This is a genomic window from Marinobacter sp. P4B1, assembly GCF_001447135.1.
Taxonomy (GTDB): domain Bacteria; phylum Pseudomonadota; class Gammaproteobacteria; order Pseudomonadales; family Oleiphilaceae; genus Marinobacter; species Marinobacter vinifirmus.
In genome coordinates this window covers 56,857-98,400 of sequence record NZ_LLXM01000007.1, presented here as the reverse complement: position 1 = coordinate 98,400, position 41,544 = coordinate 56,857, and the positions used below count along the sequence as shown (strand labels likewise).

The 41,544-nt window shown below is 58.4% G+C and carries 37 protein-coding genes and 2 rRNA genes (1 of these 39 only partly in view); 27 read left to right on the top strand and 12 right to left on the bottom strand.

What is annotated here, in order from left to right; all coding sequences use genetic code 11:
• Positions 1-233: 233 nt before the first annotated feature.
• Positions 234-3,125: ribosomal RNA gene (locus tag AQ621_RS05835) — 23S ribosomal RNA — on the top strand.
• Between the two features lie 106 nt (positions 3,126-3,231).
• Positions 3,232-3,345: ribosomal RNA gene (rrf, locus tag AQ621_RS05830) — 5S ribosomal RNA — on the top strand.
• Between the two features lie 89 nt (positions 3,346-3,434).
• On the opposite strand, the gene AQ621_RS05825 is transcribed toward rrf, so the two are convergent.
• The 7 genes from AQ621_RS05825 to AQ621_RS05795 all read right to left on the bottom strand — a co-directional run bounded on the left by AQ621_RS05825 (position 3,435) and on the right by AQ621_RS05795 (position 13,353).
• Positions 3,435-4,187, bottom strand: coding sequence for a response regulator (locus tag AQ621_RS05825; RefSeq protein ID WP_058340659.1), 753 nt, complete (start codon positions 4,185-4,187; stop codon positions 3,435-3,437).
• Positions 4,188-4,319: 132 nt separating this feature from the next.
• Positions 4,320-7,835 carry a PAS domain-containing hybrid sensor histidine kinase/response regulator gene (locus AQ621_RS05820; RefSeq protein WP_058340658.1) on the bottom strand — a complete coding sequence of 1,172 codons (3,516 nt, stop codon included), beginning with the start codon at positions 7,833-7,835 and terminating at the stop codon, positions 4,320-4,322.
• 27 nt (positions 7,836-7,862) lie between these two features.
• Positions 7,863-8,369 carry a hypothetical protein gene (locus AQ621_RS05815; protein ID WP_058340657.1) on the bottom strand — a complete coding sequence of 169 codons (507 nt, stop codon included), beginning with the start codon at positions 8,367-8,369 and terminating at the stop codon, positions 7,863-7,865.
• A 97-nt stretch (positions 8,370-8,466) separates the two neighbouring features.
• Positions 8,467-10,236, bottom strand: coding sequence for a sodium:solute symporter family protein (locus AQ621_RS05810; protein ID WP_058340656.1), 1,770 nt, complete (start codon positions 10,234-10,236; stop codon positions 8,467-8,469).
• A 6-nt stretch (positions 10,237-10,242) separates the two neighbouring features.
• Entirely contained in the window at positions 10,243-10,506 is a 264-nt protein-coding gene (locus AQ621_RS05805; RefSeq protein WP_022990046.1) for a DUF4212 domain-containing protein, read from the bottom strand.
• Between the two features lie 212 nt (positions 10,507-10,718).
• Positions 10,719-11,426, bottom strand: a complete 708-nt coding sequence (locus tag AQ621_RS05800) for a 3'-5' exonuclease (RefSeq protein WP_058340655.1) — start codon at positions 11,424-11,426, stop codon at positions 10,719-10,721.
• Between the two features lie 10 nt (positions 11,427-11,436).
• Positions 11,437-13,353: a putative nucleotidyltransferase substrate binding domain-containing protein gene (locus tag AQ621_RS05795; RefSeq protein ID WP_058340654.1), complete on the bottom strand. Its 1,917-nt coding sequence runs from the start codon at positions 13,351-13,353 to the stop codon at positions 11,437-11,439.
• Positions 13,354-13,551: 198 nt separating this feature from the next.
• Here AQ621_RS05795 and smrA point away from each other — a divergent pair, with 198 nt between their 5' ends.
• Genes smrA through AQ621_RS05755 form a run of 8 tightly spaced genes read left to right on the top strand, consistent with a single transcriptional unit; the run spans position 13,552 to position 20,090 of the window.
• Positions 13,552-14,133, top strand: coding sequence for a DNA endonuclease SmrA (gene smrA, locus AQ621_RS05790; RefSeq protein WP_022990049.1), 582 nt, complete (start codon positions 13,552-13,554; stop codon positions 14,131-14,133).
• 35 nt (positions 14,134-14,168) lie between these two features.
• Positions 14,169-14,369, top strand: a complete 201-nt coding sequence (locus tag AQ621_RS05785) for a hypothetical protein (protein ID WP_022990050.1) — start codon at positions 14,169-14,171, stop codon at positions 14,367-14,369.
• 49 nt (positions 14,370-14,418) lie between these two features.
• Complete coding sequence (locus AQ621_RS05780) at positions 14,419-14,907, top strand: (2Fe-2S)-binding protein (RefSeq protein ID WP_058340653.1); 489 nt, start codon at positions 14,419-14,421, stop codon at positions 14,905-14,907.
• 1 nt (position 14,908) lies between these two features.
• Complete coding sequence (locus AQ621_RS05775; protein ID WP_058340652.1) at positions 14,909-17,107, top strand: xanthine dehydrogenase family protein molybdopterin-binding subunit; 2,199 nt, start codon at positions 14,909-14,911, stop codon at positions 17,105-17,107.
• A 34-nt stretch (positions 17,108-17,141) separates the two neighbouring features.
• Positions 17,142-17,768, top strand: a complete 627-nt coding sequence (locus AQ621_RS05770) for a methylthioribulose 1-phosphate dehydratase (RefSeq protein WP_058340651.1) — start codon at positions 17,142-17,144, stop codon at positions 17,766-17,768.
• On the top strand, positions 17,765-18,322 hold the full coding sequence (locus AQ621_RS05765; protein ID WP_022990054.1) for a 1,2-dihydroxy-3-keto-5-methylthiopentene dioxygenase: 558 nt from the start codon (positions 17,765-17,767) through the stop codon (positions 18,320-18,322). The genes AQ621_RS05770 and AQ621_RS05765 overlap by 4 nt, the downstream gene beginning before the upstream one ends.
• Positions 18,322-19,014: an acireductone synthase gene (gene mtnC, locus AQ621_RS05760; RefSeq protein WP_022990055.1), complete on the top strand. Its 693-nt coding sequence runs from the start codon at positions 18,322-18,324 to the stop codon at positions 19,012-19,014. Before AQ621_RS05765 ends, mtnC begins: the two co-directional genes overlap by 1 nt.
• 11 nt (positions 19,015-19,025) lie before the next feature.
• Positions 19,026-20,090, top strand: a complete 1,065-nt coding sequence (locus AQ621_RS05755) for a DUF3080 domain-containing protein (protein ID WP_058340650.1) — start codon at positions 19,026-19,028, stop codon at positions 20,088-20,090.
• A gap of 25 nt (positions 20,091-20,115) precedes the next feature.
• Here AQ621_RS05755 and AQ621_RS05750 read toward each other — a convergent pair whose 3' ends face one another.
• The 3 genes from AQ621_RS05750 to arsC are packed head-to-tail and all read right to left on the bottom strand — an operon-like array spanning position 20,116 to position 21,486.
• Positions 20,116-20,478 (bottom strand): DUF2069 domain-containing protein, encoded by a 363-nt coding sequence (locus AQ621_RS05750; RefSeq protein ID WP_022990057.1) that lies wholly within the window; start codon positions 20,476-20,478, stop codon positions 20,116-20,118.
• Between the two features lie 27 nt (positions 20,479-20,505).
• On the bottom strand, positions 20,506-21,111 hold the full coding sequence (gene wrbA, locus AQ621_RS05745; RefSeq protein ID WP_022990058.1) for an NAD(P)H:quinone oxidoreductase: 606 nt from the start codon (positions 21,109-21,111) through the stop codon (positions 20,506-20,508).
• 21 nt (positions 21,112-21,132) lie between these two features.
• Complete coding sequence (gene arsC, locus AQ621_RS05740) at positions 21,133-21,486, bottom strand: arsenate reductase (glutaredoxin) (RefSeq protein ID WP_036219981.1); 354 nt, start codon at positions 21,484-21,486, stop codon at positions 21,133-21,135.
• A gap of 69 nt (positions 21,487-21,555) precedes the next feature.
• Here arsC and AQ621_RS05735 point away from each other — a divergent pair, with 69 nt between their 5' ends.
• The 17 genes from AQ621_RS05735 (at position 21,556) to AQ621_RS05655 (ending at position 40,322) form a co-directional block, all read left to right on the top strand.
• The gene (locus AQ621_RS05735; RefSeq protein WP_058340649.1) at positions 21,556-22,017 is read left to right on the top strand and encodes a TlpA family protein disulfide reductase; all 462 of its coding nucleotides are present in this window, start codon (positions 21,556-21,558) and stop codon (positions 22,015-22,017) included.
• A gap of 2 nt (positions 22,018-22,019) precedes the next feature.
• Positions 22,020-25,502 (top strand): DNA polymerase III subunit alpha, encoded by a 3,483-nt coding sequence (dnaE, locus tag AQ621_RS05730; protein WP_058340648.1) that lies wholly within the window; start codon positions 22,020-22,022, stop codon positions 25,500-25,502.
• A 103-nt stretch (positions 25,503-25,605) separates the two neighbouring features.
• Positions 25,606-26,559: an acetyl-CoA carboxylase carboxyl transferase subunit alpha gene (gene accA, locus AQ621_RS05725; RefSeq protein WP_022990062.1), complete on the top strand. Its 954-nt coding sequence runs from the start codon at positions 25,606-25,608 to the stop codon at positions 26,557-26,559.
• Entirely contained in the window at positions 26,543-27,883 is a 1,341-nt protein-coding gene (gene tilS / locus AQ621_RS05720) for a tRNA lysidine(34) synthetase TilS (protein ID WP_058340647.1), read from the top strand. Before accA ends, tilS begins: the two co-directional genes overlap by 17 nt.
• Positions 27,884-27,971: 88 nt before the next feature.
• On the top strand, positions 27,972-29,600 hold the full coding sequence (locus AQ621_RS05715; protein WP_022990064.1) for a CTP synthase: 1,629 nt from the start codon (positions 27,972-27,974) through the stop codon (positions 29,598-29,600).
• A 2-nt stretch (positions 29,601-29,602) separates the two neighbouring features.
• Positions 29,603-30,448, top strand: coding sequence for a 3-deoxy-8-phosphooctulonate synthase (gene kdsA / locus AQ621_RS05710; protein WP_058340646.1), 846 nt, complete (start codon positions 29,603-29,605; stop codon positions 30,446-30,448).
• Positions 30,449-30,675: 227 nt separating this feature from the next.
• Positions 30,676-31,971, top strand: a complete 1,296-nt coding sequence (gene eno / locus AQ621_RS05705) for a phosphopyruvate hydratase (RefSeq protein WP_058340645.1) — start codon at positions 30,676-30,678, stop codon at positions 31,969-31,971.
• Between the two features lie 199 nt (positions 31,972-32,170).
• Entirely contained in the window at positions 32,171-32,443 is a 273-nt protein-coding gene (locus AQ621_RS05700) for a septum formation initiator family protein (protein WP_058340644.1), read from the top strand.
• A 154-nt stretch (positions 32,444-32,597) separates the two neighbouring features.
• Positions 32,598-33,296 carry a 2-C-methyl-D-erythritol 4-phosphate cytidylyltransferase gene (gene ispD, locus AQ621_RS05695; protein WP_058340643.1) on the top strand — a complete coding sequence of 233 codons (699 nt, stop codon included), beginning with the start codon at positions 32,598-32,600 and terminating at the stop codon, positions 33,294-33,296.
• Positions 33,297-33,341: 45 nt separating this feature from the next.
• Positions 33,342-33,821, top strand: a complete 480-nt coding sequence (ispF, locus tag AQ621_RS05690) for a 2-C-methyl-D-erythritol 2,4-cyclodiphosphate synthase (protein WP_058340642.1) — start codon at positions 33,342-33,344, stop codon at positions 33,819-33,821.
• The gene (gene truD, locus AQ621_RS05685; RefSeq protein WP_058340641.1) at positions 33,818-34,876 is read left to right on the top strand and encodes a tRNA pseudouridine(13) synthase TruD; all 1,059 of its coding nucleotides are present in this window, start codon (positions 33,818-33,820) and stop codon (positions 34,874-34,876) included. Before ispF ends, truD begins: the two co-directional genes overlap by 4 nt.
• A gap of 20 nt (positions 34,877-34,896) precedes the next feature.
• Complete coding sequence (gene surE / locus AQ621_RS05680) at positions 34,897-35,667, top strand: 5'/3'-nucleotidase SurE (protein ID WP_058340640.1); 771 nt, start codon at positions 34,897-34,899, stop codon at positions 35,665-35,667.
• Entirely contained in the window at positions 35,664-36,320 is a 657-nt protein-coding gene (locus AQ621_RS05675; protein WP_022990072.1) for a protein-L-isoaspartate(D-aspartate) O-methyltransferase, read from the top strand. The genes surE and AQ621_RS05675 overlap by 4 nt, the downstream gene beginning before the upstream one ends.
• Complete coding sequence (locus AQ621_RS05670; RefSeq protein ID WP_058340639.1) at positions 36,320-37,294, top strand: DUF368 domain-containing protein; 975 nt, start codon at positions 36,320-36,322, stop codon at positions 37,292-37,294. The genes AQ621_RS05675 and AQ621_RS05670 overlap by 1 nt, the downstream gene beginning before the upstream one ends.
• Positions 37,295-37,592: 298 nt before the next feature.
• The gene (locus tag AQ621_RS05665) at positions 37,593-38,360 is read left to right on the top strand and encodes a peptidoglycan DD-metalloendopeptidase family protein (RefSeq protein ID WP_022990074.1); all 768 of its coding nucleotides are present in this window, start codon (positions 37,593-37,595) and stop codon (positions 38,358-38,360) included.
• 189 nt (positions 38,361-38,549) lie between these two features.
• Positions 38,550-39,548 (top strand): RNA polymerase sigma factor RpoS, encoded by a 999-nt coding sequence (rpoS, locus tag AQ621_RS05660; protein ID WP_058340638.1) that lies wholly within the window; start codon positions 38,550-38,552, stop codon positions 39,546-39,548.
• A gap of 198 nt (positions 39,549-39,746) precedes the next feature.
• Positions 39,747-40,322: a chalcone isomerase family protein gene (locus tag AQ621_RS05655; protein ID WP_022990077.1), complete on the top strand. Its 576-nt coding sequence runs from the start codon at positions 39,747-39,749 to the stop codon at positions 40,320-40,322.
• A gap of 71 nt (positions 40,323-40,393) precedes the next feature.
• Here AQ621_RS05655 and nth read toward each other — a convergent pair whose 3' ends face one another.
• Positions 40,394-41,032, bottom strand: coding sequence for an endonuclease III (gene nth / locus AQ621_RS05650; protein ID WP_058340637.1), 639 nt, complete (start codon positions 41,030-41,032; stop codon positions 40,394-40,396).
• An 18-nt stretch (positions 41,033-41,050) separates the two neighbouring features.
• Positions 41,051-41,544: the 3' portion of an electron transport complex subunit E gene (locus tag AQ621_RS05645; RefSeq protein ID WP_058340636.1), read on the bottom strand. It continues 223 nt past the right edge of the window; only the last 494 of its 717 coding nucleotides appear in the window; its start codon lies beyond the right edge, outside the window — the gene reads right to left on this strand; the stop codon is at positions 41,051-41,053.

Below are 41,544 nucleotides of genomic sequence, written 5' to 3'. Positions count from 1 at the left end.
CTTTCTGATCACTGGGTCAGATTTGCTCTTTAACAAATTGGACGAGATAGAACACGAATAGATTTCTCTCATTATCTCCGAGAGAAACTGTTCAAAGTGATAGCGATTTCAAGCGTTATCCGGTGTTGTCGTTGAAGTGGTTGTTATATCGCTTCAAGTAACTGTCTCCCGTTATGGATTTCCTGGTTTACCCGGACGTCGATAAAGGGAACACAGTTGTCTTGGGGTTATATAGTCAAGCAACTAAGCGCATACGGTGGATGCCTTGGCAGTCAGAGGCGATGAAAGACGTGGAAGCCTGCGATAAGGTTCGGGGAGCTGGCAAACGAGCTGTGATCCGGACATCTCTGAATGGGGAAACCCACCTAACTTCGGTTAGGTATCTTACACTGAATCCATAGGTGTAAGAGGCGAACCGGGGGAACTGAAACATCTAAGTACCCCGAGGAAAAGAAATCAACCGAGATTCCCTAAGTAGCGGCGAGCGAACGGGGACCAGCCCTTAAGCTGGACAACTGGTAGGAGAAGGCCCTGGAAAGAGCCGCCATAGTGGGTGATAGCCCCGTATCCGAAACCTGAGTCCAGTGAAATCGAGTAGGTCGGCGCACGAGAAACGTTGACTGAACATGGGGGGACCATCCTCCAAGGCTAAATACTCCTGACTGACCGATAGTGAACCAGTACCGTGAGGGAAAGGCGAAAAGAACCCCTGTGAGGGGAGTGAAATAGACCCTGAAACCGTATGCGTACAAGCAGTCGGAGCAGACTTGTTCTGTGACGGCGTACCTTTTGTATAATGGGTCAGCGACTTATGTTCAGTGGCGAGGTTAACCGTTTAGGGGAGCCGTAGGGAAACCGAGTCTGAATAGGGCGAATCAGTCGCTGGACATAGACCCGAAACCGGGCGATCTATCCATGAGCAGGTTGAAGGTGCCGTAACAGGCACTGGAGGACCGAACCCACTGTCGTTGAAAAGCCAGGGGATGACTTGTGGATCGGAGTGAAAGGCTAATCAAGCCCGGAGATAGCTGGTTCTCCCCGAAAGCTATTTAGGTAGCGCCTCGGACGAATACCACAGGGGGTAGAGCACTGTTTCGGCTAGGGGGTCATCTCGACTTACCAACCCGATGCAAACTCCGAATACCTGTGAGTACTATCCGGGAGACACACGGCGGGTGCTAACGTCCGTCGTGAAGAGGGAAACAACCCAGACCGCCAGCTAAGGTCCCAAAGTACCAGTTAAGTGGGAAACGATGTGGGAAGGCTCAGACAGCTAGGAGGTTGGCTTAGAAGCAGCCATCCTTTAAAGAAAGCGTAATAGCTCACTAGTCGAGTCGGCCTGCGCGGAAGATGTAACGGGGCTCAAACTGGTCACCGAAGCTGCGGCTGCATACATTGTATGCGGGGTAGGGGAGCGTTCTGTAAGCCTGCGAAGGTGAGTTGAGAAGCTTGCTGGAGGTATCAGAAGTGCGAATGCTGACATGAGTAACGACAATGCGGGTGAAAAACCCGCACGCCGGAAGACCAAGGGTTCCTGCGCAACGCTAATCGGCGCAGGGTGAGTCGGCCCCTAAGGCGAGACCGAAAGGTGTAGTCGATGGGAAACGGGTTAATATTCCCGTACCTTGGATAGCTGCGATGGAGAGACGGAGAAGGCTAGGTGAGCCGGGCGACGGTTGTCCCGGTTTAAGCGAGTAGGGAGTGGACTTAGGCAAATCCGGGTCCACAATCCTGAGACGTGACGACGAGTGCCCAAGGGCGCGAAGTCATTGATGCCCTGCTTCCAGGAAAATCTTCTAAGCTTCAGGCTATTCGAGACCGTACCCCAAACCGACACAGGTGGTCAGGTAGAGAATACCAAGGCGCTTGAGAGAACTCGGGTAAAGGAACTAGGCAAAATGGTGCCGTAACTTCGGGAGAAGGCACGCCGGTGTGTACGTGAAACCCCCGCGGGTGGAGCGGAAGCCGGTCGAAGATACCAGGCCCCTGCGACTGTTTATTAAAAACACAGCACTGTGCAAACACGAAAGTGGACGTATACGGTGTGACGCCTGCCCGGTGCCGGAAGGTTAATTGATGGGGTTAGCACTCGTGCGAAGCTCTTGATCGAAGCCCCGGTAAACGGCGGCCGTAACTATAACGGTCCTAAGGTAGCGAAATTCCTTGTCGGGTAAGTTCCGACCTGCACGAATGGCGTAACGATGGGGGCGCTGTCTCTACCCGAGACTCAGTGAAATTGAAATCGCCGTGAAGATGCGGTGTATCCGCGGCTAGACGGAAAGACCCCGTGAACCTTTACTATAGCTTCACAGTGAACTTTGAGCATGCTTGTGTAGGATAGCTGGGAGGCTTTGAAACTCGGACGCCAGTTCGAGTGGAGCCAACCTTGAAATACCAGCCTGGCATGTTTGAGGTTCTAACTTGGTCCCCTTATCGGGGATGAGGACACTGTGTGGTGGGTAGTTTGACTGGGGCGGTCTCCTCCCAAAGCGTAACGGAGGAGCACAAAGGTGGGCTAAGCACGGTCGGACATCGTGCGGTTAGTGTAATGGCACAAGCCCGCTTGACTGCGAGACAGACACGTCGAGCAGGTACGAAAGTAGGTCATAGTGATCCGGTGGTTCTGTATGGAAGGGCCATCGCTCAACGGATAAAAGGTACTCCGGGGATAACAGGCTGATACCGCCCAAGAGTTCACATCGACGGCGGTGTTTGGCACCTCGATGTCGGCTCATCACATCCTGGGGCTGAAGCCGGTCCCAAGGGTATGGCTGTTCGCCATTTAAAGTGGTACGCGAGCTGGGTTTAGAACGTCGTGAGACAGTTCGGTCCCTATCTGCCGTGGACGTTGGAGATTTGAGGAAAGCTGCTCCTAGTACGAGAGGACCGGAGTGGACGAACCTCTGGTGTTCGGGTTGTCACGCCAGTGGCATTGCCCGGTAGCTATGTTCGGACAGGATAACCGCTGAAAGCATCTAAGCGGGAAGCCCCTTCCAAGATGAGATCTCCCTGAGGCCTTGAGCCTCCTGAAGAGCCGTTCAAGACCAGGACGTTGATAGGCTGGGTGTGTAAGCGCTGCGAGGCGTTGAGCTAACCAGTACTAATTGCTCGTGCGGCTTGACTATATAACACCCAAGACAATTGCGGATAACGCAAGAGCAAGGCAAACGCCACGCTCAAAGAAATCACCATCACGTTTTATCTCGTCCTTCCCAGTGATCATCCGTTTTGCCTGACGACCATAGCGGTCTGGAACCACCTGATCCCATCCCGAACTCAGACGTGAAACAGACCAGCGCCGATGGTAGTGTGGTTCGCCCATGTGAGAGTAGGTCATCGTCAGGCTCTTAATACCCAAACCCCCGACAGCGTTGCTGCCGGGGGTTTTTTCATTTCAGGCCCGGGAGAAGTGATAGAAGGTTTTCCGGACCGAGCTATTTACTGATCAGCTCTATCAGACCACCCATAATGCTTTGCATCAGCGCAAAGCGGTCACTGGTCCGTTCTGCGTGGGCCTGAAGTTGTCCTGCTTGCCAGCTGGTTATCCAGGCCAGGGCGATTACCAGCGTTACCACGGCGGCCGATAGCCATCGTATGTTCTGTCTCAGGCGCCTGCTTTGCTCTGCCTGATGGATGTGCTTTTCTTCCTGTTGCTGTTTGAGTTCCCTGAGTTGCTCTTCCAGTTCTTCGTAGGCCACCTCCAGGGTGGACATTCGTCCGCTGATCTTCCTCTGTGCCTGTTCCGGAGCTTCGGTAACAGGTTGTCCGACGTTCTCCACAGCCAGCCTGAGCGCTTCACTGTGCTCCGGTTCCGGGATGTCTGAGAGGATCAAATCCAGGGTTCGCATCAACTGTTCACGGTCCACCTGTTTGCGGATAACCCCGGCCGCACCGAGCGCCCGGGCCTCTTCGATGTATTTTCCGGCGTTCTGGGAGGTGTACATGAATACGGGGATATCACGGGTATCCGGAAGGCTTTTCAGCTTTTCAAGGGCCTGGAAGCCGTTCATGCCTGGCAGCATATGATCGAGGAAGATGACATCAAAGTGATCGGATTGAAGAACTGGAAAGGCCTGTTCGGCTGTGGCCACGGCTTTGCTGGAAATGTCCGCACGCTCGAGCAGGCGCGCAAGAATGATGCGCGCTGTTGAAGAGTCCTCGATGATAAGCGCGTGGCCCCGTGGCATTCCCTGTCCCTCTGTGGTTAACCGTTTATGGTCTCAGAGGAAACTATATAAGCAGATCAGAAAATATACAGTGGACTAACGGGCCTGGGTGTCATATTTGAGACACCCTTTTGATTTTTCCCTTGTGCAGTGTCAGCGCTTCTGTTTGAGCTGCTTGTTCACCAGTGCCCGCAATGCCGCCGGCTTAACCGGCTTGTAAAGCACCTGGTAGCCCCGGCTGATCGCATCTTCACGTACCTCCGGCGCCATGTAGCCGGTGATCAGGATGCCTGGGATACCGGCTCCCAGAACTTCTCTGATGCCGTCCATGGCATCGAGCCCGTTACGGTTATCATCCAGCTGGTAATCCGCCAGGATGATATCCGGTTTATGGCCTTCGAGCTTGTTCAGGGCGCTTTCCAGACTTTCCGCGGCGGTTACCTCGCACTGCCAGTTGCTCAGTAGTGCGACCATTCCCTGAAGGATCGCCGCATCGTTATCGATGCACAGCACCTTCAGGCCGCCCAGACTGGACACCCTTCTGGAGTTGCTGCCTGCCTTGCTGGCACTGGCATGGACCTGCTCTGCCGGAGCTCTGGGCACGGTGACAGCAAAAGTACTGCCTTTGCCCTGGGTTGAGTGCACGGTTACCGGGTGGTCCAGCATGCCACTGATACGGTCGACGATGGCCAGTCCGAGGCCCAGCCCCTTCTTGTCCCGGCCGTGCTGGAAGCGCCTGAATTCCTCGAAGATGTGAGCGAGTTGCTCTTCGGACATCCCGGGGCCGGTATCCCAGACTTCAATACGCAGGAAGCCCTTCATGCGCCGACAGCCCATAAGGATCTTGCCACTTGCGGTATAGCGGATGGCATTGGACAGGAAATTCTGGACTACCCGCCGCAAAAGCTTGGCATCTGAGCGTACCCAGGCCGAGCTGGGCACCACGTGCAGTTCCAGTTCCTGGTCCTTGGCAATGGCGGAAAACTCGGTAGCCAGATGCTTCAGGAGGTCGTTAACCGGGAACACCGTAATATCCGGCTCCAGGGCGCCGGCATCCAGCTTGGAAATATCCAGCAGGGTGCTGATGATTTCTTCTGCGGCCCCGAGTGAGCTGTCGATGTGCTCGACCAGCTGTTTCGGTTCGCCATCGGTGATCTTGCCGGACAGGGCCGAGGTAAACAGCCGAGCAGCGTTCAGTGGCTGCAGGAGGTCATGGCTGGCTGAGGCAAGGAAGCGGGTCTTGCTCTGATTAGCCTGTTCCGCCACGGACTTGGCCTTGAGCATCTGCTCGTTGATTACTTGCAATTCCTGGGTGCGTTCCCGAACCCGTTGCTCCAGATAGATGTTGGTTTCTTTAAGCGCCTGTTCGGTGCGCCGCATGGCAGTGATGTCCTGGAAGGTGGTCACGTAACCACCGCCGGGTATAGGGCTGCCGTCTACCCTGACCACCGTACCGTCCGGTCGTTGACGTTCGTAGGACATGGGCTTGCCATCGCGCATGGCGCTGCAACGGTCTTCTATGATCTCGTCGATACGCCGGGCCGACAGGTTGGCGTTGGTCAGGTTGTAACGCATCAGGTCTTCGACAGGCCGGCCTACCCGGACAAACCCTTTCGGGTAATGGAACAACTCCAGATAGCGGTGGTTCCAGACCACCAGCTGTTGCTGGTGATTCACCACAGACACCCCGAGACTGATGTTCTCGATGGCGGATTGCAGCAATTCCCGGCTGAAGGTCATGGCCTGGGAGGCTTCATCAACGATGCTGACCACGTCTTCGATCTGCATGTCACGACCGGTCAGGGTGGACTCCAACACGACACGGGCAGTCGAGGCACCGATGACCGAGGCAAGCTGCCGCTCGATATACTTCATCAGGTGCGATGAGGCAGGCCGGTGCGGATACAGGCGAATGGCGTTACGCCGCTCGTAGTTCCGGAAGATGCTTTCCGAGCGTTCCTCGCCCATGAAGCGGTCGGTAAGGGCTTGCAGGTCCGAGGTCAGAATTTCGCCCTGCCAGCTCTGGTGCTGGGCGCTTTCCGCTTTTGGTTGGGCCTCATGGAAGAACGCGGCAATTTGTATCTTTTCGCGAATACGTTGCCGGGTGATCAGCGACAGGAAGATGTATATCGCCGTGTTAACCCCCAGGCTCCACAGAATGCCATGGCTGGTCTGGTCCAGTTCAGAGCCAAACAGGGCGGTTGGACGGGTCCAGTGCCAGCCGAAGAGGCCGTGCTCGATGAACCCGGCGGATATCCAGCCGGTAGCAGCCAGTGCAGGCAGGAGCAGGGTGTAGCACCACATCAGGAAACCGAGGCCAAGGCCCCAGACTGCGCCGGTGTAGTTACCCCGGCGCCACAGAATGCCGCCAACCAGGGCCGGGCCGAACTGGGCAGCAGCGGCAAACGAGAGCAGTCCGAAGGCGGTGAGGCTGTAATCGGCCCCGGCCATCCGGTAGAAACCATAGGCGGTCAGTAACACCACAAAGATCGCGGCCCGGCGTATGGACAAGAGCAGGAAGCTGAGATCTGTCCGGCGGTTCATGCGCGGGCGGAAGAAACGCAACAGCCCGGGCATGATGATTTCGTTGCTGACCATGGTGGCGATGGCTACCGAGCAGACAATCACCATGGCGGCCGCAGCAGAGCCGCCGCCAAGAAACGCCAGTACCGCCAGCCATTGCTCGCCAGCCATGATCGGGAGCTGAAGGATAACGATGTCCGGATCACTTCCGGCCATGTCTGCGTGCAGCAAGCCGCCGGCGGCGATGGGGATCACAAAGGCGCTGGCAATCACCAGGTAGATGGGCATAGCCCAGCGTGCAACCTCGAAATCCCGGTGGTCCGTGTTTTCAACCACCATCACGTGGAACTGTCGTGGCAGGCAGATAATCGCCAGCATGGCCACCAGGGTTTGGGTGAGGAATGCCGGTGCCTCTATAGCGTCTGTGGTCAGGGTGCCAATCAGGTCCGCCTCGGCGGCCTTCTGAAACAGGTCACCGAAACCGTTGAACAGCCCGTACCCGACGAACAGGCCGACAGCGACAAAGGCGATCAGCTTGATCAGGGATTCAAAGGCCACCGCCTGGATCATGCCCCGGTGGTGCTCCGTAGACTCCAGGTGGCGGGTGCCGAACAGCACGGTGAACACGGCCAGGGCAAGGGTGATGTACCAGGCCGAATCGTTCCAGGCTGCGGTACTGATCTCCTGGTAGGTATCGCCGGTGCTGGACAGTACGTTGAAGCCGAGGGCAATGGCTTTCAGCTGCAGGGCGATGTAAGGCACGCTGCCAATCAGCGCGAAGATTGCCACCATCGCTGCCAGCAGTTGTGATTTGCCATAGCGGGAAGCAATGAAGTCGGCAATCGAGGTACTGTTGTTGCGCTTGCTGATGTAGATGATTCGTCGTAACAGGGGCGCAAAGAACACGAAAACCAGCAGGGGCCCCAGATAGATGGGGAGGAATCCAAAGCCTTCCTGGGTGGCGCGGCCGACAGCGCCGTAGAAGGTCCAGGAAGTGAAGTAAACCGCCAGGGAAAGACCGTAAACATGGGTTCGCGCCAACCTGTTCCGGTAAAGCCCGGGGTGGCGGTCACCCGCCCAGGCAATCAGGAACAGCAGGGAGATGTAGGAGATCGAAATCAGTACAAGCAGCCAGGCGCTAATCATGATGGGTTGCTATCCGGTCTTGGTTATTCAGGCCCCGCAAACAGTTGTGTACAGGGGATCCTGAAGGTTCAGCAGTTTCATATTGTCGACCCTGGGGCTGCCGTCGGAACCCAGCGGTACCAGCTCGCGGCTCTGGCAGTTAATCAGGTGAGCCCGGTGCGAAACCGCATCGGTAACGGTCTGGGAGAAGCGGTAAAGGGTAAACCGGACAATATTGGAATCCGGGGTATCTTTGCTGATGCTGGCCACATCCACCGTGGAAAACGCGGTTACGTACGGGAAAACAAAGGTCCACGGGCGGAAGAAGATCTTTTCCTGTTCGGTGTTTACCACAACGGCCTCTTCCGGCAGCAGTGAGCGCTTGTGGTCATACCAGGTGTATTCGCCGTAGATCAGGTAGCCGAGCATACCGGCGCCGGCAAACACCGGGATAATCCATTTGGGCGCGCGCTTGGCGGTGGCGGCACGAATGCCCAGGGCAATACCGGCAGCACCCAGTCCGCAGAATACAGTGGCAACAAAAGTCCAGAACATAAATCGGTATCCTCAAAAAAGAACGGGCTCCCTCACAGAGGAAGCCCGTTCGGTATCAACCTGTCATTGCAGGCAATGATTCAGGCTGTCTTGCAGTTTAATGGTCTTGGGCAGATCCGGCACCGCGCGGGTAACGGACGCTTTCAACCAGTTCCTGGATCTCAACGGGCGGTTCAGCAGTCACTTTGGATACTGCGAAGGCTACCGCAAAGTTGACCACAGCACCAACTGCACCGATGGACAGCGGGGAGATACCCAGTACCCAGTTTTCAGGCGTGTCTGCCAGGTTGTTGGTGCCCGGGATGAAGAACCAGCCTTTGTAGATGAAGATATACACCAGGGTGAAGATCAGACCGGACAGCATACCCAGGGTTGCGCCCACGTTGTTCACACGCTTGGAGAAGATACCCATCATCAGCGCCGGGAACAGGGAGGCTGCCGCGATACCGAATGCCAGCGCTACCACCTGGGCCGCGAAGCCCGGAGGGTTGGCGCCCAGCCAGGTAGCAACCACAATGGCAACCGCCATGGAGATACGGGCCGCCATCAGTTCGCCTTTCTCACTGATGTTCGGGTTGAGTCGGCCTTTGATCAGGTCGTGACTCACCGCCGAGGAGATTGCCAGCAACAAGCCCGCTGCAGTCGACAGGGCGGCTGCCAGACCACCTGCGGCGATCAGGCCGATTACCCAGCCCGGCAGGTTGGCGATTTCAGGGTTGGCCAGTACCAGGATGTCGTTGTTAACAACCATCTCGCTGCCTTCCCAGCCACGCTCGGAAGCGGTAGCGGCGAAGTCAGCGTTCTTGTCGTTATACAACTGGATACGGCCGTCGTTGTTCTTGTCCTCGTAGGTGATCAGACCGGTCTCTTCCCAGGTGGCAATCCAGCCCGGACGCTGATCGTACTCGATCGGCTGGGCAGCAGTGCCTTCCGGATAGATGGTGGTCATCAGGTTCAGACGAGCCATGGACGCTACAGCCGGCGCAGTCAGGTACAGCAGTGCGATGAAGACCAGGGCCCAGCCGCCGGACCAGCGCGCGTCAGCAACCTTGGGAACCGTGAAGAAGCGGATGATTACGTGGGGCAGACCCGCAGTACCGATCATCAGGGACAGGGTAAACAGAACCATGTTCAGTTTGTTGTCCACATCTGCGGTGTACTCGCGGAAGCCAAGGTCGGTAACAACCTGGTTCAGCTTGGCCAGCAGCGGCATGCCGGATTCGGCGTGGGTAGAGAACATGCCCAGGCCCGGAATCGGGTTGCCGGTCAGTTGCAGGGAGATGAACACCGCCGGAATGGTGTAGGCAACGATCAGCACGCAGTACTGGGCTACCTGGGTGTAGGTGATGCCTTTCATGCCGCCGAGTACCGCGTAGATGAATACAACCACGGCTGCGATCATCAGGCCGTTGGTCGCTTCAACTTCGAGGAAGCGGGAGAACGCAACACCGGCACCAGCCATCTGGCCGATAACGTAGGTGACAGACGCTACGATCAGGCAGATAACCGCGACCAGACGGGCGTTGGGGCTGTAGTAACGATCACCGATGAACTCGGGTACCGTGAACTTGCCGAACTTCCGCAGGTACGGGGCCAGCAGCATGGCCAGCAGCACGTAACCGCCGGTCCAGCCCATCAGGAAGGTGGAGTTGGCGTACCCGCCGGCGGCAATCAGGCCCGCCATGGAGATGAAGGATGCCGCAGACATCCAGTCGGCACCGATAGCCATACCGTTGGTTACCGGGTGAACACCGCCACCGGCAACGTAGAAGTCGCTGGTGCTACCGGCCTTCGCCCAGATGGCGATGCCGATATAGAGGAGGAACGAGCCCCCTACAAACAATAGGTTAATTGCAAATTGGCTCATTGGTTCTTACTCCTCGTGTACGCCGAATTGTTCGTCGATTTTGTTCATGCGCCAGGCGTAGAAGAAAATCAGAACAATGAAGGTAAGAATCGAGCCTTGCTGGGCAAACCAGAAACCGAGGTCGGTCCCGCCGACTTCAATGCCGGCCAGCATGGGGCGTAGCAGGATGGCAAAACCATAGGAGCACAGGCCCCATATGATCAGACTGCCAAAGATAAGGCGTAGGTTCGCCTTCCAGTAGTTCTCAGCGTCGTAGCTATGACCTGACATACAAAATCACTCCTGTATTGTTGTTGTAGAGCTTTGCTGGGTTTTTGCTGGGGTGGTGCGGAAAGAGAATTTATTATTCATGTAATACTTCTCCGACTTGTTGTCATCTCCGACTTTACCGGTCAATGCGTTTGAGGATATTGGCAAATAGTCTAAGTCTCAGTAACTTGCCTTGCATTTGATCAAGGACATCAACGATAAGCCGAGCTAAATCAAAGTCGGTGCATCTGCTGTAAACGGCGTTGATAATGCAGTTTATCGACCAGTTCTTTCAGGGTTTTTACGTCTTTCTTCTGAGCCATATTGAGCGCTGCAAGGGTCAATTCGGCCGTTACCATCGCATCTGCCGCAGCGTGATGCCGTTCACTAATTTGAAGATTGAAGTAGTCGGCCCAATTATCCAGCCCGCGCCCCTTGGTCTCGGCGTGGGGGAAAAACGCCGGTAACAGCTCTGCCACATCCATCCACAGGTGCTGGGATGTGTAACCCAGTTGGGCTTTCAGGGTCTTCTCTAGGAATTTCTGGTCGAACGCCGAGTGGTAGGCCAGGATGGGATCGCCGTTCATCCACTCCAGCAGGTGCAGCAGGGCATCCTCGGTCTCATGGCCCTGGGTCAGGGCTTCAGGGCCAATGCCGTGGATCAGCACGGTTTCGCTGATATCCAGCTCGGGGCGGCGCAGGATCAGGTCAAACTGGTCATTCAGGTGGATGACGCCGCTTTCAATGGCCACCGCGCCAATGGCGATGACTTCGTCTTTCGAGAAATTGAGCCCGGTGGTTTCCAGGTCCAGCACGATCAGCCGGGAACGGGCCAGCAGTTGGTCGCTGGCCGTTTTCGGGGCCGGCAGGCTGTCGGTGTCGTGGTCACCGGTAACGCCGCCCCTGCGCTGGGTAAGCCATTGCTTGATCTGTTCGAGCATGGTTGCCGGCCTATAGTTGGTAGGTGATTTCCAGTTTTTGCTGCAGCCGCTGGGCCTGGCGGAAAGATTCCCGCAGTATCCGTCTGTCCAGCGGGTTCAGGTCATCCGGATCTATGTAGTTGGTCAGCTCTTCACCTTTATCGAGCATTTCCTGGTGGGCGCGCATGCGGATGGCCTGAATCAGGCTGTAAGCTTCTTTCCAGGCATTGGCATCCTTGGCGTCGAACACATCTTTGCGGGCCAGTGCATCGATCCGTTCCAGTGTGTTGGCAGTTTCAACACCGTGGGCGAGGGCGAAGACCCTGACGGATTCCACGAACGGTGCCAGCCCCTGGCGTTTCAGATCCAGGGAGTGTTTTTTCTCGTCGTTGAGGTAACGGAAGTTGCGGAACATGGTCAGGGGCGGTTTGCGCTGCAGGGCGTTGCCGGCCAGCATTTTCTGGAACAGGGCGTTCTTGCGGATGCGGGCCAGTACGTTTTCCAGCAGCCGGTGCAGCGGTTCGGACGGGCCGAAGACGGCGCGCATATCCAGGAAAATCGACGAATAGACCAGGTTCTGTGGGGTCGACGCATCGATAAAGCGGATAAACCAGTCGTCCCACTCGCCGATACTCAGGCACAGTTTCGGGTTGCTGGCCATGATGTTGCCCTTGCACAGGGTGAAGCCGCACTCAGCCAGCTCATCATTGACCTTGCGGGCGAAGGGCAGCAGCTTTTCACGAACCTGTTCCGGGGTCATGCCCTCCGGGGTTTCAAACAGGATGCCGTTGTCCTGGTCGGTCAGCAGGGTCTGCTCCTGCCGGCCCTCGCTGCCGAAGGTGAGCCAGGTGAAGGGAATGCCCGGATCGTTCTTTTTCAGGTTCAGTTCCAGCACCCTTCGCACGGTGACATCATTCAGGGTGGTGATGATCTTGACCACCTGGCCGGAGTCCGCGCCATGGGCCAGCATGGCATCCACCAGCCTGGAAACGTCGGTGCGCAGGGCCACCAGTGTACGCAGGTGGGTAGCGGTGCCGATGGTGCGGGCAAGGTTGACCAGGTCTACCCGTTGAAGGGAGAACAGGTCCCGCTCCGAAACCACGCCGATGAGCCGCTGTTCTTCGTCCACCACGCACAAATGGGCAAAGTGATGTTCCGCCATCAGCATGGCTGCCTCGAAGGCATCGGCGGTTGACGGCAGGCAGCAGGGGTTCGATGTCATTACCTGGCTGATGGGGGTGTCCAGTGGTCCTTTTTCCTCGGCAACCATGGTGCGCAGGTCGCGCAGGGTAAAGATGCCGGTGGGGTGGCGGCCGTCATCGGTAATGATGATGCTGCCCACGTTGTTTTCGTGCATCCGGGCCACGGCTTTGCGCACCGGCAGGTCCGGGGAGCAGACGATCGGATTGCGCAGGGCATAGCGTTCCAGCGGGGTGTCCAGGCTGTTACTGGAGCCGATGGAGGCCATGGCCTTGGATTGCAGGCGCTGGTTGACCTGCTCCAGCAGGCTGCTGACCCCGCGCAGGCAGAAGTCCCGGAACGGTTCGCTTTCAGAAATCAGGGTTACGAAATCTTTCTTTTCGATGCTCAGGCAGAAGGTATCCCCGGACGCCCGGTGCAGGGTGCGGGTCGGCCGCTCGCCCACCAGCGCTGCCAGGGGGAAGCATTCGCCCTGACTGATTTCGAAGGTGGTTTCGGTGCGCTCTTCGGTTTTGTGCTGGCGCTCGCCTCGAATCCGGCCCTGCTTGACCACATAGAATCGCTTGGCCTGACCGTCTTCCGGCGACAGCACCACATCACCGTCCGCGTAGAAGCTGAGGGTGGCATGCTCGGCAAAGTGTGCCAGGTGGGTGTCGTCCATGCTTGAGAAGGGTGCATGTTCCCGCAGGAACGACATGATGGCCCGGGTATTCTGTGGGCGGGCGGTGTCCTGGTTTGCTGCGGCCATAGCGGAGTTCATCCTGGTCCTGGTGGCGCGGCGGGTTACCGGCGCTCATTCGTTATTGTTGTCCTTCTGCAGTGTAGTGCAGCAGGTCGTTGTTGTACCTTACGATTTTCGTCGCAAACCTTGTCGGTTGTCTGCTTTATGGTAGCCCCGGGCAGTGGTAGAGTTCTGATACCTGTCAATCCGGAAGCAGTTAGTGTCATGACCAGTAAAGACGAACGCCTGGCTTTCCTCGAAGAGATGAAGGATGTCCGGCGGATCCGTAAACCCAACAAAGCGGAAGTGGCGGTTCCACGGGAACTGACGCCGGGCCACCTGGCACGCCAGCAGGCTGCGGTAGAGACCCCGGTGCGCGACCTGAACCCGCTGACCTCAGACATGGTGGAGCCGCTGACGGCCCACGATGTACTGAGCTGGATGCGTCCGGGCATTCAGCATGGGGTGTTTCGCAAGTTGCGGCTGGGCCAGTATCCCATTGAAGCCCGGCTGGACCTTCACCGGATGACCGTAGAAGAGGCCCGGAGGGAAGTGTTCGCCTTTATTAACGATTGCGTGCGCTATGGCCTGCGCTCGGTGATCATCCTGCATGGCAAAGGGGAGCGTAATCCGGACGGGATCGCCCAGCTGAAGAGTTACCTGGCCAAGTGGCTGCCGGAGCTGGACAGTGTACTGGCGTTCCATTCGGCCCAGAAGCACCACGGTGGCACCGGGGCCGTCTACGTGATGGTGCGCAAAAGCGAGCGGGACAAACAGCATAACCGGGAAGTACACGGCAGCCGCTAGGGTGCCTGAACAGTGTGACAAACGAGGAAAGTAACATGACCAAACGTTCTGTAGCAGTGTTGATGTTAGCAAGCTTTTTTGCCCTGACCGGCTGTAAAGACCGGGTGATCTGGAACGACAACGGCAAGGTGGATGAGGCAACCCAGGACCGGGAAGTCTGGAACACCAATGGCCAGGTCGATTCCGGCGAGCGCAAGATCTGGGTGAATAAAGACGGTAAGGAAGTGGTCAAGTAAGCCCGCGGGCTTGCTTCAAACCACGACACAAAAACTAGAGGAACGGCTCATGGCGTTCAGCCTGACAGTGAATGGAAACCGGCACACGGTGGATGTAGATTCGGATACGCCCCTTTTGTGGGTCATCCGGGATGAACTGGGACTGAAAGGCACCAAGTTTGGTTGTGGTGCCGGCCTGTGTGGCGCCTGCACTGTGCACGTGAATGGCCAGCCGGCCCGTTCCTGCTCCACCGCCATTGAGCTGGTGGATGGTGCCGAGATTACCACCATCGAAGGGCTGTCTGAGGGCGGCAACCTGCATCCCCTGCAGCAGGCCTGGATCAGCGAGGGCGTTCCCCAGTGCGGCTATTGCCAGTCTGGCCAGATTATGACCGCTGCCCACCTGCTGGCAAATAACCCTTCGCCCTCCCGGGATGACATCGTGGCCGCCATGACCGGCAACCTGTGCCGCTGCGGTACCTACGCCCGCATTGTGGCCGCGGTGGAATCGGTGGCCGGCGGTGTTGGCCATTATCAGCCTGGGCAGGAGGGCGCCTGATATGACCATGAACCGCCGTGATTTTATGAAAGTCAGCACTGGTGCCTCCGGCAGTCTGGTGCTGGCCCTGTCGCTCCCGGGCTGTGCCTCGGTACAAACCGGCTTTGAGCCGGAAACCGGTGAATGGACGCCGGATGTCTGGCTGGAGCTCAACAAGCAGGACGAAATTACCTTCACCCTGGCCCGGGTTGAAATGGGTCAGGGCACCTATACCGGCCTGACGACCCTGATTGCGGAAGAGCTGGATGTGGATCCGGCCCGGATTCAGGTGAAGTTCGCGCCGGTAGCGCCGGAATACCGTAACCCGTTTATCGGCCTGCAATTGACCGGCGGCAGTACCAGTGTGGCGAGCAGCTGGCAGCCCCTGCGGGAGGCGGGAGCGGCTGTCAGGTTGATGCTGGTTATGGCCGCCGCCCGGGTTTGGGGCGTGGATGCCGATAACTGCCGTACCGACAACGGCCGGGTGCTTCATCCCAACGGGGTGGATTCCCTGCGTTATGGCCAGTTGGTTGCGCTGGCGGATAAAGAAGTGATTCGGGGCGTTGTGCCCCTCAAACCCCGTTCGAAGTGGAAATACATCGGCAAGCAGGCCGGCAAACTGGACGCCCGGGCCAAGGCCACGGGCACTGCGGTTTACGGCATTGATGTCGAGCTGCCTGGCATGGTCTACGCGGTGATGACCCGCAGCCCTCGCTACGGAGGCCGCGCTACCGGGTTTAACCGCGACGAGATTCTGGCTATGGCTGGCGTGCAGGCGGCGTTTATCACCGAACGCGGTGTCGCCGTGGTGGCAAACAGTTACTGGAAAGCCCGTAAAGCACAGCAGGCTGTGCGCGTGGAGTGGGATTTCTCCGAGGCCCTGGATACCACGGTTGATGAGGTGTTCGAGGGCTATCGTAAAGCCGCCAGCGAAGACCCTGGCGAGCAGGAACGCTCTGAAGGCGATGTGGAAGACGCCATCCGCAAAGCCGGGCGCGTGGTGGAAGCCGAGTACGAACAGCCATACCTGGCCCATGCGCCGATGGAACCCATGAATGCCACCGCCTGGTACCACGATGGCGGCATGGAGATCTGGGCACCAACGCAGGCACCGGATCTCGGGCGCATTGCGGCCTGCCGGAATTCGGACCTTTCACCGGATGACGTGACCGTACACACCACCTTCCTGGGTGGCGGATTCGGTCGCCGGCTGACCCAGGATTACATCGAGGAAGCCGCTGCGGTTGCCTATAAGCTGAAGGTGCCGGTCAAACTGATCTGGTCCCGGGAAGAAGACATGCGCCACGGTTTCTGGCGCCCGGCCATGCTGCACCGTATGACTGCCAGCCTGGACGGCTCTGACCTCACTGGCTGGGATCACCAGATTGTCGGCCCGCAGATTCTCGACTGGTACGTGCGCAACGCTGCGCCGGCCCAGTACCCCTGGGCACCAAAATTTCTCTATAACACCCTCGGTAAAGTAGGTTTGATGGTCGAGGGCCTGGCCACACCAAAAGATGTATCTGCCATAGAAGGTGCTATCGGCTATCCCTATCAGGTACCGAATGTCAGCGTACGACACACCCATACCGACCCCGGCGTGCCCATTACCTGGTGGCGATCAGTAGGCTACTCCCACAATGGGTTTGCCGTTGAAACCTTTATGGACGAACTGGCCCACGAGGCTGGGCAGGATCCCCTGGAATTCCGCCGAAAACTGCTGGCCAAAGAGCCGCGCCACGCCAGGGTTCTGGAACGGGCGGCGGATCGGGCGCAGTGGGGCGAGCCGCTCCCGGAAGGCAGGGCACGGGGCATAGCGCTGTTCCAGAGTTTTGGCACCTACGTAGCCCAGGTGGTGGAAGCCGGTATCGAAAACGGCGAAATCCGTGTTTACAAGGTAACCGCCAGTGTGGATTGTGGCCAGGTGGTGAACCCGCGCATCGTCGAGGACCAGATTTCCGGCGGTATCCTGTTTGGCCTGACGGCGGCGTTGTTTGGCGAAATCACCTTTGACAAGGGTGAAGTCCAGCAGAGCAACTTCCACGATTATCGGCTGTTGCAGATGCACCAGGTGCCTGAGGTTGTGGTGGATATTGTCGACAGCGATGAAGCCCCCACCGGCGTGGGCGAGCCGGGTGTGCCGCCGGTGATTCCTGCTCTGGGCAATGCGCTGTTTGCACTGACCGGTAAGCGCCAGCGCCGGTTACCGCTGACCGCATGATCAAGCGGTTTGGTGTAATAGACGGAGAATCCCAGTGTTTGATGTGACCCGATACGCTATTGCCGCCCAGTCCATTGTGGATGCCGGGCGCTTCCTGTATGACCGGGGCTGGTCGCCGGCCACCAGCAGCAACTATTCTGCCCGCATCGACAGCGACCACGTTGCTATTACCGTGTCCGGTCGCCATAAAGGCCAGCTCGCTGCCGGTGATGTCATGGTGGTAGACCTGAACGGCAACCCGGTCCAGAGTAACTGCAAGTCCTCGGCAGAAACCCTGTTGCACACCGTGTTGTACCAGGTGTTTCCGGATGCGGGTGCAGTGCTGCATACCCATTCCGTGAAAGCCACCGTGCTCAGCCGCCTGATCCCGCCGGGCAAATCCCTGGAACTGGAAGGCTATGAACTGCAAAAAGCCTTTGCCGGGGTAACCAGCCATGAGGGGCGGCTATCGATACCGGTATTCGATAACACCCAGGATATTCCGGCCCTGGCGGAACAGACCGGCGAATGGTTCCGGGCTCATCCGGAACAACCGGGTTACCTGATTCGGGGCCATGGCCTGTATACCTGGGGCGCCACCATGGCCGATTGCCTGCGCCATGTGGAAGCCTTTGAATTCCTGTTTGAATGTGAACTTGAAACCATGAGAGTCCGCCCATGACCACCCTGAGCATTTTCCAGCAGAACCAGCCGCAAGCGGCACACACCGTAACCACCGACCCGCAGGTGATTCGCGATACGCTGGCCAGCCAGGGTGTGCGCTTTGAGCAATGGCCAACCCGGGAGCTGCCGGCTTCGGCCACCCAGGAACAGATTCTGGAAGCCTACGCGGATGAGGTCGCCAGCCTGAAGCAGGAATGCGGTTTCCAGACCGCCGATGTGGTCAGCCTGACCGCGGACCACCCGGATAAAGACGCCTTCCGCCAGAAGTTCCTCGACGAACACACCCACAGCGAAGACGAAGTGCGTTTCTTTGTGCGCGGGCAGGGGCTGTTCTACCTGCATTTTGGTGATCAGGTGTATGCCCTGATGTGCGAAAAGAATGACCTGATCAGCGTTCCGGATGGCACCCGCCACTGGTTTGATATGGGCCCGGAGCCGGAATTTACCTGTATTCGCCTGTTCTCTAATCCGGAAGGCTGGGTGGCCAGCTTCACCGGTGAGGAGATTGCCTCCACCCTGCCCAGGTATGAAGCGCTGGCGGGGGTGGCCTGATGATCCGGGTAATTCTGACCGACATCGAAGGCACCACCAGCTCTATCTCCTTTGTACACGAGGTGCTGTTCCCCTACGCCAGTGAACACCTGCCGGCGTTTGTGCGGGCCCATCACCACACCACGCCGGCGGTTGCAGAGCAGCTGGCGATTGTGGCGCAGAAAAGCGGTGTCGACAGTAAGGACGTGGAAGCCCTCATCGAAGTGCTCCAAGGCTGGATCAGCGAGGACCGCAAGGAAGGTTCCCTCAAGGCCTTGCAGGGCATGGTCTGGGAACAGGGCTATCACAGTGGCGAGCTGAAGGGCGACATCTACCCGGATGCGGCGGACTACCTGCAGCGCTGGCATGATCGGGGTCTGAGACTGTTCGTATATTCCTCTGGCTCGGTGAAGGCCCAGAAGCTGATTTTTGGTCACAGCAGTGAAGGCGACTTTACACCGTTTTTCTCCGGGTATTTTGATACCGGCGTAGGTGGCAAGAAAGAAGCGCAGTCGTACCGTAACATCCTAGACGAGCTGGGTGTCGAGCCGGGTTCTGTGCTGTTTCTCTCGGACGTTGAAGCCGAGCTTGAAGCGGCCGAGCAGGCGGGCATGAAAACCGCCTGGCTGGTACGTGAGGGTGAATTGCCGGACACCGGTCGCTTCGTGGCCCGGGACTTTGCGGAGGTAGACGCGCTGCTGCGTAAACGCTAGGAGGTCGATTTATGCCCGGACTGTTAAGGCTGCAATGGCTGGTTCCGGGTATCTGTGCCCTGTTTCTGGCTGGATGTAACCCGTTCTCCGAAGCCAGGCCGATGATGACCGAGTACCTGGAGCGCCTTGCCCGGGTACTTGAAGCCCCCGTTGTTTCCCTGCCTGAAGAGTTGCCGCCGGCATCGCAATTACCCCGCCGCCGCGACCGCGTTCTGGACATGCCGGAACTGGATATCGGCATGCTCGAATTCCTGTCGCTGTATGGTTGTGAGCTGCAGTATGTGGTGGGTGAGAAGAACTCGGTCATGGGCAAGGTAATGCAGCCGGTAAACCGCCTGCGATACGAAGTGCGCTTTATCCGTGCCGCGGAAGACTGCCTGCCGGAGGTAGAGGATGAAGAGCTTGGGGAAACCCTGGCTGAAGCGATCGCGAGCAAGCGGGATTCGTTGCCCCGGGCTGTCTGGAACGCCACCTGGGGCACCGAAGAAATCGAGAACCTGTTTACCCTGAGTAAAGGTTTTTACCCGGTGGGTGAAGGCCAGCTTCCGGTTTCCGATCTGCTGCGGGACCTGGAACAATTGAGCGAGACAGTGACGGCCTTGTTGCGGCAGCAGCTTGACGTTTCCCTGGATAACCTGGGCGCCATCCATCAGCGCTGGCAGGCCGAATACCGGGCCGGGCAACTGGTTAACAGTGCCCGCTTGCTGATTGCCACTCTGGATACCGGCACCGAAGTGCTTCAGGCCAGGCTGGCAGAACGGCCGCTATGCCTTAACGGGAAACCGAACAACCAGTCCGACATCGTTCACAGTTTTTTCTTCAGTGTGTATATCGGTGAGGTTCAGCCCTACATGAGTGATGTCAGCCGGGCGGCCGATACCTTGATTGCGGGCTTCGCAGAGCTGGCGGCGAAGCAGGAAGCGCAAATACCGGAAGCCTTTGGCGGCTGGGCTCGCCGGCACCTGCAGGCTGGTGAGGAAGGCAGCCTCTGGCATCAGCTTGATGGCGCAATGATGCGCCACACACGCCACTGGCAGCAACTGCTGGAACAATGCGGGCTGAGGCCGGGTGCCTGACAGCCCGCACTGGCTATAGCCGGCGTTAGCCAGCCGCCACAGGCCGGTTCACTTTCAGGTGCACCATGGCCACGGTGAACAGCAGGAAGGTGAGAATGGTCATGATCACTGGCCCTGCAGCACCTTCGCTCAGCCAGGCCGAAACCACCGCCTGGGTAAAGTAGAAGATCAGTACAAAGGCCATCCAGATATAGCCCCGGTTATGACCGCGGAAAACCGGCACGGCAAACGCCAGCAGCGGCAGGAGCTTGACCGTCAGCATCAGGGAAATCGAGACGCCTTCCACGGGTGCCGGGTAGAAGGTAGTCAGCAGCAATCCGGCCAGCACCGAGATATACAGGGCGATGGTCAGGCGTGCCGTGGTTTTTGCTTTGTCGTTGTGGAGCATAGAAGGTTCCGGGTGGTGGATTTCGAATCAGTCAGCCAGTTTCACGGCCAGCCGGGCTAGCCGTTCGCCAAAGGCCTGGCACAGGGCTTTCTCGTGTTCGCTCAAACCTTGCTGGGCGCCGGTGCCGGCCCAGTGTGAAGGCCCGTAGGGGGTGCCGCCAGTGCTGGTTTCATTCAGGGCGCTCTCCGAGTAGGGCAGGCCGCACAGCACCATGCCGTGGTGCAGCAGGGGCAGCATCATGGTCAGCAGGGTGGTTTCCTGGCCGCCATGCAGGCTGCCGGTGGAGGTGAACGCACCGCCAGGCTTGCCGGCGAGCTTGCCGTTCAGCCACAGGTCTCCGGTGCCGTCCAGGAAGTGCTTGAGCGGTGCCGCCATATTTCCGAAGCGGGTAGGGCTACCCAGTGCCAGGCCGGCACAGTTGGCCAGTTCTTCCCGGGTTGCATAGGGGGCGCCGGTATCCGGAACCGGGGGCAGGCTGGCGGTGGTGTCTGGCGACACCGGTGGAACGGTGCGGATCTTCGCTTCCATTCCGCTCACCCGGGCCACGCCCCGGCCAATCTGGGTGGCCATGTCGGCGGTCTGGCCGTTCCGGCTGTAATAAAGAACAAGAATGTACGGGCTGGTATCGCTCATGCCTGGCTCCTGGGCAATGCTTCAGAGAATCTCGAGAACGCTTTCCGGTGGCCGGCCGATGGCCGCCTTGCCGTTGGCCAGTACAATCGGCCGCTCGATCAGTTTGGGGGTGGCCACCATGGCTTTTACCAGCTGTTCCCGGCTCAGTTCCGGGTTATCCAGGCCCTGTTCCTTGTATTCGCTTTCTTTAGTGCGCATCAGCTGGCGGGGCTCGCAGCCCAGCAGGTCAAGGATATGTAACAGTTCCTGCTCTGTCGGAGGCGTCTCCAGGTAGCGTATAATCTCCGGTTCGATGCCCTTCTGCTGAATCAGCTCAAGGGTCTGCCGTGATTTGGAACACCGTGGGTTATGGAAAATGCGGGTTGGTTCTGTCATGGTCATGCCCGGTTTACAGTAATGGTTGCTGTCCTTTCGAAGGGCGGTAGTCTAACAGGAGGATATCCCTTGCAGTACCCTCGGCCGTTCAGGCGTTTCCTGGCTTTAATTACGCTGGTTTTAGCGGCAGCGACCATCACCGGTTGTGAAAATACCGAGCTGCAGCGTGCTGATGGTACGGCCGTGAACTGGGATGACTTCCGTGGCCGCTGGGTATTGGTGAACTACTGGGCAGAATGGTGCAAGCCTTGCCTGGAAGAAATTCCCGAACTGAACGAGCTGGACAAGGCGCCGGACATCTCGGTACTGGGTGTGAATTTTGATGGCGTTACCGGCAGGGCCCTGGAGCAGTTGGGAGAGGAAATGGGCATCGAGTTCCTTATGCTGGGCCAGGACCCGGGCCCGGAATTCGGCTGGAAAATGCCCGTGGGCTTGCCCGCCACGTTTATTGTGGACCCCTCCGGCAACCTGGTTGAAACCCGGTTCGGGCCACAAACCGAAGAAGATATCCGCACATTGATTGGCAACTGACCATGGCAAACACTTTCGTTCACCTGCGCGTACATTCCGAATATTCCATGGTGGATGGCCTGGTACGGGTCAAGCCGCTGATCGGCCGCGTGGCGGAGCTGGGTATGCCCGCCGTCGGCCTGACCGAGCAATCCAATATGTGTTCCCTGGTGCGCTTCTACAAGGCTGCCATGGGCGCCGGCGTGAAGCCGATCATCGGTGCGGACCTGTGGCTGGAAAACCCGGATGAGCCGGAAAACCCGTTCCGCCTGACCCTGCTGGCCCGCAACAACGACGGTTACCTCAACCTCACAGAAATCATCTCCCTCGGCTATACCGAAGGCCAGCGCTACGGCAAGCCGATTATCCGCAAGGAATGGCTCGAAGCCCGGCCCGCGGGGCTGATTGCCTTGTCCGGTGCCAAGATGGGGGATGTGGGTAAGGCTTTGCTGGCGGGCAAGCCGGAACTGGCCCGGGAGCGTGCCGAATACTGGATGAACCTGTACCCGGGCAGCTACTACCTGGAGCTGCAGCGTACCGGCCGGGGCGGTGATGAAGACTGCCTGCATATGAGCGTGGAACTGGCAGCTGAACTGGGCCTGCCGGTGGTAGCTACCAACGACGTGCACTTCCTGCAGGCGGACGATTTCGAAGCCCACGAAGCCCGGGTCTGTATTGGTGAAAGCCGGACCCTGGATGACCCCAGGCGGGATCGTCGCTTCAGCGACCAGCAATACCTGCGTAGCGCCGAGGAAATGATCGAGCTGTTCTCGGACATTCCCGAGGCCGTCGAGAACACCGTGGAAATCGCAAAACGCTGTTCGGTGAAAGTGCGCATGGGCGAGTACTTCCTGCCCAACTACCCGATCCCGGATGGCATGACCATGGACGATTACTTCCGCCATGTGTCCGAAGAAGGGCTGGAAGCGCGCCTTGCCAAGACCCTGAGCAAGGACGACCCGGAATACGACCAGAAGCGCGAAGACTATTACAAACGCCTGAAGTTCGAGCTGGATATCATCATCCAGATGGGGTTCCCGGGTTACTTCCTGATCGTTATGGACTTCATCAAGTGGGCCAAGAATAACGGCGTGCCGGTGGGCCCGGGCCGGGGTTCCGGTGCCGGCTCCCTGGTCGCCTATGCGCTGCTGATCACCGACCTGGACCCGCTGGAATACGACCTGCTGTTCGAGCGGTTCCTGAACCCGGAACGGGTATCCATGCCCGACTTCGACGTCGACTTCTGCATGGAAGGCCGGGACCGGGTCATCGAATACACCGCCCAGAAGTATGGCCGGGAAGCGGTTTCCCAGATCATTACGTTCGGTACCATGGCCGCCAAGGCGGTGGTGCGGGACGTTGCCCGGGTGCAGGGCAAATCCTACGGCCTGGCAGACAAGCTCTCCAAGCTGATTCCCTTTGAAGTGGGCATGACCCTCAACAAGGCCATCGAACAGGAGCCCCAGCTCAAGGAATTCCTGGAGCAGGATGAAGAAGCCCAGGAAATCTGGGAAATGGCCCTGAAGCTTGAAGGCGTGTGCCGGAACGCCGGTAAACACGCAGGGGGTGTGGTGATCGCGCCCACCAAGATTACGGATTTCTCGCCGCTGTATTGCGACGATGAGGGTGGAAGCCTGGTCACCCAGTTCGATAAAGGGGATGTGGAAGACGCCGGGCTGGTGAAGTTCGACTTCCTGGGTCTGCGGACCCTGACCATCATCAAGTGGGCCTTGGGCATGATCAACCCGCGCCGGCAAGAGCGCGGGCTTGGTGACCTGGACATCAGCACCATTCCGCTGGATGACAAGCCCTCGTTCGACCTGTTGAAAAAGGCCGAGACCACCGCGGTGTTCCAGCTGGAATCCCGCGGCATGAAAGACCTGATCCGACGCCTGCAGCCGGACTCCCTGGAAGACATGATCGCCCTGGTGGCCCTGTTCCGCCCGGGGCCGCTGCAGTCCGGCATGGTAGACGACTTTATCGACCGTAAGCACGGTCGCCAGCCGATGTCTTACCCGCACCCGGATTATCAGTATCAAGGCCTGAAACCGGTATTGGAGCCCACTTACGGGGTCATCCTGTACCAGGAGCAGGTCATGCAGATTGCCCAGGTGATGGCCGGCTATACGCTGGGCGGTGCCGACATGCTGCGCCGGGCCATGGGTAAGAAAAAGCCGGAGGAGATGGAGAAACAGAAGGCCATCTTCCTGGACGGTTGTGAGAACAACGGCATCGACAAGACCCTGGCCGAGAATATCTTCGACCTGGTAGAAAAGTTCGCCGGCTACGGCTTCAACAAATCTCACTCCGCAGCGTACGCGCTGGTGTCCTACCAGACCCTGTGGTTGAAAACCCACTACCCGGCCGAATTCATGGCTGCGGTACTCACCGCCGATATGCAGAACACCGACAAGGTGGTAACGCTGGTGGAAGAGTGCCGTAACATGAAGCTGGACCTGCTGGTACCGGATGTCAGCCGTTCTGCCTACACCTTTACGGTGAATGACGATGGCCAGATTGTTTACGGCCTGGGCGCTATCAAGGGGCTGGGTGAAGGCCCCATCGATAGTATTGTGGAGGCGGCCAAAGACGGCCCGTTCCAGGATATTTTCGATTTCTGCCGCCGCATCGACCTGAAGAAAGTGAACAAGCGGGCGATGGAAGCCCTGATTCGCTCCGGCGCCATGGACAAGCTGGGCCCGAGCCGTGCCCAGCTGATGGCGAGCATCGAGAAAGCCATACAGCAGGCGGACCAGCAATCCCGCAACGATGCCGCCGGCATGATGGATATGTTCGGTGAAATGCTGGAGAGCGGCGGAGAGGGCGAAGACCCCTATGCCGATGTGGCCCACGTTCGTGAGTGGCCGGAGAAAGAGCGGCTCAAGGGTGAGAAGGACACCCTGGGCATTTACCTCACCGGCCATCCGTTTGATGAATACGAACGGGAAGTGCGGCGCTTTGTCCGTAACTCCATTGCTGACCTCAAGCCCAACAAGTCGCCCCAGCGGGTGGCCGGGCTGGTGGTGGCCCAGCGCACCATGAAAACCCGTACCGGCTCCACCATGTGCTTTATCACCCTGGATGACCGCAGCGCCCGTATTGAGGCCACGCTGTTCTCGGAAGCATTTTTCGAAAACCGCGAGCTGCTGCAGTCGGACCAGGTGATTGTGGTGGAAGGGCAGGTCAGCCACGACGATTATTCCGGCCAGATGAAAATGCGGGTCAGCTCGGTGATGGACGTAGCCACCGCCCGGCAGCAGTTCAGCCGGGGTATCCGGCTGGCCCTGCATGCTGACCAGCTGCAGAACGGCCTGCTGGACAAACTCGACGACACGCTGCGGCCTTTCCGTAACGAAGGCAGCCCGGTGTGGATCGAATACAGCAGTGCCGAGGCCAGCACCCGGATTGAGCTTGGGCCATCCTGGCGGGTGCAGCCCGATGACAAACTGTTGTTCGAGTTGAAACACCTGGTGGGAGAGAAGTCGGTGGAGTTGGTCTATGATTAAGACCAATGTCCGCTTTAGTTGAGCGTTTTGCGCTGCTATCTTTGTCCCAAATTCTGGTTATGGTGGGTTGACCGCCCACCTGGCAAGCAAATGATGGAACATCATGAACCCTAATTACCTGGATTTCGAACAGCCGATCGCCGACCTGGAAGCCAAGATTGAAGAGCTTCGCATGGTGGGTAACGACACCGACATCAATATCACTGATGAAATCAGTCGTCTGAAGAAGAAAAGCGTCAGCCTGACGGAAACCATCTTTTCAGACCTCAAGCCCTGGGACGTAGCCCGCCTGGCCCGCCATCCGCGCCGCCCCTACACCCAGGACTATATCGACCTGATTTTTGAGGATTTTGACGAACTGCACGGCGACCGTCGCTATGCGGATGACTTGTCCATCATTGGCGGCACCGCTCGCCTGGACAACAAGCCCGTGATGGTGATTGGTCACCAGAAAGGCCGCGAAGTGCGTGACAAGGTCAAGCGCAACTTCGGCATGCCGCGCCCGGAAGGCTATCGCAAGGCCCTGCGCCTGATGGAAATGGCCGAGCGCTTCAAGATGCCGATACTGACCTTTATCGATACCCCGGGCGCCTATCCCGGTATCGGCGCCGAAGAGCGTGGCCAGAGTGAGGCCATCGCCTTTAACCTGGCGGTGATGTCGCGCCTGAAAACCCCCGTTATCTCCACCGTAATCGGTGAGGGTGGCTCCGGTGGTGCACTGGCCATTGGCGTGTGCGACCAGCTGAACATGCTTCAGTACTCAACCTACGCGGTTATCTCCCCTGAGGGTTGCGCGTCGATTTTGTGGAAGAGTGCGGAGTATGCCTCCCAGGCTGCGGAAGCTATGGGTGTAACTGCCCAGCGCCTGAAAGAGCTGGGTGTTGCGGACAACGTGATTGCCGAGCCCCTCGGTGGTGCCCACCGCAATCCGGAAAAAATGGCCGAGACCCTGAAAACGACCTTGGGTCAGGGCATTGACGAGCTGAGCCGTTTACCCCTGGACGAGCTGGTAAGCCGCCGTTACGAGCGCTTAACCAAGTATGAAGGCGGGCGGTAACACCGCCCGGGCTTCTGGCTGGCCCGGCGACCTGCTCGGGCCGGTCAGTCAACTTCCCGAATATTCCCGTCTCTGGGTGGCCTTCAGCGGCGGCCTGGATTCCACGCTGTTATTGCAGGCTGCCTCTGCCTGCTACCCCTCTGTTACTGCCCTGCACATCAATCATCAGCTCCAGCCCAATCATCAGCAGACCGAGCAATTCTGCCGGGATGTCTGCGAGCAGCTGGGTGTTGAATTGTCCGTTGCGCGGGTGGATGTCCCGGTTGGTGCCAGGGGTGCTGGCGGCCTGGAAGATGCGGCCCGTACAGCCCGTTATGAGGTGTTTCACAACACCCTGAACCCGGGCGACATGTTATTGATGGCCCACCACGCCGATGACCAGGCAGAAACGGTCCTTTTCCGGCTGTTGCGGGGCTCCGGTGTCAGCGGGCTGGCCGGAATGCCGAAAACGCGGCCGTTAGGCAAGGGCACCCTGTACCGGCCCTGGCTCGGGGTCAGTCGCGACAGGCTGGAGCAGGTGGCGACGAAACTTGGTGTGCGCTGGGTAGAAGACCCCAGCAACCAGAGCCGGCAGTTCGACCGCAATTACCTGCGCCACAGTGTTCTGCCGGGCCTGAAGGATCGTTGGCCCGGTTTGTTGAAGCGGGTTGCCCACAGTGCCCGATCCTGCGCCGAAAGTGACCAGTTGAATCAACGCCTGGCGGAACTTCAGTGGCAGACCTGTTCCGATAGCGGCCGCCTCGCGATTGAGCCGTTCTCCGCCCTGCGTGCCCCCGAGCGCCGCAACCTGGTGCGTTGGTGGATTCAGCGCGAGGGTTTCCCGCCGCCGGCTTTGGCAGGCTGGGACCAGGTTCTGGCTGAACTGCTTGAAGCCGGAGAGGATCGGGAGCCGGAGCTCCGGGGCGATGGATTCAGCCTGCGCCGTTACCGGGGGCATATTTACCTGGTGCCGGATAATCCTCCCGCGCCAGAGCCAGTAGCGCTTACCCCCGGGTCGCCAGTGCGTTGGCCCGGCTGGTTGCTGTCGCTGAAATCGGTTGCCCCGGCAGAACAGCAAACAACGCCGCCGCCAATAAGGGTATCTACGAGGCAGGGTGGTGAGCGGGTCCGGCTGGCCCCGGGTAAGCCCTCCCGTGCGTTGAAAACCTGGCTGCAGGAACAGTCCGTTCCACCCTGGGAGCGCTCAGTATTACCGCTGGTCTGGCGGCAAACCAGCGAGGGCGAAGAGCTGATCGGGATTGGCGATTTGTGGTGTTCTGAACAATACTCGGGAGGCGCCCCTGCCACCGGCTGGCGGCTGATTGTGGAGAGGGATTGTGATTGAGTACAGAGGGGCTTTCTGGTAGTCTGGCGTCCCATCTTGAGATGAACAATCTCCCTCCTTCACCGAACCAGATAATCACGGAATCTGCATGACGCGTTATATTTTCGTCACCGGCGGTGTCGTGTCCTCATTAGGCAAAGGTATTGCGTCTGCCTCACTGGCAGCCATCCTCGAGGCACGCGGCCTGAAGGTCACTATTCTCAAGCTGGACCCGTACATCAACGTGGACCCCGGCACCATGAGCCCGTTCCAGCACGGTGAGGTTTTTGTCACCGAAGACGGTGCGGAAACCGACCTTGACCTGGGCCACTACGAACGCTTTATTCGTACCCCCATGAGCAAGCGTAACAACTTCACCACCGGCCGGGTGTACGAAGAAGTTATCCGCAAAGAGCGTCGTGGCGATTATCTTGGTGGCACTGTGCAGGTGATCCCGCACATCACCGACGAAATCAAGCGCCGTGTAGTTGAAGGCGCAGCCGGTGCCGACGTGGCACTGATTGAAGTCGGCGGCACCGTGGGCGATATCGAATCCCTGCCGTTCCTCGAAGCCTGTCGTCAGCTGAAGGTGGAAGTAGGCTCCCAGCGTGCCCTGTTCATGCACCTGACCCTGGTGCCCTACATTGCCACCGCCGGCGAGATCAAAACCAAGCCGACCCAGCATTCCGTGAAAGAAATGCGCTCCATCGGCCTGCAGCCAGACATTCTGCTGTGCCGTTCCGAGCACGAAGTGGATGCCAGCTCCCGTCGCAAGATTGCCCTGTTCACCAACGTGGAAGAGCGTGCGGTCATCCCGATGCAGGATGCCAAGTCCATCTACGCCATTCCGCGCATGCTGCACGAATACGGCCTGGACCAGCTGGTTATCGAGCGCTTCGGCCTGGATGCCCGTGAAGCAGACCTGGGTGAGTGGGACGCCGTTGTGGAATCCCTGATGAATCCGCAGCAGGAAGTGACCATCGCCATGGTCGGCAAGTACATGGAGCTGCTGGACGCCTACAAATCCCTGATCGAGTCCCTGCTGCACGCTGGCATCAAGACTCGCACCAAGGTGAACATCAACTACATCGATTCCGAAGACATCGAGCGTGACGGCACCGCCGTGCTGGAATCTGCGGATGCAATCCTGGTGCCCGGTGGCTTTGGTGAGCGTGGCGTGGAAGGCAAGATCCGCACGGTTCAGTACGCCCGTGAGAACAAGGTTCCGTATCTGGGCATCTGCCTGGGTATGCAGGTGGCGGTTATTGAATACGCCCGTAACGTGGCCGGCCTGAAAGACGCCCACAGCACCGAGTTCCGTGAGCACACCCCGGAGCCGGTCGTCGGCCTGATTACCGAGTGGCTCGACGCCAGCGGTGCTACCGAAGCACGCACCGAAGCCTCTGACCTTGGTGGCACCATGCGCCTTGGCGCCCAGGATTGCGTACTGACGGACGGCTCCAGCATCGCCGCCTGCTATGGCAAGAAAACCATTCGCGAACGTCATCGCCACCGTTACGAAGTCAACAACCACTTCCTGCCAAAACTGGAAGAGGCCGGCCTGATCATCTCCGGCCGCTCCGCTGACGGCAAACTGGTTGAAGTGGTAGAAGCGCCGGAACATCCGTGGTTCGTGGCGTGTCAGTTCCACCCGGAATTCACCTCGACACCCCGCGACGGCCACCCGCTGTTCAAGGGCTTTGTTGAGGCAGCACTGGCTAACAAAAAGGGATCCTGAGCATGGCCCGCAGCAACCTGAACGTCTCGGGAATCGAAATCGCCAACGACAAGCCCTTTGTGCTGTTCGGCGGCATGAACGTACTCGAGTCCAGGGAACTGGCGTTTGAAGTGGCCGAAAAGTACGTGGATGTCTGCAGCAGGCTGGGCATCCCGTACGTTTTCAAAGCCTCCTTCGACAAGGCCAACCGCTCGTCCATCAACTCCTTCCGGGGCCCCGGCCTCGAGAAGGGGCTGCAGATCCTGGCAGATATCAAAAGCAAATTCGGCGTGCCCATCATCTCTGACGTGCACGAACCGGAGCAGGCGGCGCCTGCAGCTGAAGTCTGCGACATCATCCAGTTGCCGGCATTCCTGAGCCGTCAGACCGACCTGGTGGTGGCCATGGCCAAAACCGGCGCCGTCATCAACATCAAGAAAGCCCAGTTCCTGGCCCCCCAGGAAATGAAGCACATCATCACCAAGTGCGAAGAAGCCGGCAACGACAAAGTCATCCTGTGCGAGCGCGGCAGCAGCTTCGGCTACAACAACCTGGTGGTCGACATGCTGGGCTTCGGCATCATGAAGCAGATGAACGTGCCGGTGTTCTTTGACGTCACCCACTCCTTGCAGATGCCCGGCGGCCGTGCCGACTCGGCCGGTGGCCGGCGTGCCCAGGTGACCGACCTGGCGCTGGCTGGTATGTCTCAGGGCCTGGCAGGTTTGTTCCTGGAAGCCCATCCTGACCCGGACAAGGCTATGTGTGACGGCCCCTGCGCCCTGCGCCTGAGCCAGCTGGAGCCGTTCCTGCAGCGGGTGAAAGCTGTGGATGACCTGGTAAAAAGTTTTAAACCTATCGACACCGCCTGATTGGCGGTGTCGGCTATTTGAAAGACCGCATATTCCTGAGGTTGCCAAACCTGACGGCCTACTGCGGATTACGAGAGCGAATGACTGGAAAGCCTTGGCGAAAATTTCGAAGGCCAAGGATGGCCTGAGAGAAGCGCACATGGATGTGCTCGTAGCGGTTTTCGCCAAGGCTTTCCAGTTGTTCGCTCCGGCACCAAATTAAAAGTTAAGACTGGAGAAACAACCGAATGACCAAGATTGCCAACATCAAAGCCCGTGAGGTTCTGGATTCCCGCGGTAACCCTACCGTTGAAGCCGACGTTATCCTTGAAGACGGCACCATTGGAACCGCCTGTGCGCCTTCCGGTGCTTCTACCGGCTCCCGCGAGGCATTGGAGCTGCGTGATGGTGATGCTTCTCGTTACCTGGGTAAGGGCGTCCTGAAGGCAGTTGACGCGGTAAACAGCAAGATTCGTGACGCATTGGTTGGTAAAGACGCTGCCGATCAGCGCGCTCTGGACCAGATTATGCTGGACCTGGACGGCACCGAGAACAAGGCTAACCTGGGCGCCAACGCTATCTTGGCAGTTTCCCTCGCAGCGGCCAAGGCGGCTGCTATTTCCCTGAAGAAGCCGCTGTACGCTCACATCGCTGATATCAACGGCACGTCCGGCAAGTTCTCCATGCCGGTACCGATGATGAACATCCTGAACGGTGGTGAGCACGCGGATAACAACGTCGACATCCAGGAATTCATGGTTCAGCCGGTTTCTGTAACCAGCTTCGCTGAAGCCCTGCGTGTTGGCGCTGAAATCTTCCACAGCCTGAAGAAGGTGCTGAAGGCCCAGGGCCTGAACACGGCCGTAGGTGACGAAGGGGGTTTTGCGCCGAACCTGCCGTCTAACGAAGCTGCCCTTGCTGCCATCAAGCAGGCGGTTGAAGACGCCGGCTATGAGCTGGGCAAAGACGTGACCCTGGCCCTGGACTGTGCCTCTTCCGAATTCTACAAGGACGGTCAGTACCAGCTGTCCGGTGAAGGCAAGAGCTTTGATTCCGAAGGCTTTGCTGATTACCTGGCTGGCTTGTGCGAGCGTTATCCGATTGTGTCCATCGAAGACGGTATGGACGAGAGTGACTGGGATGGTTGGAAGGTTCTGACTGATAAGCTCGGCAGCAAGGTTCAGCTGGTGGGTGATGACCTTTTTGTAACCAACACCAAGATCCTGAAGCAGGGCATCCAGAAGGGTGTGGGCAATTCCATCCTGATCAAGTTCAACCAGATTGGCAGCCTGTCCGAGACTCTGGACGCTATCAAGATGGCTCAGGACGCCGGCTACACGGCGGTGATTTCCCACCGTTCCGGTGAAACCGAAGATACCACCATTGCTGACCTGGCGGTTGCTACCTGCGCAGGCCAGATCAAGACTGGTTCTCTGTGCCGTTCTGACCGGGTTGCCAAGTACAACCAGCTGCTGCGCATTGAAGAAGCGCTGGAAGGCAAGGCACCTTACCGCGGCCTGAGCGAAATCAAGGGCCAGGGCTGAGTTTTACCGGTAAACTTTGACCTGTCGGTAGTTACGGGCAGGTAACAAAGTGTTAAGGCCATCGCGTTCCGGATGAAAATTCGGAAACGATGGCCTTTTTGCACAGTGACTTACGCGAATTTGTTGCTAATCTACTATAAGGTCTATACTTGACGGTCGTAGATACCTTTAATCTGGTTAAATTCTGAGCTGATTTGGCATGAAAACGCTTTGGGCCATTCTGGTAGTGCTGATTCTCCTGCTGCAGGTTCGCCTGTGGATCGGGGAGGGTAGCTTTGCGCAGGTTTGGTCGCTGGAGAATTCGATTGCTGAGCAGCGGGCGGAGAATGCCGGGTTGGCGGCGCGTAATGACCGGCTTTATGCGGAGGTGCGGAACCTTCGTAATGAGCAGGGTGCTGTGGAAGAGCGGGCCCGGATGAACCTTGGTCTTATTCGCGAAGACGAGACTTTTTTTCTCGTAGTCGAGAACTGATTTCGGCACTGGGTGCTCCGAGCACCGGGGAGTGTCTCTCCGGGAACCGCTACGAGCACATCCATGTGCGCTTCTCTCAGGCCATCCATGGCCTTCGAAATTCCCGGAGAGACACTCCCCGGCGCTCTCCTGACATAGTGCGGGCCTTCCGATTATGAAATCTCAACTTTGGCTTGTTGTTCCTGCCGCCGGCATCGGCCAGCGCATGAAAGCTGAATGTCCCAAGCAGTACCTCAAGATCAATAACCGTTTTATCCTCGATATCACGCTCTCCCGTTTACTGGATAACGCGCCGTTCAAGGGTTGCATGGTGCCGTTGAACCCGGCGGATCACTGGTGGCCGGATAGTGAGTCGGCTAAAGATGATCGCATCCAGACCTGTACCGGTGGCAAGGAGCGGGCGGATTCGGTGCTTTCGGCGTTGCATGCGTTGGCGGAGCAGGCGGAGGATTCTGACTGGGTGCTGGTGCACGATGCGGCTCGGCCGTGTTTGCATGGCCATGACCTTTCCAACCTGATTGATACCCTGTCTGAGCACCCGGTTGGTGGGCTTTTGGCGGCGCCGGTGGCGGATACGTTGAAGCTGGCGGGTGGCGGTGTGCAGCCCGAAGTGGAGGAAACGGTGGACCGGAGCCGGTTGTGGCGGGCGTTGACGCCGCAGATGTTCCGGTTTGGTGCGCTGCGGGCGGCGCTGGAGTCTTGTCTTGAAAACAATCAGCCGGTCACCGATGAGTCCTCTGCCATGGAGTTTTCCGGTAAGATGCCTGTTCTGGTGGAAGGGCGGCCGGATAATCTGAAGATTACGGTGCCGTCTGACCTTGCTCTGGCCGAGTTTATTCTGGGCCGGCTGTAGGGTTTTCCCGCCTCTCGTTTATTTCTGTTTTTTTCGGAGACGATCATGCGCATTGGTCAGGGCTTTGATGTCCATGCCTTTGGTGAGGGTGATGCTGTCATTCTCGGTGGTGTTGAGATTCCCCACAGTCACGGTCTGAAAGCCCATTCGGATGGCGATGTGTTGCTGCATGCGCTGGCGGATGCGCTGCTTGGCGCGGTCTCGCTGGGGGATATCGGGCATCTGTTCCCGGATACCAGTGACGAATGGGCCGGTGCGGATAGCCGGGATTTGCTTCGGCGGGTGATGGCCCGGGTGCTGGAGGAAGGTTTTTCGGTGGTGAACGTGGATACCACCATTATTGCCCAGGCTCCGAAGATGGCGCCCCATGTGGAGGCCATGCAAATGAATATCGCCGAGGACCTGGGGGTGCCGGTGAATCGGGTCAGTGTTAAGGCCACCACCACCGAAAAGCTGGGGTTCACTGGCCGGGGTGAGGGGATTGCTTGCCAGGCGGTGTGCCTGCTTGAGGCGGTCAGCCTGTGACGGATGCTTCGGTAGAGCCACGTTGGCGGCTGGAGTGGCCGGTTTCTTCCGGGCAGCGGGTGGGTTCTGCCCAGTTGAAGGTGTCCCCTGAAGATTTCCGGGTGACCGAGTGTTTGTGGCCGGAGGTCGAAGGCCAGGCCGGTGGTGCCGAAGGTGCCGGTGAGCATCTCTGTGTGCGGCTGGAAAAGTCCGGGGACAATACCGAGTTCGTGGCCCGGGAGCTGGCCCAGCTGGCTGGCTGCAAGGCTTTCGAAGTGGGCTTTTGCGGGTTGAAGGATCGTCATGCGGTAACGTCGCAGTGGTTCAGTCTTTACTGCCCGGGGCGGGAAGCCTCTGATGCGGAATTACTCAGTGCTATTGGCGAGCGCTGGCGTGTTCTGAACTGGCGTCGCCACGCCCGCAAGCTGCGCCGGGGCGAACACCAGGCCAACGGGTTCGAGCTGGTGTTGCGCGAGGTTCAGAGCGACAGGCAGGCAATGGAGGCCGCGTTGGCGTTGCTTGCAGATCGGGGTGCGCCGAATTATTTCGGGCCCCAGCGCTTCGGTTTTCAGGGCGGCAACCTGGAGCGGGCGGTGAATCTTGATGTTTCCCGCCTGAACCGTAAGAAAGGCAGTCGTCATCGTGGTGGCGGAAGTGGTTCGAAAAACGTATTGTACTTTTCGGCGGCACGTTCGTGGCTGTTCAACGAGGTGCTGGCCGCTAGGGTAGAGGCCGGGAACTGGTTTGAGGCCATGGCCGGCGAACCGGAGGCCCATGGCAGCCCGACAGGCCCCTTGTGGGGTGATGGCGGCACGACAGCGACCGGTGAGCAGGAGCAGCTTGAGCGTTCCGTGGTGGCGGGCCATCCGGAATTCGAACGACTGTTTCTGAGTACCCGTATGAAGCCCGAGCGCCGGGCGCTGGTTACGCGCCCGGACAAGCTTCAGTGGCAATGGCAGGACGACAACACCCTGCGGTTACAGTTCACATTGCCACCTGGCCAGTACGCCACCACGGTGCTGGCCGATGTATTCGAGCTGCAGGACATGAGCCTCAGCCGGGATAATAAGTATTAAGAAAGCTAGCGGAGAACACTGTGCGTATTCTGTTGTCGAATGATGATGGCGTGCATTCGCCTGGCCTGATGGCCCTGTTCGAAGGGTTGCAGGGGCTGGGTGAACTTGCCGTGGTTGCCCCGGACCGTGATCACAGCGGGGCCAGCAATTCTCTGACCCTGAGCCGGCCCCTGACGGTAGAAAAACACCCCAGCGGCTTCTGGTCGGTAGATGGCACACCCACCGACTGCGTTCACCTGGCCGTTAACGGTCTGTTCGACAAGCCTTTTGACCGGGTGGTTTCCGGTATCAACACCCATGCCAACCTGGGCGACGACATTATCTATTCCGGCACGGTGGCCGCGGCTACAGAAGGCCGTCACCTTGGCCTGCCCGCTATTGCAGTATCCCTGGTTAATAACGGCCACTTCCATTATGAAACCGCCGCGCGGGTGGTTCGGCTGCTGCTGGAACACAAGCGATACCTGGCTCTGGGGCCCCGCTCGATTCTCAATGTGAATGTACCGGACCTGCCCTGGAGTGAGCTGGCTGGTATCAAGGTAACCCGGCTTGGGCATCGTGACCGGGCAGAGGGTGTTGTGCCGGTAACCTGCCCGAGAGGCAAGCGCCGGTACTGGATCGGTGCCGCCGGTGGCGGTGGCGATGCCGGCCCGGGCACGGATTTCCACGCGGTTCAGAACGGCTTCGTTTCGGTGACCCCCGTGCACATTGACATGACCCGACACGAGGCAATGAGCCGACTGCAAGACTGGGTCGATGACCTTGAGGGCTTCGGGGAGGTGTCGCAATGAATGCCCCGCTTGAAGGCATCGGCATGACCTCGCGGCGCACCCGTTTGCGCCTGGTGCAGCGATTGCGGGAAGCGGGTATCGAGTCGGACCGGGTGCTGGAGATTATCGGCCAGGTGCCGCGGCATATCTTTCTGGACGAGGCCCTTTCGCATCGAGCCTACGAAGACACGTCATTGCCCATCGGTTACGGGCAGACCCTGTCGCAACCCTATATCGTCGCTCGGATGACGGAATTGTTACTGGCCCACGAACCGGAGCGTGTGCTGGAATTGGGAACTGGGTCCGGTTACCAGACTGCGGTGTTGTCCCAGGCGTTCCGTGAAATCTTCAGCGTGGAGCGTATCAAGCCGCTGCAGGATCGGGCCAGGGAGCGTTTGCGGCAACTGAACATTCGTAATGCGATGCTTAAACATGCCGACGGTGGCATGGGCTGGCCCGAGAAAGGTCCGTTTGAGGGCATTATTGTGACGGCGGCGCCGGTAGAGGTGCCCCGGGAATTACTGGATCAGCTGGCCGATGGTGGTGTGCTGATCGCACCGGTAGGGGAGGAGAATCAGGTGCTGGTCGAGATTATCCGAAGGGGCGACAGTTTCGAGCGCCGTGAGCTGGAACCGGTGCGGTTTGTGCCCCTGCTTGGCGGAGTGGTTCGTTAATGGAGCATAGCCCGGACTCATCGGTGAATCGCAGCCACCATCCGGTGGCTGTGTTTTTAAGGGGTATGGCCATGGGCGCGGCGGATATTGTTCCAGGGGTTTCCGGGGGCACCATCGCGTTTATTACCGGCATTTACTTCCGGTTGCTGGAGGCCATCAGTGCGGCCCCGGTAGCGTTCGTGCGCCAGTTTCTGAAAGGTGACATCCGCGGCTTCTGGCAAGCCATTGACGGCGGTTTCCTGGTGACCCTGCTGGCTGGTGTGGTTGCCAGTGTGGCCAGCCTGGCTTCGCTGATTACCTGGCTGCTGGACAGCCATCCAATCCTGATCTGGAGCTTTTTCTTCGGCCTGATTGTTGCCTCGGTATGGCACGTGGGGCGCCAGGTCCGTCGTTTTTCGCCGTTTCTGCTGCTGCCTCTGTGTGCCGGAATTGTATTTGCCTGGTGGGTAACCACGCTGCCGGCCAGTGAAGTGGCACCCTCACAGCTGGCATTTTTCGGGGCCGGGGCACTGGCCATCTGTGCCATGATCCTGCCCGGCATATCCGGCAGTTTTTTGCTGGTGATTATCGGTATGTACTCGCCGGTACTGGCCGCCATAAAGTCATTCGAGGTGGCCCATCTGGGGCTGTTCCTGCTGGGTTGTCTGACCGGGCTGTTGTCTGTGGCCCGGCTGATCACCCTGGCATTCCGGCATTTCCACGACACGGTGCTGGCGCTGCTGACCGGTTTTATGATCGGTGCCCTGAGCAAGGTATGGCCCTGGCAGCAAACCCTGAGCTGGCGCACCAATAGCAAAGGCCAGGAGGTACCCTTGAGCCAGACCCCGGTTACACCGGACAGCTGGGCCGCTTTAACCGGGCAGGATCCGCAGGTTGTCGTTGCAGTGATGATGGCCCTGGCTGGGTTGGTGCTGGTGCTGGCCCTGGAGTATGCAGGACGTTTCTCTGCTCAAAGGCAGGGTAAGGCCGGTTAGTAAACCGGGAAAAGTGTTACCTGGCGCACAATTTGATTGTTTCAGAAGGTAACAATCCTGTGTGCCGGGTAACTTGGATTCGATTGTGAATTGTGCAATATATTAACAAGTTAGTCCTGAAACATGAGAAGTTGCATCCTGGACGGATGGTTTCTTATACGGTTTTATCATAATCAGGCATTTTTTATACGTGACTCTCTTTAGCGGGCGCCATCAAGCAGCATTCCGTGTCAGGGCTTCGGCCCTGACAGGAACCCCGTGTTGCAGGCGCCCCGGTCGCCTGACGCGAGCAGCCGCCTTGCTCCTGCTCGCCCTCCTGTTGCCCCTATCCGGCTGTAACACGAACGCCATCTATCAGGACAATCTGTACAACCCCCCGGTTTACTGGGGTACCCATGTGGTCAAGAAGGGCGAGAACCTGTACCGGATTGCATGGCGTTATGGCCGGGACTACCGCGAGCTGGGCAATGCCAATGGCCTGGCGCCGCCCTGGAACCTGCAGGTGGGCCAGGTGCTGCGACTGGACAAGAAAGGCCGGATTCCCGAAAGCACCAGAACGGCATCTGCCCCGCGCAGCACTGCTCCCGCCCCGCGCCCCAAGGCGGTAACCCAGCGCCCGAAGGCGACAACGCCTCCTTCCACCCGAACAACCCGCCCGGCCGGTTCGGCTTCCGGCAGCAGTCAGACGGTGGCCAATGTGCGATGGCACTGGCCGCACGGTGGCACTGTTATTGCAACATATTCCACATCCGGAAAAGTCAATAAAGGTATTGATATTGCCGGAAAACCCGGGGATGCTGTGAAGGCTGCCGCTAATGGAAATGTGGTTTACGCGGGAAGCGGGTTGCTTGGTTACGGCAACCTGATTATTGTGAATCACAACGAACATTATCTGAGCGCCTACGCACACAACCGCAAGATTCTGGTGCAGGAAGGGGAGGATGTTAAAGCCGGACAGGTAATCGCCGAGCTGGGAAGTACAGGGACAGACAAACCGATGTTGCACTTCGAGATTCGCAAGAATGGCAATCCGGTAGACCCGTCCCGATACCTGCCCAGACGATAAATCAGGGGAGCCGGAAGTTCCCTCGTTGATTACCCGACGTCCTGACTGATACCGCACAAGACAAGAACAAGAATGGCAACGGTGATTGCCAGCCAACAAGCAACTGTCCTGAAGAAAACCAACATTGAAAGCCCGCAATAACAAGAAGTATCGGGCGAAAACAGGATTATTGAGAGGCGGGGTAACGTAATGTCAGCAGAGCAAGAAGACATCATTATTGATCGCGTTGCAGAGATGGAAGACGCAGGCGATCATATCTTGGCCGAGGACAAGCCTGATAAGGCCGCGGCTGAAGACCCGGTGGCGGAAACCGAAGAGGATATTCCGGCCCAGGGCAAATACTTCACCAGCGCAAAGCAGCTGGATGCCACCCAGTTATACCTCAACGAAATCGGTTTCTCTCCCTTACTGACACCTGAAGAAGAAGTGTACTTTGCGCGCCTGGCCCGCAAGGGCGAAGAGGCTGGTCGCAAGCGCATGATCGAAAGCAACCTTCGGTTGGTGGTCAAGATTGCCCGGCGTTACGTGAACCGCGGGCTCACCCTGTTGGATCTGATCGAAGAAGGTAACCTGGGCCTGATTCGGGCGGTCGAGAAGTTCGACCCGGAGCGGGGCTTCCGGTTCTCTACCTACGCCACCTGGTGGATCCGCCAGACCATCGAGCGGGCGATCATGAACCAGACCCGCACCATCCGTTTGCCGATCCACGTGGTCAAGGAACTGAACCTGTACCTGCGTGCGGCCCGGGAACTCACCCAGAAACTGGACCACGAGCCAACGGCGGAAGAGATTGCCCGCATGGTGGATAAGCCGGTCGCAGACGTTAAGCGCATGCTGGGGCTGAACGAGCGGGTGGCCTCCATGGATACGCCTATCGGTGTGGGGAGTGACAAGTCCCTGATGGACACCGTAGCCGATGAAGGTGCGTCTGATCCCGCCGATGTGCTGCAGGATGACGATATCTGCTCCAGCCTGGAAAAGTGGATAGACCAGCTGAGTGACAAGCAACAGGAAGTGTTGTCTCGCCGTTTCGGTTTGCGGGGTTATCCCATCAGTACCCTGGAAGAGGTGGGGCAGGAGATTGGCCTGACCCGCGAACGGGTACGGCAGATTCAGGTAGAAGCCCTGCGTCGCTTGCGGGAAATCCTGGAGAAGGACGGTCTGTCAGGTAATCTGCTGTTTAACTAACACATCTGACGCACTACACAGGCAAGTCGGTCATGGTCACATGGCCGGCTTTTTTTGTTTAATGTGGCATCAAATGAGAACCAGGTGGTAAATGCCACCGGAACTTCGTTGTTAGAATGGGCCACCGGGCGGAATTCGGGTGTCGACCCGGTGCGAATGAAGCATTCAATAATAACGATCTTAAGGAAGGAAAGGACTATGAAGAAGACTCTTACAGCAGGTTTTGCATCTCTGATTCTCGCCGGCGCCCTGGCCACCCCTGCCCACGCCCTGACCGTAAGCGGTGTGGATGTTCCGGACACCTATTCCGCCATGGGCCAGGAACTGCAGCTGAACGGTGCAGGTACCCGCTCCAAGTGGTTCATGGATCTGTACGTTGGTGGCTTGTACGTTGCCGAGAAAGTCAGTGACGGGCAGGCAGTTATTAACGCCGACGAGCCCCAGGCAATCACCCTGCATATCACCTCCGGCATGATCACCAGCGAGCGCATGACCGAAGCCACCATGGACGGCTTCAAGTCATCCACCGACGGTGACCTGTCAGCCATCCAGTCTGATGTCGACCAGTTCATGTCCGTGTTCCAGGAAGAAATCAAGGAAGGCGACGTCTTTGACCTGGTCTATGCGCCGGGTGAAGGTGTGCATGTGCTGAAGAACGGCGAGCAGAAAGACACCGTAGGTGACCTGGAGTTCAAGAAGGCCCTGTTTGGTATCTGGCTGTCGGACAAGCCGGCCCAGAAAGACCTGAAAAACAAAATGCTCGGCCAGAACTGAGTTTCTGGAAGGAGTGATGAAAAAGCCGGCGAATGCCGGCTTTTTTGTGTCTGAGGGGACGCGAGTGTTGGTTACTGGTAGTCCCGCTTTTGCTTGAATTCGCAAAGGTCTTCGATAATACAGGCACCACATTTGGGCTTGCGGGCGGTACAGGTGTAGCGGCCGTGCAGGATCAGCCAGTGATGGGCGTCCATCAGGAATTCCTTGGGCACCAGTCGCATCAGCCGTTTTTCCACCTCCAGTACGTTCTTGCCAGGTGCGATGCCGGTGCGGTTGGATACCCGGAAAATGTGGGTATCCACCGCCATGGCGGGCTGACGGAAAGCGGTGTTCAGTACCACGTTGGCGGTTTTCCGGCCGACTCCGGGCAGTGCTTCCAGCGCTTCGCGGTTATCCGGCACCACACTGCCGTGCTGTTCCATCAGGATCTTGCAGGTTTTGATGACGTTCTCGGCCTTGCTGTTAAACAGGCCGATGGTCTTGATGTACTCCTTCAGGCCGTCCACGCCCAACGCATAGATAGCTTCCGGGGTGTTGGCTACCGGAAACAGCTTGTCGGTGGCTTTGTTGACCCCCACATCGGTGGCCTGCGCCGACAGGATCACGGCAATCAGCAACTCGAACGGATTGCTGTAGTTAAGCTCCGTGGTCGGGTTGGGGTTGGCATCCCGCAGGCGGGTAAATATCTCGATGCGTTTCTGTTTGTTCATAGGAAGACGAAATCAGCTTCAGGAAATGTTGCCGGTTACCCGGACCCGTTTGCTGCCTGTGGTGGCGGCCACCGGCTCTGCCGCTTTCCGGCGTTCGCTCAGGTAATTGTCGATGCCGTTCTTCAACGCGATCAGCAGGCCAAGGCCTACGAAAGCGCCGGGCGGCAGCACCATAAACAGCATATCCGGATACTGGTCGAAGGGCCGTACTACCCAATCAGCTGCCATGGGCCCCAGCAGCAGGTGCATGTCGGCAAACAGGGTGCCCTGGCCGAGCAGCTCCCGCATACCGCCGAGCACAACCAGGACCGCCAGGAAGCCAAGGCCCATCATGGCGCCATCCAGGATGGCCGGCAGTGGTGGGTTCTTGGAGGCAAAGGCATCGGCGCGGCCGAGAATGGCGCAGTTGGTAACGATCAGCGGGATGAAGATGCCGAGAATTTCGTACAGTTCGTAAGTGAAAGCCTGCATCAGCAGTTCTGCACAGGTAACAAACGAGGCGATGATCATCA

Coding starts and splice junctions, on each gene's coding strand:
- rpoS (WP_058340638.1), top strand. CDS start 38,550: ATGTCAGCAGAGCAAGAAGACATCATTATTGATCGCGTTGCAGAGATG.
- ispF (WP_058340642.1), top strand. CDS start 33,342: ATGCGCATTGGTCAGGGCTTTGATGTCCATGCCTTTGGTGAGGGTGAT.
- nth (WP_058340637.1), bottom strand. CDS start 41,032: ATGAACAAACAGAAACGCATCGAGATATTTACCCGCCTGCGGGATGCC.
- dnaE (WP_058340648.1), top strand. CDS start 22,020: ATGGCAAACACTTTCGTTCACCTGCGCGTACATTCCGAATATTCCATG.
- AQ621_RS05700 (WP_058340644.1), top strand. CDS start 32,171: ATGAAAACGCTTTGGGCCATTCTGGTAGTGCTGATTCTCCTGCTGCAG.
- AQ621_RS05825 (WP_058340659.1), bottom strand. CDS start 4,187: ATGCCACGGGGCCACGCGCTTATCATCGAGGACTCTTCAACAGCGCGC.
- AQ621_RS05675 (WP_022990072.1), top strand. CDS start 35,664: ATGAATGCCCCGCTTGAAGGCATCGGCATGACCTCGCGGCGCACCCGT.
- AQ621_RS05810 (WP_058340656.1), bottom strand. CDS start 10,236: ATGAGCCAATTTGCAATTAACCTATTGTTTGTAGGGGGCTCGTTCCTC.
- AQ621_RS05750 (WP_022990057.1), bottom strand. CDS start 20,478: ATGCTCCACAACGACAAAGCAAAAACCACGGCACGCCTGACCATCGCC.
- AQ621_RS05805 (WP_022990046.1), bottom strand. CDS start 10,506: ATGTCAGGTCATAGCTACGACGCTGAGAACTACTGGAAGGCGAACCTA.
- tilS (WP_058340647.1), top strand. CDS start 26,543: ATGAAGGCGGGCGGTAACACCGCCCGGGCTTCTGGCTGGCCCGGCGAC.
- accA (WP_022990062.1), top strand. CDS start 25,606: ATGAACCCTAATTACCTGGATTTCGAACAGCCGATCGCCGACCTGGAA.
- wrbA (WP_022990058.1), bottom strand. CDS start 21,111: ATGAGCGATACCAGCCCGTACATTCTTGTTCTTTATTACAGCCGGAAC.
- kdsA (WP_058340646.1), top strand. CDS start 29,603: ATGGCCCGCAGCAACCTGAACGTCTCGGGAATCGAAATCGCCAACGAC.
- AQ621_RS05670 (WP_058340639.1), top strand. CDS start 36,320: ATGGAGCATAGCCCGGACTCATCGGTGAATCGCAGCCACCATCCGGTG.
- AQ621_RS05815 (WP_058340657.1), bottom strand. CDS start 8,369: ATGTTCTGGACTTTTGTTGCCACTGTATTCTGCGGACTGGGTGCTGCC.
- AQ621_RS05775 (WP_058340652.1), top strand. CDS start 14,909: ATGACCATGAACCGCCGTGATTTTATGAAAGTCAGCACTGGTGCCTCC.
- AQ621_RS05820 (WP_058340658.1), bottom strand. CDS start 7,835: ATGATTAGCGCCTGGCTGCTTGTACTGATTTCGATCTCCTACATCTCC.
- mtnC (WP_022990055.1), top strand. CDS start 18,322: ATGATCCGGGTAATTCTGACCGACATCGAAGGCACCACCAGCTCTATC.
- AQ621_RS05785 (WP_022990050.1), top strand. CDS start 14,169: ATGACCAAACGTTCTGTAGCAGTGTTGATGTTAGCAAGCTTTTTTGCC.
- AQ621_RS05780 (WP_058340653.1), top strand. CDS start 14,419: ATGGCGTTCAGCCTGACAGTGAATGGAAACCGGCACACGGTGGATGTA.
- arsC (WP_036219981.1), bottom strand. CDS start 21,486: ATGACAGAACCAACCCGCATTTTCCATAACCCACGGTGTTCCAAATCA.
- ispD (WP_058340643.1), top strand. CDS start 32,598: ATGAAATCTCAACTTTGGCTTGTTGTTCCTGCCGCCGGCATCGGCCAG.
- eno (WP_058340645.1), top strand. CDS start 30,676: ATGACCAAGATTGCCAACATCAAAGCCCGTGAGGTTCTGGATTCCCGC.
- AQ621_RS05800 (WP_058340655.1), bottom strand. CDS start 11,426: ATGCTCGAACAGATCAAGCAATGGCTTACCCAGCGCAGGGGCGGCGTT.
- AQ621_RS05715 (WP_022990064.1), top strand. CDS start 27,972: ATGACGCGTTATATTTTCGTCACCGGCGGTGTCGTGTCCTCATTAGGC.
- AQ621_RS05765 (WP_022990054.1), top strand. CDS start 17,765: ATGACCACCCTGAGCATTTTCCAGCAGAACCAGCCGCAAGCGGCACAC.
- AQ621_RS05755 (WP_058340650.1), top strand. CDS start 19,026: ATGCCCGGACTGTTAAGGCTGCAATGGCTGGTTCCGGGTATCTGTGCC.
- smrA (WP_022990049.1), top strand. CDS start 13,552: ATGACCAGTAAAGACGAACGCCTGGCTTTCCTCGAAGAGATGAAGGAT.
- AQ621_RS05795 (WP_058340654.1), bottom strand. CDS start 13,353: ATGGCCGCAGCAAACCAGGACACCGCCCGCCCACAGAATACCCGGGCC.
- AQ621_RS05655 (WP_022990077.1), top strand. CDS start 39,747: ATGAAGAAGACTCTTACAGCAGGTTTTGCATCTCTGATTCTCGCCGGC.